The sequence below is a fragment of the Xanthomonas sp. JL1 genome (assembly GCF_038405005.1).
Map to the genome: position 1 here is coordinate 1 of NZ_JBBYGR010000071.1, position 45,263 is coordinate 45,263.

Annotated in this window: 40 protein-coding genes, 1 other RNA gene and 1 pseudogene; 17 read left to right on the forward strand and 25 right to left on the reverse strand. The window is 64.8% G+C overall.

Annotated elements, in window-relative coordinates; genetic code table 11:
• Positions 1-322, reverse strand: a pseudogene (locus WJW29_RS18800) (helix-turn-helix domain-containing protein); the annotation flags it as partial.
• 221 nt (positions 323-543) lie between these two features.
• On the opposite strand from WJW29_RS18800, the gene WJW29_RS18805 reads away from it, so the two are divergent.
• Entirely contained in the window at positions 544-2,214 is a 1,671-nt protein-coding gene (locus WJW29_RS18805; RefSeq protein WP_011259303.1) for a diffusible signal factor-reguated family 28 glycoside hydrolase, read from the forward strand.
• Between the two features lie 216 nt (positions 2,215-2,430).
• On the opposite strand, the gene WJW29_RS18810 is transcribed toward WJW29_RS18805, so the two are convergent.
• From WJW29_RS18810 to efp, 6 genes are all read right to left on the reverse strand, one after another.
• Positions 2,431-3,120: a phytoene synthase gene (locus WJW29_RS18810; RefSeq protein ID WP_011259304.1), complete on the reverse strand. Its 690-nt coding sequence runs from the start codon at positions 3,118-3,120 to the stop codon at positions 2,431-2,433.
• 28 nt (positions 3,121-3,148) lie between these two features.
• The gene (locus WJW29_RS18815) at positions 3,149-3,853 is read right to left on the reverse strand and encodes a phosphoglycolate phosphatase (protein WP_011408736.1); all 705 of its coding nucleotides are present in this window, start codon (positions 3,851-3,853) and stop codon (positions 3,149-3,151) included.
• A 73-nt stretch (positions 3,854-3,926) separates the two neighbouring features.
• Positions 3,927-4,646 carry a bifunctional 2-polyprenyl-6-hydroxyphenol methylase/3-demethylubiquinol 3-O-methyltransferase UbiG gene (gene ubiG / locus WJW29_RS18820; protein WP_011259306.1) on the reverse strand — a complete coding sequence of 240 codons (720 nt, stop codon included), beginning with the start codon at positions 4,644-4,646 and terminating at the stop codon, positions 3,927-3,929.
• A 30-nt stretch (positions 4,647-4,676) separates the two neighbouring features.
• Positions 4,677-6,014 carry a TRZ/ATZ family hydrolase gene (locus WJW29_RS18825; RefSeq protein WP_027703270.1) on the reverse strand — a complete coding sequence of 446 codons (1,338 nt, stop codon included), beginning with the start codon at positions 6,012-6,014 and terminating at the stop codon, positions 4,677-4,679.
• A gap of 19 nt (positions 6,015-6,033) precedes the next feature.
• Positions 6,034-6,837 carry a hypothetical protein gene (locus WJW29_RS18830; protein ID WP_041182450.1) on the reverse strand — a complete coding sequence of 268 codons (804 nt, stop codon included), beginning with the start codon at positions 6,835-6,837 and terminating at the stop codon, positions 6,034-6,036.
• 191 nt (positions 6,838-7,028) lie between these two features.
• On the reverse strand, positions 7,029-7,595 hold the full coding sequence (gene efp, locus WJW29_RS18835) for an elongation factor P (protein WP_002802373.1): 567 nt from the start codon (positions 7,593-7,595) through the stop codon (positions 7,029-7,031).
• 101 nt (positions 7,596-7,696) lie between these two features.
• Here efp and epmB point away from each other — a divergent pair, with 101 nt between their 5' ends.
• Complete coding sequence (gene epmB / locus WJW29_RS18840; protein WP_075239847.1) at positions 7,697-8,725, forward strand: EF-P beta-lysylation protein EpmB; 1,029 nt, start codon at positions 7,697-7,699, stop codon at positions 8,723-8,725.
• A gap of 218 nt (positions 8,726-8,943) precedes the next feature.
• Here epmB and WJW29_RS18845 read toward each other — a convergent pair whose 3' ends face one another.
• Genes WJW29_RS18845 through WJW29_RS18855 form a run of 3 tightly spaced genes read right to left on the reverse strand, consistent with a single transcriptional unit; the run spans position 8,944 to position 12,803 of the window.
• Positions 8,944-11,061, reverse strand: coding sequence for an EAL domain-containing protein (locus WJW29_RS18845; RefSeq protein ID WP_011259310.1), 2,118 nt, complete (start codon positions 11,059-11,061; stop codon positions 8,944-8,946).
• Positions 11,058-11,987 (reverse strand): phosphate/phosphite/phosphonate ABC transporter substrate-binding protein, encoded by a 930-nt coding sequence (locus WJW29_RS18850; RefSeq protein ID WP_011259311.1) that lies wholly within the window; start codon positions 11,985-11,987, stop codon positions 11,058-11,060. Before WJW29_RS18850 ends, WJW29_RS18845 begins: the two co-directional genes overlap by 4 nt.
• A 51-nt stretch (positions 11,988-12,038) precedes the next feature.
• Positions 12,039-12,803, reverse strand: a complete 765-nt coding sequence (locus WJW29_RS18855) for an RNA methyltransferase (RefSeq protein ID WP_011408739.1) — start codon at positions 12,801-12,803, stop codon at positions 12,039-12,041.
• 118 nt (positions 12,804-12,921) lie between these two features.
• On the opposite strand from WJW29_RS18855, the gene WJW29_RS18860 reads away from it, so the two are divergent.
• A complete protein-coding gene (locus WJW29_RS18860) occupies positions 12,922-13,755 on the forward strand; it encodes an inositol monophosphatase family protein (RefSeq protein WP_011408740.1) in 834 nt (277 codons plus the stop codon).
• 252 nt (positions 13,756-14,007) lie between these two features.
• Here WJW29_RS18860 and WJW29_RS18865 read toward each other — a convergent pair whose 3' ends face one another.
• Positions 14,008-14,619: a superoxide dismutase gene (locus tag WJW29_RS18865; protein WP_011259314.1), complete on the reverse strand. Its 612-nt coding sequence runs from the start codon at positions 14,617-14,619 to the stop codon at positions 14,008-14,010.
• Between the two features lie 254 nt (positions 14,620-14,873).
• On the opposite strand from WJW29_RS18865, the gene WJW29_RS18870 reads away from it, so the two are divergent.
• The 3 genes from WJW29_RS18870 to WJW29_RS18880 all read left to right on the forward strand — a co-directional run bounded on the left by WJW29_RS18870 (position 14,874) and on the right by WJW29_RS18880 (position 15,873).
• Positions 14,874-15,314 carry a ribonuclease domain-containing protein gene (locus WJW29_RS18870; protein WP_011259315.1) on the forward strand — a complete coding sequence of 147 codons (441 nt, stop codon included), beginning with the start codon at positions 14,874-14,876 and terminating at the stop codon, positions 15,312-15,314.
• Entirely contained in the window at positions 15,311-15,736 is a 426-nt protein-coding gene (locus WJW29_RS18875) for a barstar family protein (RefSeq protein WP_011259316.1), read from the forward strand. The genes WJW29_RS18870 and WJW29_RS18875 overlap by 4 nt, the downstream gene beginning before the upstream one ends.
• A gap of 61 nt (positions 15,737-15,797) precedes the next feature.
• A non-coding RNA gene (locus WJW29_RS18880) (sX9 sRNA) lies at positions 15,798-15,873 on the forward strand.
• Positions 15,874-16,184: 311 nt separating this feature from the next.
• On the opposite strand, the gene WJW29_RS18885 is transcribed toward WJW29_RS18880, so the two are convergent.
• Complete coding sequence (locus tag WJW29_RS18885) at positions 16,185-18,080, reverse strand: ATP-binding cassette domain-containing protein (RefSeq protein WP_011259317.1); 1,896 nt, start codon at positions 18,078-18,080, stop codon at positions 16,185-16,187.
• An 89-nt stretch (positions 18,081-18,169) separates the two neighbouring features.
• Between WJW29_RS18885 and dbpA the strand changes: the two genes are divergently transcribed.
• Positions 18,170-19,546, forward strand: coding sequence for an ATP-dependent RNA helicase DbpA (gene dbpA, locus WJW29_RS18890; protein ID WP_011259318.1), 1,377 nt, complete (start codon positions 18,170-18,172; stop codon positions 19,544-19,546).
• A 102-nt stretch (positions 19,547-19,648) separates the two neighbouring features.
• Here dbpA and WJW29_RS18895 read toward each other — a convergent pair whose 3' ends face one another.
• Together WJW29_RS18895 and WJW29_RS18900 are read right to left on the reverse strand one after the other, a co-directional pair.
• Entirely contained in the window at positions 19,649-20,209 is a 561-nt protein-coding gene (locus WJW29_RS18895; RefSeq protein WP_011259319.1) for an adenine phosphoribosyltransferase, read from the reverse strand.
• 97 nt (positions 20,210-20,306) lie between these two features.
• Complete coding sequence (locus WJW29_RS18900) at positions 20,307-21,863, reverse strand: protein adenylyltransferase SelO (protein WP_011408741.1); 1,557 nt, start codon at positions 21,861-21,863, stop codon at positions 20,307-20,309.
• A 283-nt stretch (positions 21,864-22,146) separates the two neighbouring features.
• Here WJW29_RS18900 and WJW29_RS18905 point away from each other — a divergent pair, with 283 nt between their 5' ends.
• Complete coding sequence (locus WJW29_RS18905) at positions 22,147-23,022, forward strand: alpha/beta hydrolase (RefSeq protein WP_041182161.1); 876 nt, start codon at positions 22,147-22,149, stop codon at positions 23,020-23,022.
• 200 nt (positions 23,023-23,222) lie between these two features.
• Here WJW29_RS18905 and WJW29_RS18910 read toward each other — a convergent pair whose 3' ends face one another.
• Together WJW29_RS18910 and WJW29_RS18915 are read right to left on the reverse strand one after the other, a co-directional pair.
• Positions 23,223-23,921: a glutathione S-transferase gene (locus tag WJW29_RS18910; protein WP_113084387.1), complete on the reverse strand. Its 699-nt coding sequence runs from the start codon at positions 23,919-23,921 to the stop codon at positions 23,223-23,225.
• 170 nt (positions 23,922-24,091) lie between these two features.
• On the reverse strand, positions 24,092-24,301 hold the full coding sequence (locus WJW29_RS18915) for a cold-shock protein (RefSeq protein ID WP_011408744.1): 210 nt from the start codon (positions 24,299-24,301) through the stop codon (positions 24,092-24,094).
• A gap of 269 nt (positions 24,302-24,570) precedes the next feature.
• On the opposite strand from WJW29_RS18915, the gene WJW29_RS18920 reads away from it, so the two are divergent.
• The 4 genes from WJW29_RS18920 (at position 24,571) to WJW29_RS18935 (ending at position 29,146) form a co-directional block, all read left to right on the forward strand.
• On the forward strand, positions 24,571-25,056 hold the full coding sequence (locus tag WJW29_RS18920; protein ID WP_011408745.1) for a YaiI/YqxD family protein: 486 nt from the start codon (positions 24,571-24,573) through the stop codon (positions 25,054-25,056).
• A gap of 70 nt (positions 25,057-25,126) precedes the next feature.
• On the forward strand, positions 25,127-25,675 hold the full coding sequence (locus tag WJW29_RS18925) for a YaeQ family protein (RefSeq protein WP_011259325.1): 549 nt from the start codon (positions 25,127-25,129) through the stop codon (positions 25,673-25,675).
• On the forward strand, positions 25,672-26,853 hold the full coding sequence (locus WJW29_RS18930; protein ID WP_011259326.1) for an NAD(P)/FAD-dependent oxidoreductase: 1,182 nt from the start codon (positions 25,672-25,674) through the stop codon (positions 26,851-26,853). The genes WJW29_RS18925 and WJW29_RS18930 overlap by 4 nt, the downstream gene beginning before the upstream one ends.
• Before the next feature lie 223 nt (positions 26,854-27,076).
• Entirely contained in the window at positions 27,077-29,146 is a 2,070-nt protein-coding gene (locus WJW29_RS18935; RefSeq protein ID WP_012444707.1) for an EAL domain-containing protein, read from the forward strand.
• Positions 29,147-29,245: 99 nt separating this feature from the next.
• Here the strand turns inward: WJW29_RS18935 and htpX are convergent, their stop codons facing one another.
• Positions 29,246-30,124 (reverse strand): protease HtpX, encoded by an 879-nt coding sequence (htpX, locus tag WJW29_RS18940; protein WP_011259328.1) that lies wholly within the window; start codon positions 30,122-30,124, stop codon positions 29,246-29,248.
• Between the two features lie 97 nt (positions 30,125-30,221).
• Between htpX and gluQRS the strand changes: the two genes are divergently transcribed.
• From gluQRS to phaR, 3 genes are all read left to right on the forward strand, one after another.
• Positions 30,222-31,121 (forward strand): tRNA glutamyl-Q(34) synthetase GluQRS, encoded by a 900-nt coding sequence (gene gluQRS, locus WJW29_RS18945; RefSeq protein ID WP_011259329.1) that lies wholly within the window; start codon positions 30,222-30,224, stop codon positions 31,119-31,121.
• Between the two features lie 87 nt (positions 31,122-31,208).
• Positions 31,209-31,949, forward strand: a complete 741-nt coding sequence (locus WJW29_RS18950; protein ID WP_011408747.1) for a beta-ketoacyl-ACP reductase — start codon at positions 31,209-31,211, stop codon at positions 31,947-31,949.
• Positions 31,950-32,108: 159 nt separating this feature from the next.
• The gene (gene phaR, locus WJW29_RS18955; protein ID WP_011259331.1) at positions 32,109-32,684 is read left to right on the forward strand and encodes a polyhydroxyalkanoate synthesis repressor PhaR; all 576 of its coding nucleotides are present in this window, start codon (positions 32,109-32,111) and stop codon (positions 32,682-32,684) included.
• A 173-nt stretch (positions 32,685-32,857) separates the two neighbouring features.
• On the opposite strand, the gene WJW29_RS18960 is transcribed toward phaR, so the two are convergent.
• From WJW29_RS18960 to WJW29_RS18985, 6 genes are all read right to left on the reverse strand, one after another.
• The gene (locus WJW29_RS18960) at positions 32,858-33,829 is read right to left on the reverse strand and encodes a TraB/GumN family protein (RefSeq protein WP_011408749.1); all 972 of its coding nucleotides are present in this window, start codon (positions 33,827-33,829) and stop codon (positions 32,858-32,860) included.
• Positions 33,830-33,862: 33 nt separating this feature from the next.
• Positions 33,863-34,810, reverse strand: coding sequence for a DUF1684 domain-containing protein (locus WJW29_RS18965; protein WP_041182163.1), 948 nt, complete (start codon positions 34,808-34,810; stop codon positions 33,863-33,865).
• A complete protein-coding gene (gene mutL, locus WJW29_RS18970; protein ID WP_011259334.1) occupies positions 34,810-36,687 on the reverse strand; it encodes a DNA mismatch repair endonuclease MutL in 1,878 nt (625 codons plus the stop codon). The genes WJW29_RS18965 and mutL overlap by 1 nt, the downstream gene beginning before the upstream one ends.
• Before the next feature lie 137 nt (positions 36,688-36,824).
• Complete coding sequence (locus tag WJW29_RS18975; RefSeq protein ID WP_171970805.1) at positions 36,825-38,540, reverse strand: N-acetylmuramoyl-L-alanine amidase; 1,716 nt, start codon at positions 38,538-38,540, stop codon at positions 36,825-36,827.
• 70 nt (positions 38,541-38,610) lie between these two features.
• A complete protein-coding gene (gene tsaE, locus WJW29_RS18980; protein WP_011259336.1) occupies positions 38,611-39,111 on the reverse strand; it encodes a tRNA (adenosine(37)-N6)-threonylcarbamoyltransferase complex ATPase subunit type 1 TsaE in 501 nt (166 codons plus the stop codon).
• Positions 39,108-40,595 carry a bifunctional ADP-dependent NAD(P)H-hydrate dehydratase/NAD(P)H-hydrate epimerase gene (locus WJW29_RS18985; protein WP_011259337.1) on the reverse strand — a complete coding sequence of 496 codons (1,488 nt, stop codon included), beginning with the start codon at positions 40,593-40,595 and terminating at the stop codon, positions 39,108-39,110. Before WJW29_RS18985 ends, tsaE begins: the two co-directional genes overlap by 4 nt.
• Before the next feature lie 24 nt (positions 40,596-40,619).
• Here WJW29_RS18985 and queG point away from each other — a divergent pair, with 24 nt between their 5' ends.
• Together queG and xseA are read left to right on the forward strand one after the other, a co-directional pair.
• Complete coding sequence (gene queG / locus WJW29_RS18990) at positions 40,620-41,687, forward strand: tRNA epoxyqueuosine(34) reductase QueG (RefSeq protein WP_113014281.1); 1,068 nt, start codon at positions 40,620-40,622, stop codon at positions 41,685-41,687.
• A gap of 145 nt (positions 41,688-41,832) precedes the next feature.
• Positions 41,833-43,170: an exodeoxyribonuclease VII large subunit gene (gene xseA, locus WJW29_RS18995; RefSeq protein ID WP_041182164.1), complete on the forward strand. Its 1,338-nt coding sequence runs from the start codon at positions 41,833-41,835 to the stop codon at positions 43,168-43,170.
• A 295-nt stretch (positions 43,171-43,465) separates the two neighbouring features.
• Here xseA and WJW29_RS19000 read toward each other — a convergent pair whose 3' ends face one another.
• Both WJW29_RS19000 and WJW29_RS19005 read right to left on the reverse strand, forming a co-directional pair.
• Positions 43,466-44,728 (reverse strand): virulence factor, encoded by a 1,263-nt coding sequence (locus WJW29_RS19000; protein ID WP_011259340.1) that lies wholly within the window; start codon positions 44,726-44,728, stop codon positions 43,466-43,468.
• A gap of 216 nt (positions 44,729-44,944) precedes the next feature.
• Positions 44,945-45,263: transposase (locus tag WJW29_RS19005; protein WP_146767475.1), on the reverse strand; the 319-nt coding region annotated here is incomplete at its 5' end.

Sequence of the window (45,263 nt, forward strand, 5' to 3'; positions counted from 1 at the left end):
GATAGATCCATGCGTGACTGGCCAAGCCGGTGCGACCGGCGATCTGTTCGGGACTGACGTCCTCCCTCAGCAGGACCTCGCTCTGGCCGATACGCTCGGCGTCGATGCGTGGACGCCGGCTGGCCTGCGTGCGCCGATGGGCGCTGATGCGCTGCGCGTGATCGGGCTGGTACCGCGCAGCGTGCTGATTGCGGCGCAGCTCACGACTGATCGTGCTGGGCGCACGCGCCAATACATCGGCGATGGCGCGCATCGACATCCCGGTTTCATATAACGCATGTAGGCGGTATCATTCCGATAGGTCAAGGCGGCTGGATGACATGGGCAACTCCACTTGGCGGTGAAATGCTCAGGTCAGGTCGCCTGGACCACGTCACAAACGTTGGTGTTGCGATCCAGAGTTGAAGCCGCCCGATCAACACAGCAACACCGACGCCGCGTGCGTGCGTGCGCGTCGCAGGATCATCGCATCACGCACACGCTGGTATCTCGCTGCCGCTCGCTGATCTGGCACGTCTGCCGCATTCCACCGGACCAACACCCATGCAGTCCCATCGCTTTGTTCCAACCGTCACGCCACTGACCCTCGCCCTGCTCGGTCTGGCTACGTTCCACGCCAGCGCTGCACGACCGCACGGGCAGTACGTACCTGATACCGCGCACAGCATTTCCACAAGCTGGGGGGTGGTCCAGCAGCCCACATTACCGACCCAGGTATGCGCCACGCTCAAGGCCGCGCTGATGCCGGTGGGCGGCTCGCTCGATACGCTTGACCAGAATCCGGCACACTCCAAACGCGACACCGCGCGCTTGCAGGCGGCCATCGACCATTGCCCTGCCGGCAGCGCAGTGCACCTTGTCCCCGGCGATGCCGGCGAATCCGGGTTGCTGACCGGGCCGCTGACCATTAAAAGCGGTGTCACGCTATGGATCGACGGCGGCGTCACCTTGTTCGGCTCGCGCAATCCGCTGGATTACGACAACGGCCTGGGCACCTGCGGCACTGCGACCAGCGACAAGACGAAGTCATGCAAGCCGCTCATCCACGTCGCCGATACCGCAAAAAGCGCGATCGTTGGTGCGGGCAAGATCGATGGACGCGGCGGCAGCACGCTGACTGCCGGGCCAAACGCCGGCACCGCCAGTTGGTGGGATCTGGCCTATCTCAACGTCACTAAAGGCCTGAGCCAACACGTCCCGCGGCTGCTGCAGATCGACGACAGCACTGACTTCACGTTGTACGACATCACTCTGGAAAACTCGGCGAATTTCCATGTGACCACCGATAACGTGGTTGGCCTGACGGCGTGGGGCATCAAAATTCTTGCGCCCAGCCTGGTCTACTCGCGGCCCGGCTACCACTGCCCGGCCGGCAGCACGCCTGATGTCAATCCGCACGCCACCTGCTTCACCCCGAAAACCGCCAAGAATACCGATGGTTTCGATCCGGGCCAGTCGAAGAATGTACTGCTGACGTATTCGTACATCGCTACCGGCGATGACGGTGTTGCGATCAAGGCACATGCCAGTAGCAAGCGCAGCATCGCATCGGAAAACATGCTGTTCACCTACAACCAGTTCTATTACACACATGGTTTTTCATTGGGCAGCGAAACCGACTCGGGCATGCGCCATATCGCCGTGCGCGGGCTGAGCATCGATGGCTTCAATAGCAACGATGTACACGACGACCCGTATTCTTCCAACGGGCTGCGGATCAAATCCGATGGCACGCGCGGCGGCCAGGTCTACGACATCAGTTTTGAAAACATCTGCATGCGCGGTGTGGCAAGGCCGCTGGTGTTCGATGCGAACTACGCCAATGCAGCAGTGCGCAGCAAACTGCCGAGTTTCAGCGGCATCACGCTGACCAATGTGCACTCGCTGGGTTCCAAGGCATTCGGCGGCGGCGAGCTGAGCTTCTACGGCTACCGCGATGCGAAGACCACCTTGCCGATCAGCATTTCGCTGGACAACGTGGTGCTGGAAGGTGGAAAGGTCTCGTTCGCAAAGCCGCATTTCGGCGGGCCTGCGAGCAACCCGGGCACGACGCATTTCACGTTTAAAGGCGGTCCAGTGAGCTTTTTCGATCAGCTGACCGAATCAGCGTCCAACGATGTGCAGCTGCAAGGGAAGCCTGGCCCTGGCGTGCCGTTGCAATGCAACGACGCCTTCATCGCCTACCACTCGGTGCTGCCGGATTCGCCGATCTGAGCACAGCTGATTGAGACACCGCGCTTGCCACACGGCAAGCGCGGATGCCGAGCGCGGTCAGCGTACTTGCTGCGCCTAAAGCGCCTAAAAACACGACTGCGCAGCCGCCAGGCGGGCGCGATCGGCGCTCGGAATCGGCATACGCCATTCATACACTGCGGTTCCGACCGCGCCGTCTACACCCGCTTGACGACCAACACGTTTCGTTAGCCGCGGTTAGTCCGTACCGCTGGCCGCACGCCAGCTATGCCACACCTGCTGCAGCGGCGGCGGATAGGCTGTCCTGCCGCTCAGCGCGCGCTGCAGACGCAGCCGCGCCAGGCGCGACCACACCCGATGCGGTCGCGCCAACGCGACCTTGCGCGGCCAGGCCTGCAGCAACTGTATGCGCCATGCGGCCGTGGCCACGCCGCCCGGCGCGGCGCTATCGCCGGCCACGCGTTGACGTGCATCCAGCCACTGCACCGCTACCGCAGCGCCATCGCCCGGCTGCGTGCGCGCAAACAGCACCGCTTCTACCGCAACCACGGCCTCTGCAAATGCATGCAATGTGCCCAGTGCCTGCTGCAGTGATTGCGGTTGCACGCGGGCGGTCTGCATCGCCGGCAAGGTGTCAGCCAATGCTGCCCACGGCGCACGCACCGGTTCCAGTACGCGGCCCAGCGGATGCCGCGAGCGCTGGTTCGACCAGTCGCGCAGTTCCTGCTGCCACCATGCCAGCTTGGCATCGGCCGGCAACGGGTCGCCGGCGATGTTCATGATGTCTTCCCATTCCTGCAACAGCGCAAACCAGGCGGCTGCCAGCGGGCGTTGCAGTTGCGGGATAAAAGGCTCGGCAACCGACCATTCCGGCCAGCGTGTGCGCCATTTGTCGAGAAAACTATCGAGAGCGCTGGATTGGCTCATGGCGGGTCCAGAAAAAAACGAAGAAAGATCAGGTTTGCGGCCACGTTGCGGGATTCCACAGCGCCTGCGGCTGTTCGACCAGCACGTCGGCCTGCCAGCGCAATGGGTCGTCGTCGTCCAGGCGGTAGCCCCACAACACCGCGACCGACGGCATCGCCGCCGCCCGTGCAGCCAGAATGTCGCGCGCATCGTCGCCGACATACACGCATTGCGCGGGCGCAACGCCGATACGTTCGGCGGCCGCCAGCAGCGGCAATGGATGCGGCTTGCGCTCGGCCAGCGTGTCGCCGCCGATCAGCACCGCGCAGCGCTGTTCCCAGCCCAACTGCGGCAGGATCAGCCGCGCCAGATATTCCGGCTTGTTGGTCACGATGCCCCAGACGCAACCGGCATTCTCCAGTCGCACCATTAGTTCTTCGACACCGTCGAACAGCTGCGACTGCGTGCCGATCACGTCTTCATAGCGCTGCAAGAATTCCGGCACCAGTGCAACGCACGCCTCGGCATCGAGCTCGGCAAAGGCCACACCGAGCATCGCACGCGCACCTTTGGAGACCACTGGACGCAACGAGGCCAACGCAATCGGCGCACGGCCACGCGCGTCCAGCATCGCGTTGACCGTGGCCAGCATATCCGGCGCACTGTCCAGCAAGGTGCCATCCAGATCGAATAGCACCACCCGCGGAAAATCCGCAGCAGCCACATCTGTAGTCAATTGCGTATCGCCCGGCACGCCACCGGGACCATCAAGACCCCAACCAACGGCCGTTGCGAATCCCAAATCCCGACTTTCGAATCCCGGCCCATCACGGCTTCACCGCATACGCCAGATAATTCACCTCGGTCCGCGAGGACAGACGCGCGCGGTTACGCCACGGCTCGTAGAGCATGCCGCTGACGTCTTCAAGCTGCAGTTCGGCATTGCGCAACCACGCCGCAAGCTCGGCCGGCTTGATGAAATCCTTGTAATGATGCGTGCCCCTGGGCAGCAGGCGCGCGATGTATTCGGCACCGACCACGGCCAGCGCGAACGCAGCCGGGGTGCGATTGAGCGTGGACAGGAACAGCTTGCCGCCCGGCTTGAGCAGGCGGGCGCAGGCGCGGATGATCGCGGTCGGATCCGGCACGTGCTCGAGCATTTCCATGCAGGTCACCGCATCGAAACTGCCCGTCTGCTCGGCGGCCAGATCTTCCACAGATTGCACGCGATAGTCGACCTGCACGCTGGATTCCAGGCCGTGCAGACGCGCCACCTTGACCAGCTCCGGTGCCAGATCGATCGCAGTGACCTGCGCGCCCAGGCGCGCCATCGATTCGCTGAGCAGCCCGCCGCCGCAGCCGACGTCGAGTACGCGCGCACCGGCAAGATCTAGCCGCGCGGACACATAGTCCAGACGCACCGGATTGAGCGCGTGCAACGGCTTTTGCGGGCCGTCGGCATCCCACCAGCGGTTGGCCAGCGCAGCGAATTTATCCAGCTCGCTCTGGTGGAAATTGCCGGATGCAGGTTGCGTATTCGAATTCATGCGGGGGCTCCGTGATGCGATGACGCGCGCTCAGGCGCGGACGGTGCGGATGCGTTCGCGCCACTGCCGCGCATTGGCGACCAGGGCGGCGGTATCCATATCGATGAGCTCACGCTGCACCAGTTTGGGCTTGCCGGCGATCCACACATCGGTGACCTGATGGCGGCCGGCCGAGTAGATCAACTGCGACAACACATGATGCAGTGGCTGGATTTCCAATGCGGCCAGATCCACGCAGATCAGGTCGGCCTGCTTGCCAATCTCGATCGAGCCGATGGTGTCACCGAAGCCCAATGCACGCGCGCCGCCCAGGGTGGCCGCGCGCAAGGTGGTTGCCGCGTCCAGCGCGGTCGCATCGTTGGCCACGGCCTTGGCCAGAATCGCGGCAGTGCGGTTCTCGCTGAACATGTCCAGGTCGTTGTTGCTGGCGCAGCCATCGGTGCCGATCGCCAGATTCACGCCGGCACGCTGCAGCGCGCACGCCGGGCAGAAACCCGAGGCAAGCTTGAGATTGGATTCGGGGCAATGCACCACGCTGATGCCGCGCTCGGCGCACAGATGGATTTCCGCATCGGTGAGCTGGGTCATGTGCACTGCGATCAGACGGTCGTTAACCAGGCCCAGACGATCCAGTCGCGCCAGCGGGCGCTGGCCGTATTGCTTGATCGAATCGGCCACTTCCTGCGCAGTTTCGTGCGTATGCAGGTGCACCGGGATGTCGAGCTGGTCGGCCAGCATGCGCACGCGTTCGAAGTTGGCATCGTTCACGGTATACGGCGCATGCGGCGCGAACGCGGTGCTGATCAACGGATCGTCGCGCCACTGGTCATGCAACTCTCCGGCGCGCGCGAAGTAGTCGTCGTCCGACGATGCCCACGCGGTCGGGAAGTCGATGATGACCGCACCTACCAGCGCACGGAAACCGTGCTGCTTGTACACCGCGGCCTGCACATCGGCGAAGAAGTAGTTTTCGTTAACGCAGGTGGTGCCGCCACGCAGCATTTCGGCGATCGCCAGCGTGGTGCCATCAGCCACGAATTCCGGCCCGATCACCGCCGCTTCCACCGGCCAGATGTGCTGCTGCAACCACACCATCAGCGGCAGGTCGTCGGCAATGCCGCGCAGCAACGTCATCGGGTTATGCGTATGCGCATTGACCAAACCCGGCATCAATGCAGCCTCCGGGCGCGACGCGGTCTGCTTCGGCGCAAAACGCGCGCGTGCGTCGACGGTCGGGAGGATCGCCACGATCGCTCCATTGCTGACCGCAACGGCGTGGTCTTCCAGCACCACCGCGTGCGGCTCGATCGGCACCACATAGCCGGCCTCGATCAGCAGGTCGCAGGGTTCGGGCGGGGCGTTGGTCATGAGGGGATCCATTGAAAAGTTAGTTGCCGAACGGCCAGGAGTCGTCGGAGCGTGACACAGGCACATACCGCGTGCCGTCGTAGCGCAGCACCTGACGTCGGCGGCGCGTGCGTTCGGTGTCGACCGCATCCTTGACGGTGGTGGAGGTCACCAAGTTGGCAGTCAGCGCGATGTCGGCGTAGCCGGCATGGATGGGCGTGTCCATCGACAGTGTGAGCGTGCCGCGCTCGGTCACCACACCTGTCGCGCCCCAGTTGCAAGGCTCGCCTTTCACCCGCTGCCAGACAGTCAGATTCCGCTGCAGCACCGGGCGCAACCGACGCCCTTCGCGCACCAGCAAGGTCAGTGCGTCGTTGCTGTCGAAATCCGGGCAACTAGGGCCGCGCGCAACGCTATGCACCACAACGCCAATTGCGCGTACGCCCTGCGCCAGGTCATAGCGCGCGGTATCCAGGCGCAGACTGTCGGCAGCAAGTTCGAAGCCGGCATCCTCACCCATGTCCTGCGCATACAACGCCACGACCTTATGAGTGCCGGCATCGAGCATGGCAACGCGCAATTCAAGGTTGCGCTCGCCAGCCTCGGTGGTGGCATCGGCAGCAAATGCAACCGCTGCCAGCCGTATCGCTGGATCGTACGGCCACGGCTTGCAGGTCTGTGCCACGACACGCGCGACCGGCACCGCCTCGGCGGTGCCGCCCGCTCCGCCGGAAGTCGCAACCGCTGCAACCGCCGCCACGCTCTGCGCATCACAGGCAGCAGTGGCAGCGGTTTGCGCAAACACCTGGCACGCCGCAAGCGTGCCGCTCAGCCCAGCCAGCAACGCGAAGCGAGCAGCCGTCAGGTGCGTACGAATGGCGCACGGGACCGGCGGTGCAGGCGTGGCACACGCAGATTCCAAACACCGGCCGCCCAAGCCTGGCAGCGGCGCAGTCGTTCTGTCATCTGCTCCTCCCGCCATGACACTGGCACTGCGTACTGCTCGGCCGGACCGGCGTCCCAGGCGCATCTTAATTACTTGACGCGCGCCGAGTATTCGCCCGAACGGGTGTCGACCTTGATGATTTCGTCCTGGTTGACGAACAGCGGCACGCGCACCACTGCGCCGGTTTCCAGCGTGGCCGGCTTGCCGCCACCACCGGAGGTATCGCCGCGCACGCCCGGGTCGGTCTCGGTGATCTTGAGTTCGACGAAATTCGGCGGCTGCACCCAGATCGGCGCACCGTTCCACAACGTCACGATGCAGTCTTCCTCGCCCTTCAGCCACTTGTCGGCGCCGCCCATGCCGGCCTTGTCGGTCTGCACCTGCTCGAAGGTTTCCGGGTCCATGAAGTGCCAGTACTCGCCATCGCTGTACAGGTAGCGCATGTCGGTATCGACGACATCGGCCACTTCCACGTCGTCGGTCGCCTTCATGGTCATTTCGACCACGCGCCCGGACTTGATGAAGCGGTACTTCATGCGGGTGAAGGCCTGGCCCTTGCCCGGCTTGACGTATTCGGTCTCGGTGATGACCGCCGGCTCGTTGTTGACCAGGATCTTCATGCCGTTCTTGACGTCGTTCATGCCAACAGTGGCCATGGTGCAGCTCCTCGATAAGACCACGACCCGCCATGCGGTGGCAGGTCGGATTAGAATGGGGCGCCCGCCGCAACCGGCGGGCATTGGTTTTGTGACCTCACATGATAACCGCAGCCCCCCGCGCCTTACAGCCATCCCCGCCCCCTGCCCTGCAGCCATCGCGCTGGCAGCAGCAGTGGCGCGACGCCGTGCGCGACCCACGCGTGCTGCTGGAGCTGTTGGGCCTGGATGCGCAGGCGGCGGCGATCAGCGACGCTGCCGCTGCGCAGTTTCCGCTGCGGGTGCCGCGCGCGTTTGTGGCGCGGATGCGCCACGGCGACCTCCACGACCCGCTGCTGCGCCAGGTGCTGCCGCTGGATGCGGAAATGCAGCCCGTGCCGGGCTTCGGCCTGGACGCGGTGGGCGATGCCGCCGCCAAGACTGCCGCCGGTGTGATCCAGAAGTACCGCGGCCGCGCCCTGCTGATCGCCACCGGCAGCTGCGCCGTGCATTGCCGCTACTGCTTCCGCCGCCACTTCCCGTATGCCGAAGAGACCGCTGCGCGCGATGGCTGGCGTGAGGCGGTGGCCGCGATCGCCGCCGCCCCCGGCATCGACGAAGTGCTGCTCTCCGGCGGCGACCCGCTCTCGCTGGCCACGCCCAAGCTGGCCGAACTTACCGACGCACTGGCAGCGATCCCGCACCTCAAACGCCTGCGCATCCACAGCCGCCTGCCGATCGTATTGCCCGAGCGCGTGGACGCACCACTGCTGGCCTGGCTGCGCAGCCTGCCGTGGCCAGCGGCGTTCGTGCTGCATGCCAACCACGCCAATGAATTCGACTCCGCAGTGGACATGGCCATGCACGCGCTGCGCGACACCGGCGCGCAACTCCTCAACCAGGCTGTGCTGCTGGGCGGGGTCAACGACAGCGTGGACGCGCTGGCGGCATTGAGCGAGCGCAGCTTCGCTGCCGGCGTACTGCCCTATTACCTGCATCAGCTCGACCGCGTCGCTGGCGTGGCGCATTTCGAAGTGGACGATGCCCGCGCACGCGCGCTGCATACCGAACTGGCCACGCGCCTGTCCGGCTATCTGGTGCCGCGCCTGGTGCGCGAAATTCCCGGCGATACCGGCAAACGGCCGCTGTAACCGCCCTGACCTCAGCGTAATCCGTCGCAGGAGCGCGCCCGGGCGCGATGAAGCTTTACCGGTAACGCCCAATCGCGCCCAGGAGCGCTCCTACGCTGTTACCCGGCACTGCGCGAAGTCCCCGATGATGACCCAGACACGCTCTTTGCAGGAGCGCACCCGGGCGCGTGGAGCCTTACCAATAACGCACGTTGCGCTCAGACGCGCTCCGACGGCACTCAGCCTGCTGCGATCAGCTTGACCATATCGGCCGGGCTCAATGGCCGGCTGAACCAGTAACCCTGACCCAGATCGCAGCCGCGCTCGCGTAGCAGATTGAATTGCGCTTCCTGCTCGATGCCTTCGGCAACGACGGTAATTCCCAGCGAATGCGCCATGTTGATGATCGCAGTGGTCAGGGCCAAATCGTCCGGGTCGCGCTGCAGGTCGGCGATGAAACTCTTGTCGATCTTGACCCCGTCCACCGGCACCTGGCGCAAATGGCTCAGGCCGGAGAAGCCGGTGCCGAAGTCGTCCAGCCACACCTTCACGCCGGTGCGGTGCAGTTGATCAAGCAAGCGGGCGGCCATCATTTCGTCGCCGATCACCGCGGTCTCGGTGAGTTCCAGATGCAGGCGCGCGGCCGGCAATCCCGACTCGGCCAGGCATTGGGCCACGGTGTCGATCAAATCGCCACTGCGCAACTGCCGCGGGGACACATTGACTGACACAAACAGGCCTTCGCCCACCAACGGCCATTGCGCCGCCTCCAGGCATGCTGCGCGCAGCACCTTGGGGCCGATCACTTCGATCAGGCCGCTCTGCTCGGCAATATCGATAAACGTAGACGGTGCAATCGTCCCGAGTGTCGGATGCTGCCAGCGCAACAGCACTTCCACGCCCACCAGCACGCGGTCGCTTGTGCGATAGATCGGCTGATAGACCAGCAGCAGCTCGTCGCGTTCCCAGGCCCCGCGCAACTCGTGCTCCATGCGCACGCGGCGCTCGACGGCATGATCGGCAGCGCGGCTGTAGAAGCGATGGCAATTCTTTCCGGCTACCTTGGCCTGGTACATCGCGATGTCGCCATTCTTCAGCAGCGCGGTGGCATCGCGGGCATCGTCCGGGAACAGCGTGATGCCGATCGAAGTGCCCAGGAACACCTCGCGGCCCTGCACGTTCAACGGCCGGCTCAGCTCATGCACCAGGCGCTCGGCCAACTGCGCGGCCAGCAAGCTGACGTCGCCGCTCTGCAACAGCATCACGAACTCATCGCCACCGAAACGCGCCAGAATCGCATCGTCGTCGCCCAACGCAGCCACCGCGCGGCTGATGCGGCTGGCGAACTGCAGCAAGGCTTCGTCGCCGGCTTCGTGGCCGAGCGTGTCGTTGACGCGTTTGAAGTCGTCGATATCGGCGAACAGCAGTGCCAGCTTGCTGCCGGTGCTGCGGGCGGTGTTGAGCAGATGATCCAGCCCTTCGCGGAAGCCCAGGCGGTTGGTCAGCCCGGTCAGTGCGTCGGTGTAGGCCATGTGCCGCACTTCGCGGTCGTGGCGGGCGATGCTTTCGCTCATACGCCCGAACGCGGAAATCAGCTCGCCGATCTCGTCGTTACGCGGGTGCGGCGGCAGCTGTACTGCGTAATCACCACGTTCGATCTGCTTGGCCGCAGCCGCCAGCAGCCGCACCGGCGCCACCAGCGTGCGCTGCACATAAATGGCCAGCAAGACACCCAGCCCCACCAGCGCGGCCAGCAGCACCAGCAGCCAGCCCAGATCGCGCTTGCCGATGGCGTTGAGGTTTTGCACCAACGTCAGATTGGCGCCGGACTCGATCTTGCGCACCCGCTCGCGCGACATGCCCACCCGCACGCCGCCGATGCGCTGGTCGCCGATCTTGATCGGCACCGTGACATCCAGCACCTCCGGCGAGTACTGCAACACCATTTTCTGCGCCGCCAGCGCCTTGGCCGCGAGCGGATCGGTCATGGCCTGCCCGTAGCGCTGCAAGGTCGGCGTGCCGTCGTGCACCAGCCGGCCATGGCGGTCGAATACCAGCACATAGCTCACCACCTGCTGGCGCATGGCATTGCGCACCAGCGCGCCCACCGCGCCCAGGTCCGAGTAATACACGGGATTGGCCAGCCCGGAGGCCAGTTCGGTCGCCAGCGTTTCGCCGCGCGTGCGCAGGCTACGGTCGAATAGCTCATGCAGGATCTGCGCACTCAACCCGCGCACCTCGCGCTGCATGGCGCTTTGTCGCTGCAACAGCGAGGCCAGAATCGTCCCGACCAGTAACAGCGTCAGCGCCATCACCAACAGAAAGCGTGCCTGCAAGCCAAAGCGCAGCTGAGTCATTCCACCTGTTCCCTGACGCGTTGCACGCCGGCACTCAGCTCCTGAAGACGGCGGCGGCTGGTGGGATCCAGCGGTCGGAACCCGGTGGTGTCGAAGAAACGTTTCAATGCAGGCGCCGCCCTGGGATCGGAGGCAGCCTGCAGCAACACCACACGCAGGCGCTGCTCCACCGCCGGGTCCATGCCCGCGCGCACCATTTCCACCGCGCGCGGCACCGGCGCCGTGCGGTGCACGATGCGGAAGTCGCGCTTGAACACCACTGGCATGTGGCGTTCGTCGTCCCAATCCACATTACTGAGTGCGCCCACGTCGATCAGGCGTTTGTGCACGAACGCGGCAACGTTCAATTTGGAACCGACCATCAAATAGCCGGCCGATCCGCGCGCCGGGGCGTCGTCCGCCGACAGCAGCACATCGCACGCAATGCCGTTGCGCAGCAGTTCGAGCATCGGCAGCAGATAGCCGCTGGTGGACGAGGCGTTCTGCAATGCCAGGGTGTGGCCACGCAACTGCGCGAGCGACTGGATCGGGCTGTCGCGACGCACGAAGAAGAGCGTGTGGAAGTCGCGCAGACCGCCACGCTCGGTCATCACCAAGGGATGCGCGCCGCCGCTCTGCTCCAGCAGCATCGCCGCACCGGTGGTTTCGCTGACCCAATCGACCCGGCCGCGCCGCAGATAGCTGGACATCTGGCGCGCGTCCGGCGCCATCAGGATCTCGCCACGACGGATTCCCACTTCGCGCATGCGCGGCACCACGTAATCCAGCAGGGGCTTGAGCTGCTCGTAATGGGTGGCTGGATCATCGCTGATCCGTCCAAGCACCAGGACCGAGGAATGCGCTGCCGAAACCGTCGCAGCCAAGCCTGCCCCGGCGATCAGCCAGCAGGCAATCAGACACCATCGTAGACCGCGCAAAACGAACACTCCACTAGAGCCGCGGACAGCCTAGCCGAATCTTCGAAGATGTGACAGACGTCAGTTTTCGGCCTGCCTGGCAAGCATGGCCATGCGCTGCGCATCGGACAGGATGCCGCGGATCAGCCGCACCTCCTGCTCGGTCATCTCAGCGCGCAGCAACAAGCGGCGCAACTTGCGCATCGCCGACTCCGGCGCACGGCCCTTGTGGAAGTCGATCTCGTCCAGCGTGTCGCCCAACTGACCGAACATGCCTTCCAACTGCGCGTGGCTGGCCGGCCCGTCGCGCAAGCCGGTAGCGGCGGCCGGCGCCGGTTCGGCCTCGCCTGCCGCCAACTGCGCCAGCCGCACCTCATACGCCAGCACCTGCACGGCTGCGGCCAGATTGAGCGAACTGAACTGCGGGTCCGACGGTATATGCACTGCGGCATGGCACAGCTGCAGCTCGTCGTTGGTTAGACCGGTGCGCTCACGGCCGAACACGAAGGCCACCTCGGCTGGCTCGCTCGCCTTGGCCAGGGCGCGCTGTGCGCCCTCGTCGGGCAGCAGTTCCTCCAGCGCCACCCGGCGCGCGCGCGCGGTGCAGCCAATCACCAGGGTGCAGTCGGCCACCGCTTCGCCCAATGTCGCGAAGATCGGCGCTTCGCTCAGCACGTCTTCGGCACCAGCCGAACGCCGGTAGGCGTCTTCATCGAGTGCTCGCTCCGGCGCCACCAGCACCAGGCGCGAGACCCCCATGGTCTTCATCGCACGCGCGGCGGCGCCAATGTTGCCAGGATGCTGGGTACCGACAAGAACAAAACGGATGCACTGACTGACGGACATGAACGGAGATTGGAGAGCTGTTTGGCCGTAGATGGTAAACTGCGCGGCCGGCTTTCGCGCCGGAGCGCTCTTTATAACTTCGCCATTGTCCGATTCTGCCTTCACGGGAGCTTTAACCATGCAGAAACCCGCCGTCACCGTCATGGTCAAAGCCGCCCGCCTCGCCGGCAATGTGCTGTTGCGCGGTATCAACAAGCTCGATGCGCTCAACGTGGTGCAGAAAGGCCGCATGGACTATGCCAGCGAAGTCGATGCCGACGCCGAGAAGGTCATCATCAAGGAACTCAAGCGCGGCTATCCCGAATACGCCGTATTTGGCGAAGAAGGCGGCGTGCAGGGCGGCAAGAGTGGCCGCTACACCTGGGTGATCGATCCGCTGGACGGCACCAGCAACTATCTGCGCGGCTTTCCGCACTACTGCGTTTCCATCGCACTGGTGGAAAACGGCGAACCTATCGATGCGGTGATTTTCGATCCGCTGCGCAATGAGCTGTTCACTGCCAGCCGTGGTGTCGGCGCGGTGCTCAACGACCGCCGCATCCGCATTGCCGAGCGCAAGGACCTGGAAGGCGCGATGGTCCACACCGGCTTCCCGCCGCGCGAACGTGCGCGCGCCAGTGCGCAGCTCAAGTGCGTGGATGCGCTGCTGGTGCAGGCCGAAGACGTGCGTCGCACCGGCTCGGCGGCGCTGGACCTGGCCTATGTGGCCTGCGGGCGCGCCGACGCCTATTTCGAAGCAGGCGTCAAAGCCTGGGACATCGCTGCCGGCGTTTTGCTGGTGCGCGAGGCCGGTGGCCGCGTTTGCGACTACAAGGGCGCCACTCCGCCGCGCATGGACAACATGGGCCCGCAGACGCAGCAGATCGTGGCCGGCAACATCAAGATCAGCGACGCGCTGCAGAAGGTCATCGTCAATACCGGCTATGCGCGCGAGTTCGACGCCACGTTCTGAGTGCCGCGCCTGACGGCGGAATGCGCGACGCATGTCGCTGCAGCAGGACCACACAGACAAAGGGCCGGGATCAAACCCGGCCTTTTGCGTTGCATAACGCTCAGGAAAGGCCCTCTTCGTCGCGCGCGCCATCGGCGCGACCGACACGTCACATCGTGCGCTATCGCATCGCCGTGAAGAAGATCAGATCGCAGCAACAAAGAAGGCCGGGATCGCTCCCGGCCTTCTTGCGTTACCGCACTGACTCAGAACTCAGGCGATCGCAGCGTGGTAGCGGCGCTCGACTTCTTCCCAGTTGACGGCGTTGTAGAACGCGCCGATGTATTCCGGGCGGCGGTTCTGATACTTCAGATAATACGCGTGTTCCCACACGTCCAGGCCCAGGATCGGGGTATTGCCTTCGAACAGCGGGCTGTCCTGGTTGGCGGTGCTTTCCACCACCAGCTTCTTGTCCGGGGTCACGCTCAACCATGCCCAACCCGAGCCGAAACGGCTGACGGCGGCCTTGGTGAACGCTTCCTTGAACTTCTCGAACCCACCGATGTCCTTGTCGATCGCCTTGGCGACCTCGCCCTTGGGCTCGCCGCCGCCGTTGGGCGACAACACGGTCCAGAACAGCGAATGGTTGGCGTGGCCGCCACCGTTGTTGCGCACCGGGCCCTGCAGGTTTTCCGGCAGGCTCTTCAGCTTGGAGACCAGCTCTTCGATCGGCAGATCGGCGTACTCAGTCCCTTCCAGCGCCGCATTGACGTTGTTGATGTAGGTCTGATGATGCTTGGTGTGATGGATTTCCATCGTCTGCGCATCGATGTTCGGTTCCAGCGCGTCGTAGGCGTAGGGCAACTGCGGAAGGGTGTAAGCCATGCGTATCTCCTGGACTTGCCGCCCGGCGAAGACCGGGCGTTGCGTGGTAGATGGTAAGGACGGCGGCAGCGCTTACCAAGGGTGCTGGCAGGGAAACTTCATCCCATCTCATGCCGCGCGTCGTTGGCTGCACACCTTGCACCATGTCCCGGTTACTTGGGCGTGAACCGCGCTGGCGCTTGGCCACGTTCAAAGTCGACACAGTCACGCATCGGCATACTTGCTCTGCCGTAGCCATTCTTCGGACCGTCTTCATGCGTAAGCCCGCGTTGCTCATTGTCGCCATCGCGCTGCTCGTCGCCGGGCTGTGGGGCATGCGCGCAATGCAGACGCCCAAGCCGCAGTTCGCGCCGCAACTCAACGCACCGAGCACCGCGACCGCACCGACGCGCGAGGTGCCGCGTCTGCCCGCCTTTCTGCCGACCGAGGCGATGGCCGCGATCGTGCTGATCCAGCACGGCGGGCCGTTCCCGCATCCACAGGACGGCGGCGTGTTCGGCAACCGCGAGCATCGCCTGCCCGAGCGCCCGCGTGGTTATTACCGCGAATACACCGTGGATACGCCCGGCAGTCCGGATCGCGGCGCACGCCGCATCGTCACCGGCGGTACCCCGCCCGAGGCGTGGTACTACAGCGACGATCATTACCAAAGCTTCAAAGCCTTCAATGGCGCCACCCCGGATCAGGCACCATGAGCGCAGGCGACTTCGCACTGGATCTGTCCGATCCGCAGCAATCAGGCGTCTATCAGGCCGAGACCGACGATCTGGACACGATGGCGGCACTGGCACGCGATGCCGGCTTGCGCATCCTGCGCGTGGATCTGGCAACCTGCAGCGACAAACGCATGTTGCTGATGCGCCTGGCCACGCAACTGGATTTTCCGGCCAGCTTCGGCCGCAACTGGGACGCGCTCAGCGATGCCTTGCGCGACCTGGCATGGCTGCCGTCATCGCAAGGCTATGCACTGCTCATCGATGGCGCGCAGGCGCTGGCAGGCACCGCATCCAACGACCGCGACACCTTGCTGGACATCCTCGATGAAGTCGCCAACGCCTGGGCAGCACGCGGGCTGACCTTTGCGGCGTTCGTTGCGCCAGCCAGCGCCTGCGATTAAGAGCAGCTCATAAGGCTGCCGCGCAGCCCCCTGGCAGGTGCCGCCGGCGCTCGGAATCGGCATGTCCCACGCGTCCACTGCGGTCCTTCCGCGCCGTCCGCACCCAACTGACGACAGCGCGCGACGTTCTGTTAGCCGTTGCGAGGCCGGCTGACGGCACAACTGCACAGCAGTTCTGCAAGGCGCGTCCGGTCACGGTGCAGCATGCCTTGCCGCCACGATGGCGTGAGGCACGCCTTGCGCGCCGGCCTGATAAGCGTGGGCAAAATTTCGTAGGCACTGTGCGCTTGCAGTGCGATCGGCGATGGAATCGACAAACAACGGATCGCTGCCGACGGATCGCTGCGCACGCACGTCCGTATGCATCCATCCGCCATGGCTCGCAATCATCACCTTGCTTACAGCGAACAATACGGGACCAGCACGCATCACGCGTGCCGGCCAACTCTCAACTATCCAGCTCGCTCCAGCGCGCGTACGCCGCATCCAGTTGCTTCTGCGCATCGCCCAACGCTGCGGTGTGGGCCGCCATCGCCGCACTGTCGCGCTGATAGAAGGCAGGCTCGTTCATCGCCGCGGTGAGCGCGGCAACCTGCTGCTCCAGTGTCTCGATCAAGGCCGGCAACTGCTCCAGCTCGCGTGCATCCTTGTAGCTGAGCTTGCGCTTGGGCGCGGTGTCCGTCGACGCTGCTGCAGCCGCCACGGGGGCGGTCGCCACCGCAGTAGCCGAGGCCTTGGCAACCGCCATCGCATTGCCCACCGGCGTGCGGCGTTGGCGCAGCGAATCGCTGTAGCCGCCGATGTAATCGCCGATCAGGCCATCGCCTTCCATCACCAGCGTGGAGGTCACCACGTTGTCGAGAAAGTCGCGGTCGTGGCTGACCAGCAGCAAGGTGCCGGTGTACTCGCCCAGCAGTTCTTCCAGCAGCTCCAGCGTTTCCACGTCCAGATCGTTGGTCGGTTCGTCCATCACCAACAGGTTGGACGGCTGCGCGAACAGGCGCGCCAGCAACAGGCGATTGCGCTCGCCACCGGAAAGGCGCGTGATCGGGGCACGTGCGCGCTCGGGCGTGAACAGGAAATCTTGCAAATAGGCATGCACATGCTTGCGCTTGCCGTTGATCTCCAGAAAATCGCGGCCTTCGGCCACGTTTTCGATCGCGCTCCAATCTTCCCGCAGGGTGGAACGGTATTGGTCGAAATACGCAATCTGCAGATTGGTGCCGATGCGAATTTCGCCCTGCTGCGGCTGCAGATCGCCCAGCAACAGCTTGAGCAAGGTGGTCTTGCCACTGCCGTTGGGGCCGATCAACCCGATGCGGTCGCCACGCTGGATGGTGGTGGAAAAATCCTTGACCATCGTGCGCGCACCGAAGGCGAAACCGACTTCCTTGGCCTCGATCACCTTCTTGCCGGACGACTCGCCCTGCGAGACTTCCATGCGCACATTGCCGGTGAGATCGCGGCGCTGCACGCGCTCGTTGCGCATCGATTCCAGGCGCCGCACGCGGCCTTCGTCGCGAGTGCGACGTGCCTTGATACCCTGTCGGATCCAGATTTCTTCCTGCGCCAGCAATTTGTCGAAGCGCGCATTTTCCTGCGCCTGCGCATTGAGCCGTTCTTCGCGGCGGCGCTCGTAGTTGGCCCAGTCGCCCGGCCAGCTGGTGACCTGGCCGCGATCGATTTCCACGATGCGGGTGGCCAACGCGCGCAGGAAGCGGCGGTCATGGGTCACGAACAACACGCTGCCGCTCCAGCCCTTCAGGAAGGTTTCCAGCCAATCGATGGCTTCAATATCCAGATGGTTGGTCGGTTCGTCCAGCAGCAGCACATCGGGCGAGGACACCAGCGAACGCGCCAACAGCACGCGTCGCTTCATACCGCCGGACAGCCGCGCAAACTCCGCATCGCCGTCCAGTTCCAGCTTGGTCAACGTCTCGGTCACGCGCTGGTCCAGCGCCCAACCGTCGGCCGCATCGATCTTGGCCTGCACCTTGCCGAACGCATCGCCGTCGAACACCTCGGCGTGGCTGAGCTGATGGAATTCGGCCAGCCAATGGCCCAATTCGCCCAAGCCATCGGCCACCACGTCGAATACGCTGCCGCCGGTGCCCTGCGGCACCTCCTGCTCCAGCCGCGCGATGCGCACGCCCTGTTGCACGCGCACTTCGCCATCGTCGGGCTTGAGCTCGCCGGCGATCAATTTCATCAAGGTCGATTTGCCGGCGCCGTTGCGGCCGATCAAGGCGATACGCTCGCACGGCTCGATCGTGAGGTCGGTTTTTTCCAGCAACAAGGGGCCGCCGACGCTGTAGTCGACACTTTGCAGAGTGATTAAAGGCATGCCGCAATTGTACGGGATTGGGGATTGGCAAGAGCACAGGCTGTTGCAGTGACGAATCCCGAATTCCGAATCCCGGGCTAAAATGCGCCATGAACGAATTCTCCGCGCTGCCGCTGTCGCCGGCCCTGGCCCCCGGCATCGACGCCCTGGGCTACACCGTCCTGACTCCCGTCCAGGCGCAGAGCCTGCCGCCGATCCTGCGGGGGCTCGATGTCATCGCGCAGGCGCCGACCGGCAGCGGCAAGACTGCCGCGTTCGGGCTTGGCCTGCTGCAAAAGCTCGACCCCGCACTGACCCGCGCGCAAGCGCTGGTGCTCTGCCCCACCCGCGAGCTGGCCGATCAGGTCGGCAAGCAACTGCGCAAACTCGCCACTGGCATCCCCAACATGAAATTGGTGGTACTCACCGGCGGCATGCCGCTGGGCCCACAGCTGGCCTCGCTGGAAGCGCACGACCCGCACGTGGTGGTCGGTACGCCCGGGCGCATCCAGGAGCTGGCGCGCAAACGCGCCCTGCATCTGGGCGGCGTGCGCACCCTGGTGCTGGACGAGGCCGACCGCATGCTCGACATGGGCTTCGAAGAACCCATCCGCGAGATTGCCAGCCGCTGCGACAAACACCGCCAGAGCCTGCTGTTTTCGGCCACGTTCCCCGACATCATCCGCACCCTGGCGCGCGAGATCCTGAAAGACCCGATTGAAATCACCGTCGAAGGCGCCGACAACGCGCCGGAAATCGATCAGCAGTTCTTCGAGGTCGATCCCACCTATCGGCAGAAAGCGGTAGCCGGCTTGCTGCTGCGCTTCACCCCCGAATCCAGCGTGGTGTTCTGCAATACCCGCAAGGAAGTGGATGAAGTGGCCGGCTCGCTGCAGGAGTTCGGCTTCTCCGCGCTAGCCCTGCACGGCGACATGGAGCAGCGCGACCGCGATGAGGTGCTGGTGCGTTTCGTCAACCGCAGCTGCAACGTGTTGGTGGCCAGCGACGTGGCAGCACGCGGATTGGACGTGGAAGACCTCTCGGCCGTGGTCAATTACGAGCTGCCCACCGATACCGAAACCTACCGCCATCGCATCGGCCGCACCGCGCGTGCAGGCAAGCACGGGCTGGCATTAAGCCTGGTCGCCCCGCGTGAAACCGCGCGCGCCCAAGCGCTGGAAGCCGAACAAGGCCAGCCCTTGAAGTGGTCGCGTGCACCACTGGCCACCGCACGCCCCGCGCAGCTGCCGCAGGCGGCAATGACCACCTTGCGCATCGACGGCGGCAAGACCGACAAGCTGCGTGCCGGCGACATCCTCGGTGCATTGACCGGCGAAGCCGGACTCTCGGGCGCGGCGATCGGCAAGATCGCCATCTACCCCACCCGCTCCTACGTCGCCATCGCGCGCGCGCAGGTCGCCAAGGCGCTGGCACATCTGCACGCCGGCAAGATCAAGGGGCGCCGGTTCCGGGTCAGCAAGCTCTGAATACGACGCGGCCGGCGTCATGCCGGCCGCGTGTTTTCTCAGTCACGGCAAACCTGGATGCGCACACTTCCATGCAGCCAGGGTCGCCGCAGAACACGCGAATCAAAAAGAAAGCGTCGCCAGTAGCGGCACGTCATCGGCCCATTTCTGGCGACCCTGTAGCGCCAGCAACTCGACCAGCACCGCCGCGCCGACGATCTCCAGCTCAAGTTGCGCAGCCAGACCCAGCGCCGCACGCAACGTACCGCCGGTGGCCAGTACGTCGTCAACGATCAATACGCGCGCGCCGCGCGGCAACGCGCCTTCGTGCATTTCGATGCGATCGGTGCCGTATTCCAGTGCATATTCCCGGATCAGCGTGCGCCCAGGCAGCTTGCCCGGCTTGCGCACCGGCACGAAACCAGTGCGCAGTTCGCGCGCCAATGCCGCACCCAGAATGAAACCAAGCGCCTCGATGCCGAGCACGGCGTCCAGCGGCGTGGTCCGCCACGGCTGCGCCATTTCGTCGAGCGCCGAGGCGAAATCCGGGCCATCCGACAGCAGCGGCGTGATGTCCTTGAAGACGATGCCAGGCTTGGGGAAATCGACGATGTCGCGGATTCGCTCCGACCAATGGTTGGGCCCGGAAGCGTTGGTGCCGGCGCAGCGGCTGCAGTCAGTCATGATGGTAGTTGCGGCGTCGTGGCCAGTGGGGATACCCCTATTCTAGGCTGCGCGCGCCGTTGATGCCGGCTTTACGGCATCCCTGCATCTGAGCGCGTCAGGAACTGCACGAGAGCATCGAGCAGCCGGCGCGATCGCGCGCCCACTCTGGTCGCCGCGCCGCGAATGCCGCGCGCCCGGACTGATCGTCGTAGGGGCGGCGCATGACCTCCAGCAACTCCTGCACCCCCGACGGGTCGCCCTGCTCCGCCTGGTCGATTGCCTGCTGCGCCAGGTAGTTGCGCAGCACATAGCGCGGATTGGCCAGGCGCATCAACGCGCGGCGCTCATCCGGCGACAACGCATCCTGCTGCAGGCGCGCGGCATAGCGCTGTAACCACTCCTGCAACTGCGACGCACTTGCCACGCGCTTGTGGTCGTCGTAGAAGGCATCGTGCAGCTGTGCGGGGTCCGGATGCACAGGCGACAGGTCGATCAAGCCGCGGAAGGTCAGCGTCATATCCATCTCGGCGTCGCGCATCAATGCGCGCAGCGCATCGATCAGCTCAAGATCCTCGTCACGACACTCGGCCAACCCCAGCTTGGCGGCGGTGTCGCGCCGATCACAGGCCAGATAGGTATCGCGGAAGCGGTTCAACCCTTGTTGCAGCGGCGCCTGGTCGGCAAACAACGGTGCCATCGCCTGGGCAAGCCGGCCAAGATTCCAGTACGCCACCTGCGGCTGGGTGCCGAAGCGATAGCGCCGACCCTGCGCGTCGGTGGTGTTGGGCGTCCAATCGGGGTCGTAGTCGTCGACCCAGCCATACGGTCCGTAATCGATGGTCAACCCCAGGATCGACATGTTGTCGGTATTCATCACCCCATGCACGAACCCCACCCGCATCCAGTGCGCCACCATCACCGCGGTCCGCTGGCACACCTGCGCGAACCAGTCGGCGTAGAGCGCCTCAGCAGTACCGACCAACTCCGGGAAATCGCGGGCAATGGTGAAATCCACCCATTGCCGCAGCAATGCGTTATCGCCGCGTGCGCTAGGCAACTCGAAGTTGCCGAAGCGAATGAACGATGGCGCCACCCGGCACACGATCGCGCCCGGCTCGCGTTGCGGGCGGCCGTCGTAGAACATATCGCGCACTACCGCATCGCCGGTGCCAACCAAACTCAACGCACGCGTGGTTGGAACGCCCAGATGATGCATGGACTCGCTGCACAAAAATTCGCGGATGGATGAGCGCAATACCGCACGCCCATCGGCGCCGCGCGAATAAGGCGTGGGGCCAGCGCCCTTGAGCTGCAATTCGTAGCGCCCGCCATCAATGCCGATCGCCTCACCCAGCGAGATCGCCCGCCCGTCGCCGAGCTGGCCGGCCCAATGCCCGAACTGGTGACCACCGTAATTGACCGCCCAGGGCTGCATACCTGGGTACAGCGCGTTGCCGCCGAACACCTGGGCGAACGCGGCACTGGCTACTTCGGACGCATCCAGGCCCAGCACATGCGCCATCTCCGCCGAATGCGCAATCAGATACGGGGCGGCAACCGGTGTCGGCATCACGGCCGACCAAGCTGCACGCACCTCGCGCCGGCGCGCCCCCTCCTCCTGATAGCCGGGCAGCTGCTGGCGTAGTCGGTTATCGAAATGCAGTTGTGTCATGCGGGCAAGCCTAGGCCACCGGCGGTGAACCTGGCATGGGTCGCGCCGCATCCGGTGCCGCTTGCGCACCGTATCTTCACTCGGCTGACTTGCACCGAGCGGGCTCGTCCTGCACATGCTTGCGACGTGCGATAGCCGCTAATAGCCGCCGGCTGCGGACCAGATACAGGCGATAACGGCGACCATGTTGCCGGGTCGCTGCCATCTCGGTTTGTGCTTGCCTGACCCGTTGCGTACGCGCCTGGTACCAATCACCCTGCCCGCCATCCTGCCGATATTGCCCATGCCCTCGCGCGCCTCCCGCTGGTTCCGTCCTGCCCTCCTGCTGCTCGGTTCGTTGCCCCTGACGGCCTGCAGCAGCGTCTTCTTCGGCGGCATCAATGCCGCCTCCAGCCGGGCGGGCATCGTCGAGCATCACGATCAGGTGTTCGATCCCGCACACGGCCTTGCGCTGGATGTGTACCAGCCGCGCGGCGCAGTCGATGCACCGGTGGTGGTGTTCTTCTACGGCGGCACCTGGAAGCGCGGTTCGCGCGCCAATTATCGCTGGGTCGGCCGCGCGCTCGCGCGCCGGGGCGTGGTGGCAATGGTCGCCGACTATCGCAAGTATCCGCAGGTCGGACTGCACGGCTTCATGTCCGACGCCGCGGGCGCCACCGCATGGAGCTACCGGCATGCGCACGAGTACGGCGGCGACCCTAAGCGGATGGCGGTCATGGGCCATTCGGCCGGCGCGCACATGGCCGCGCTACTCGGCACCGATGCCCGCTGGCTGCAGGCGCAAGGCCTCAAACCCTACCAGCTGTGCGGCGTGGTGGGCCTTGCCGGGCCTTACGACTTCATGCCGATGACCGATCCCGAATTGGTCGAGATCTTCGGCGATGCGCCGGCCGCACAACGGCAATCGCAACCGGTGCGTTACGTCGGCGGCGACGAACCGCCCATGTTGCTGCTGCATGGCGATGCCGACCGCGTGGTCGAACTGCAAAACAGCATCTCGCTGCAGCAAGCGCTGAAACGCCGAGGCGACAGCGCAGAATTGAAGGTCTACCCCGGCATTGGCCATCTCGGCATCCTCCTGGCGTTGCGTCAACCGCCCGAGCGCTCGCAGGTGCTGAGCGACACACTGCAGTTTGTGCGCCAGTGTCGGGCGCACTGAAGTACAATCCACCCTGACGTAGCTGGGTATTGAGTGACTGCTGCGAACGACTGGTGGGCAGCGATGCCGACGTTGGGGTCGCTGGGTCGCAATTCGGGATGCGGGAGTAGCGAATGCATCGCCGTTAGAGGCGGTGGGTCGTAGCGATAGGCGACGGACGACATACAGTCCCGCCCACCCTCACTCGCATCCCGAAGCCATCACTTCGCCGGCTTGCTTCCCATCAACTCGAACGGGCCGCCCTTCTTCAGCGCAGCCTGATAAGCAGGGCGCGCTTCGACCCGTTGCAGAAACGCGCGCAACAGCGGATATTTCTCCAGACCGCCGCCGCGTGCAGCAGCCGCCTGTACCGGAAAGCTCATCTGGATATCGGCGGCGGTAAAGCGTTCGCCAGCAAACCAGTTGCCGGACTGCAGCGACTGTTCCATCCAGTCCAGATGCAACGACAGCTGCGGACCAACGAAGCCAGCCATCGCCTTGTCCACGATCGCACGTGCGATGGGCTTGGCGAAGAACGGCATAGGCGCACGGCGGATGCGACCGAAGATCAACGTCATCATCAACGGTGGCATCGCCGATCCTTCGGCGTAATGCATCCAATAGCGGAACTGCAGGCGCTCGGGCGAATCCAGCGGACGCAGAGACGGCGACAGCGCACATTCGGTGTCGTAGCGCTCGGTCAGGTACTCCAGGATCGCACCGGATTCGGCCACCACCAGATCGCCATCGACCAGCAAAGGCGATTTGCCGAGTGGATGGATCGCACGCAAGGCCGGTGGTGCCAAAATGGTCTTGGGGTCGCGCTCGTGGCGCACGATCTGATACGGCAGCGCCAATTCTTCCAGCAGCCACAGCACGCGCTGGGAACGGGAGTTGTTGAGATGGTGAACAGTGATCATGGGAGGACTGCGCGCGGAAAGCGCACATCCTACCGATCCACGCGTCATCGCTTTGCGCAAGTGGCGCCAGGCGGACGCTTGACCGTCACCGCGCTCATTCTTTCAGGCAATAAAAAACGCCGATCGCTTGCGCGACCGGCGTTTTTGGCAACCTGACGGTTGCAGACGGATTAGACCGCCTGCACCTGGTCAGCCTGCATGCCCTTCTGGCCCTGCACGGCGACGAAGGTGACCTTCTGGCCTTCCTGCAGGGACTTGAAGCCGGTGCCCTGAATGGCACGGAAGTGCACGAACAGGTCCGGGCCGCTTTCCGGGGTGATGAAGCCGAAGCCCTTGGCATCGTTAAACCACTTCACAATACCGTTCATACGTTCTGACATTTTACTAACTCCTGAAACTATAGATGGATAAATCGCAGCATCCGAAAAGCCGGAGCTGAGACTGAGTTGCAGGCGTTGGTAAAGCGGAACGATGAAGCAAGATCTGTAACGATCCGGCTGCACCAGGCCACGATTCACGGTGACCCTTGCAAACACAGTACGTGCACAGTACTCGTGTTTTGGACAAAAAGCGACACCCTGCGTCAAATCTTTTGCAGTCAGGCCAAATCCGACTGTCTGTCAGGACTCTCCCCATCGAAAATAACCAGATGAAACCGCTTCACACCCCCAAGCCTGCACAGATCTGGGTCGATGCCGACGCCTGCCCGGCGGTGATCCGCGACATCCTGTTCCGCGCCGCCGCGCGCACCGGCACCGCCCTGACCCTGGTCGCCAACCACTCTCTCAGCACGCCCACCCTGCCCCATGTGCGTGCCATCCAGGTACCAGGCGGTCCGGACGCAGCCGACGACGCGATCGCCGAACGGGTGGCTGCAGGCGACCTGGTCGTCACCCAGGACATCCCGCTCGCAGCCCGCGTACTGGAAGCCGGCGCTACCGCGGTTGGCCCGCGTGGCGAACCGTTCACCAGCAACACCATCAAGGAGCGACTGTCAGTCCGAGGCTTCATGGAAGAGTTACGCGGTGCAGGCATCGCCACCGGCGGACCGTCGGCCCTGCATGCGCGCGATCGCCAAGCCTTCGCCGCACAGTTGGATCGCTGGCTCGCCGCGCAACCACGCCCACCGCTGTGACACGGGCGACATGACGTACGACGAATGGACCAGGCGCGTATCATAAGCCCCCTTTGCAATCGGCATCCTGATGGCACTCACCGCCACCGTCCGCAGGGCGGAACTTCAGATAAGCGACATGGACCGTGGCTATTACGCCAACCATTCGCTGACCCTGGCCCAGCATCCTTCCGAGACCGACGAGCGCCTGATGGTGCGGCTGCTGGCGTTCGCGCTGTTCGCCGACGACCGGCTGGAATTCGGCCGTGGTCTCAGCAACGACGACGAACCCGACCTGTGGCGCCGCGATTACACCGGCGCCCCCGACCTGTGGATCGACCTCGGCCAGCCCGACGAAAGCCGCGTGCGCAAGGCCTGCAATCGGTCGCGCGAGGCGGTGGTGATCGGCTACGGCGGACAGGCCACCGAAACCTGGTGGAAGAAGCATGCCAATGCCATGGGTCGTCACCGCAATCTGCGCGTGATCGAGCTCGACTCGCAGGCCACCGAAGCACTGGGCGCCCTGATCCAGCGCGGCATGCGCTTTGACGTGATCATTCAGGACGGCGATGTGCAGATGCTGGCCGACCACGGTAGCGTTACCCTGACACAGATGGTGCGGCAAGCTCCTGCCGAATGAGCATGCGTTGCGACGTGCTGGTCATCGGTGCCGGCGCCGCCGGGCTGATGAGCGCTTTCACTGCCGGCCGGCGCGGCCGCCAGGTGCTGGTGATCGATCATGCCAACAAGGTCGGCAAGAAAATCCTGATGTCCGGTGGCGGGCGCTGCAATTTCACCAACACCGGCACCACGCCCGGCAACTTCATTTCGGCCAATCGACACTTCTGCAAATCCGCGCTGGCGCGATACAGCCCGGCAGATTTTGTGGAGATGGTCGAACGGCATGCCATCGCCTATCACGAGAAAGAGCTGGGCCAGTTGTTCTGCGACATCTCGTCCAAGCAGATCGTGCGCATGCTGCTGGACGAATGCGACACGGCCGGCGTGCAGATCCGCACCCAGTGCGAGGTGCTGTCGATGCAGCGAAGCAGCGATGGATTTGACGTACAGACCAGCCAGGGCCGCGTGCAGGCGCAATCGCTGATCGTGGCCACCGGCGGACTGTCGATTCCCAGCATGGGCGCCAGCGGCTTTGGCTACAGCTTGGCCAAGCAATTCGGCCATGCGCTGCTGCCCACGCGCGCCGGGCTGGTACCGCTCACGTTGAGCGGCAAGCACCAGGAGCGTTTGCAGGAGCTGTCGGGGCTGGCCTTGCCGGTCGAAGCGCAGTGCAACGGGGTCAGCTTCCGCAACTTCATGCTGCTCACCCACCGCGGCGTCAGCGGCCCGGCGATTCTGCAGATCTCCTCGTATTGGCAGCCCGGAGACGACCTGCGGTTGGATCTGCTGCCCGGTCACGATGCAGCGGCATGGCTGCGCGAACAAAAGCAGCAGCGCGGTGCCACCGAGCTGCGCAACGTGTTGGCCGATGTACTGCCTAAACGATTTGCACAACGCCTGTGCGAGGTGTGGCTGCCGGACAAGCCGGTGCGCCAGCTGGATCCGCCGCAGTTGCAGGCCGCTGCCGAGTTGCTGGGTAGCTTTGCGCTGGTGGCCAGCGGCACCGAAGGCTACCGGACGGCTGAAGTCACCCTGGGCGGGGTCGATACCAATCAGGTCTCCAGTGCGAGCATGGAGTCGCGCTTGGTGGCGGGCCTGTATTTTGTCGGTGAGGTGCTGGACGTCACCGGCTGGCTAGGCGGTTACAACTTCCAGTGGGCGTGGGCGTCTGGCCATGCGGCGGGGAGCGTGGCGTAACCCCGATGGCAAGGCGTTGCCGGTCACTCACCGAAAACGGGGCCGGCAATACAGACGCCGTCTCTGCATGAACAGCAAGCATTCAAACCCAGTCGACATTCTCCGAACGACACATTTCACCCTTAAATATTGCTCCACATCTCACACTCGATGCGGCATGCTCCACACACGTGGACGCGCCCAACCCCTTGGTGTATTAAATCCCGTCTCTAGGGAGCCGCACATGCAAAAAGGCAAAGATCTCACCCTCCGCCTGATGATCGTCGACGACAGCGTGGAGAGTGCCGAGACCATCGTCACCGCGCTGCGTAACGGCGGCATTGCGGTGCGCCCTTCGCGGCCGCAAAACCAGGAGGAACTGGCCAACATGCTGTCGGGCCAGATCGATCTGGCCATCCTGGGTCAGGCGCAGCAAATCCCCATGAGCGCCCTGCAGACGCAGATCGCCGGCAGCGGCAAGGACATACCGGTCATCTTGCTGGCCGAGCGAATCGAAGAGAACGCCCTGGTCGAGGCCGCTTCGCATGGCGTGCGTGCCATTGCCTTGCGTAACCGCCCCGCACACTTGCTCGCGCTGGTGCGCTCGGAATGGAACGACCTGCAGGCCCGTCGCGGGCTGCGCCGCATCGAAGCGCAGATGCGCGAAACCGAGCGCCGCTGCGACGCCCTCATCGCGTCCTCGCGCGACCCGATCGCCTACGTGCATGAAGGCATGCACATCCGCGCCAATGACGCCTATCTGGAAATGTTCGGCTTCGAGTCGTTCGACGATGTCGAAGGCATCTCGTTGCTGGACATGATCGCCGCGCAGTACGTCGACGATTTCAAACAGCTGCTCAAGGCGATGTCCAAGGGTGAGCCGCCGCCGGCGCAGTACAAACTCGACGCGCGCCGCGTGGAAGGCGACACCTTCCCGGCCACGATGGAATTTGCCACCGCCACCTACGAAGGCGAGCCGTGCATCCAGGTGGTGTTCCGCCGCCGGGAGGAGTTCGACCCGGAATTGGCACGCGAAGTCGAAGACCTGCGTCAACGCGACCAGGTCACCGGTCTACTCAATCGTCCTACCTTCATGGTGGCGCTGGAACAGGCCGTGGCGCAGGCCGGTCGTAGCGAAGGCCAGTCGGGCTTCCTGTTGATCGAGCCGGATCATTACGCCCGCATCCTCCCGGAATTTGGCCTGGATTCGGCCGATGCACTGATCGCCGCGCTCGCCGCGCATGTCGCCAGCGTGCTGGACGACAGCGTGGTTGCCGCACGCTTCGGCGAACACAGTTTCGCCCTACTGATGAACGGCAATTACGCGCGCACGCACGCACTGGCGGAAATCGTGCGAGATGCGTTCGCTCAGCACGTCTTCAGCGTGGGCGTGCGTTCGGCCACGGTGACGGTCAGCATCGGCGGCGTACAGATTGGCGAAAAGATCGCCAGTATTGGTCAGGTACTCAATCGCGGCACCGAAGCGGTGCGCACCACCGCCGAGCTCGGTGGCAATGCGATCAGCATCTACGACCCGGCCGCGGCCGATCGGGCGGAAGAAGAACGGATAGAGCGCTGGGTCAAGCAGTTGCGCGAGGCCCTGGTTGGCGACGGCTTCGTGCTGTATTACCAGCCGGTGCTCAATCTACAAGGCGAGCCGCTGGAGCTGTATCAGGCCTTCCTGCGCCTGGAACGCAATGGCGAAATGATGTCGCCGAATGCGTTCATGGCGATTGCCGAAGAGCACGATCTGGTCACCGAGATCGACCGCTGGGTGGTGGCGCGCGCGATCCGGCAACTGGGCGAGCGGCAACGTGCCGGGCACAAGACGCACCTGCTGGTACGCATCGGGCCCAATTCGTTCTCCGACCCGCAGATGATCGACACCATCCGTGAGCAGTTGGCCGTGTACGGCGTGCCCGGTGAACGGCTGTGGCTGCAGACGCCAGAGTCGAAGGTGTTTACCCATTTGCGCAACGCGCAGCAGTTCCTGAGCGCGGTGTCGGCGATGGGCTGCAAGGTCGGGCTGGAACAGTTCGGGTCGGGCCTGGATTCGTTTCAGTTGCTGGCGCATTTCCAGCCCGCCTTCCTCAAACTGGATCGCGGCATCACCGGCGACATCGCCTCGGCCCGGGAAAGCCAGGAGAAGATCCGCGAGATCACCTCGCGCGCGCAGCCGGCCGGCATTTTGACAATGGCCGAATTCGTCGCCGATGCGCAGTCGATGAGCAGCTTCTTCACTGCAGGCGTGGATTACGTACAGGGCGATTTCGTGGCACCGACCGGGCCGTTGATGAACTACGAGTTCGGCTGAGCCGGTACCGTTCCGCTCGTTCCACACTATCGCGCGACAACAAAAAACCCGCATTCCGCGGGTTTTTTGTTGTCTAAAAGCGACGACCAACTCGACAACTTACATCGCAGTGCCGTTGGCGGCACGCAGTGCAGCGATGCGCTCGGTCAACGGCGGATGGCTCAGGAACAGGCGGCGCAGGCCGTCGCCCACCCCGCCGGAAATGCCGAATGCCTGCACCTGCGAAGGCAAAGTGTTCTGGCCATGATTGAGCGACAACCGCTCCAGCGCAGCGATCATCTTGCTGCGGCCAGCCAGTTGCGCGCCGCCGGCGTCGGCGCGGAATTCGCGACGGCGCGAGAACCACATCGCAATCATGGTCGCGAACATGCCGAACACCATCTCCAGCACGAACACGATGATGTAGTACGCAAAGCCGCGGCCACTGTCGCGATTGCCCGACACGGCGCTGTCGATGATGCCGCCGACCACGCGTGCGAGCACGATCACGAAGGTATTGAGCACGCCCTGCAACAGCGCCATGGTAACCATGTCGCCATTAGCAACGTGGGCGATTTCGTGGCCGAGCACCGCCTCGGCTTCATCCTGGTCCATGTGCTGCAGCAGGCCGGTAGACACCGCCACCAGGGCGTTGTTGCGGTTCGCGCCGGTAGCGAACGCATTGATCTCCGGGCCGTCGTAGACCGCCACTTCCGGCATGCCGATGCCGGCAGCCTGGGCCTGACGGCGCACGGTCTCCAGCAACCAGCGCTCGGTGGGCGTGCGCGGCTCGGTGATGACCTGCGCGCCAGTGCTGCGCTTGGCCATGAACTTGGATAGCAGCAAGGAAATGAACGAGCCGCCGAAACCGAAGATGGCGGCCATTACCAACAGACCACTCATTTGCGCGGGATTGACGCCCAACACCGACATCACGACGCCGGCGAGCATCAGCACCGCAACGTTGGTCAGCAGGAACAGGAAAATGCGGTTGAACATGGCGCGATGGCTCCACGGATGCGGGGTGAACTGTTGCGGATCTGCGGGTGCGGCGGCTTGAAATCAAGCGAGCAGCTGACCGACGATTCAGCTGCCCATGCCATCGCCCTCCTATCTCGGCCGCTTCGCGCCCTCGCCTACCGGCCCGCTGCACTTCGGCTCCCTGCTCGCTGCGTTCGGCAGCTGGCTGCTCGCCCGGCATGCCGGCGGACAATGGTGCGTCCGCATCGAAGACATCGACCCGCCGCGCGCCGAACCCGGCGCTTCCGAACGGCAACTACGCACCCTGACCGCCTTCGGGCTGCACTCGGATCTTCCCGTGATCCGGCAGTCCGAGCGCGACGCCGCCTACACTGCCGCCATCAACCGGCTGCTGGAGACCGGCCAGGCATTCGAGTGCAGCTGCAGCCGCGCAGACCTGGCCGGCATGGGCGGTATCCACCATGCCTGCGTCGCGCCACTCGGCGCGCGCCGTGCGGTGCGCCTGCGGGTGCCGCCGCAATCGCCGGTCGGCTTCGACGACGCGCTGCACGGCCGCGTGCTGCAGGATGTCTACGCAGATGTGGGCGATGTGGTGCTGCGCCGCGCCGATGGCTACTGGGCTTACCAACTGGCGGTGGTGGTGGACGATGCGGCGCAGGGCATCACCGATGTGGTGCGCGGCGCCGACCTGCTCGACTCCACTCCGCGCCAGATGCTGCTGCAGCGCGCACTGGGCGTGCCGCAGCCGCGTTACCTGCATCTGCCACTGATGCTGGATGGCGATGGCCGCAAGCTGTCCAAATCGCACGGCGCACCCGCGCTGGACGATACCGACCCACTGCCGGCCCTGCACGCCGCCTGGGCCGGGCTGGGCCAGCGCCCGGACGCGCTGCCGCGGCGCGCGACGGTCACGACCCTGCTGCAGCAGGCCGTGCGGCATTTTTCGCCGCAGTTGCTGCCGCGCCAACGCCAGCGGGACCGCGCTACCTGCGCATACGAGCGCCAGCGTGACTAGAATTGCGCCCCAGCACCGGCATCCAGGCGTGGCCGCGCCGGCACGCTCCTGGATCGCCCTCAGCCTTACTTGTTGATTGGAGTCGTCATGACATCTCGCGTCGCATTGGTCACCGGCGGCACCGGCGGTATCGGTACTGCCATCTGCAAGCGCCTGGCCGACCAGGGCCACCGGGTCGCCAGCAACTTCCGCAATGAAGAAAAGGCGCGCGACTGGCAGCAGCGCATGCAGGCACAGGGCTATGACGTCGCGTTGTTTCGCGGCGATGTGGCCTCGTCCGAGCATGCGCGTGCCTTGGTGGAAGAGGTCGAAGCGGCGCTGGGGCCAATCGAGATCCTGGTCAACAACGCCGGCATCACCCGCGACACCACCTTCCACCGCATGACCGCCGAGCAGTGGCACGAGGTCATCAACACCAACCTCAATTCGGTCTTCAACGTGACCCGCCCGGTGATCGAAGGCATGCGCAAGCGCGGCTGGGGCCGAGTGATCCAGATCAGTTCGATTAACGGACTCAAGGGTCAGTACGGCCAAGCCAATTACGCCGCTGCCAAGGCCGGCATGCACGGCTTCACCATCTCGCTGGCGCGCGAAAACGCGGCATTCGGGGTCACCGTCAACACGGTCTCGCCCGGTTATGTGGCCACCGACATGGTGATGGCGGTGCCGGAGGAAGTGCGCGCCAAGATCGAGGCCGACATCCCCACCGGGCGCCTGGGTCGCCCGGAAGAGATCGCCTATGCGGTGGCCTTTCTGATTGCGGAAGAGGCTGCATGGATCACCGGCTCCAATCTGGACATCAACGGCGGCCACCACATGGGCTGGTAACGTTTGCTGCAACTTTGCGGTGCAGCATGGATTTGCAACGAGAACCATGCTGCGCAACATTTTTAATGTGTCCGCTTAGGCAAATCAGGCGTTTTGGCTGTTGCAAGCGCTGCTGCGGTGCGCCATCCTGCGCGCACTATCAGTGTGGGTGAACGTTCCATGGCCGGACTTCGCATCATCAAGAAGTATCCCAATCGCCGTCTCTACGACACGGAAATCTCCAGCTATATCACCATCGAAGATGTGCGCCAATTGATCATCGATGGCGAAGAATTCGAGGTACGCGATGCCAAGAGTGGCGAAGACCTGAGCCGCGCGGTGCTGCTGCAAATCATCGCCGACCGCGAACAGGACGGCGAGCCGATGCTCTCCACCCAGCTGCTGAGCCAGATCATCCGGTTCTATGGCGATTCGCTGCAGGGCTTCATGGGCAACTACCTGGAGCGCAGCATGCAGGTGTTCCTGGATCAGCAGCAGCAGTTCCGCCAGCAGATGGGCAACCTGCTCGGGCAGACGCCATGGGCGATGATGAACCAGCTGACCGAGCGCAACCTGGAGTTGTGGCAGGAGTTCCAGCGCAATTTCGGCGCCGGCTTCGGTCGCCCGGTTGGCCCTGGCACGCCGCCGAACCCGCCCGGTGCAAGCGGCCTGGGCAGCGGCCCGATTGGAACCGGCACGCACGGCACGCCGAACAATCATCACGGCACCACCGGCAAGGCCCGCAACCGCGGCTAAGAGCGGCTAACAAAACGTCGCGAGCAGCCGGCGCGCTCAGAACCGCAGTGGACGCCTGCTACATGCCGATTCCGAGCACCGGCCGCTCCCGCCTGGCGGTGAGCGCAGTCGTTTTGTTAGCCGCTCTAAGTCTAAAGCTGCGCCAGGAGCCTCACGCTCGCAGGCGCAGTCGATCAGCGGCCGGCCTGCTTTGCGCAGGCCGAGCAGATCCGCTCCACGTGGTAGCCGCGCGCGCGCAGACGCTCCACGATCCCGTCGTTCCCCAGTAAATGCAGCGCGCCGACCACTACCAGTGTGGTGCCGCCTTTGCCGAGCCGCTGTTCCAGACGCGGCACCCAGCGCGCATTGCGCTCGACATTGATGTCCTGATACAGCGCCGGATACTGGCGACGCATGTCCTCGGCCATTTGCGTGGACAGCGTATGCACGTCGCCATTGCGCCAGGCTGCATGCAGCTGGCGTAGCTGGTCGGTGGCATCGGCCTCGTCCAGCGACTCTTCCAGCAACTGATGCTGCTCGGTCGGCGACATGCCATCGAGCAAGGCGATCTGTTCGGCGGCGCGCTCCAGGCCATCGGCCGGTTTGCCGCGCGCCTGCGCCTGTTGCATCAGGTAATGGTCCAGCCCCGCGTTCGGGTCCATGCCTTGTCGGCTCATCTCGGCCAGGCTGATCGTCAGCGCCACGAACCACGGCTTGAACGGCTGCAAGCTCTCCAGCGGCATGCCGTACCTGCGTGCATAGGCACTCAGTGACTGCCAGGTTTTTGCGTCCAGCGTGTCCTGCAGCGTGCGCCCATCGGTGCGCCGCGCGGCCTGCAGCATGCGACCGGCTAGCTCAGGCGATTGTGCGTCGTCAGGCGGCAGCTCGAACAGCAGCCGGTCGGCCTTGGCGAAGGCCTGCATCACATCCGGCGATAGCGGGTAGTCGCTGGGCTTGAGCACATGGAACGAGCCCAGCACATACAGGGTGCCGCCCTTGCCATCGACCTTCCATAGCAGCGGCACGGGCGGGCCGGCCGGTGTATCGCTTGCACCGCGTGCCCACGCTGGCACGAGCGCCCCGCTCCACAAGCTCAGGCCGAGCAGCGCGCCGCTGCACCAGGCGGCAACACGCTGGCGCGTCGAGGTTGTCCGTTTCCCTGTCATGGTGTTCCTCCGCACATATCAACATCGCGCATGTCAGTGCGGCACCTTGTAGGCCTTCTCACCTGCCGACACTGCCAGGTCGATCCGGTTTTCCGGCGGCGGCAGTGGACAAGTGGCAAAGGGTGTAAATGCGCATGGGGGGTTGTAGGCGCGATTGAAATCAACCACGACCTTTCCGGAGGCATCGGGCACGTCCAGGTCCAGAAAGCGCCCGGCCGGATAGCTGCCGTGCCCGCTGGTGCGGTCGGCGAAGACCACGAACATCGGCCGACCCGGCTCGCCGATCGTTTCCAATCGATAGGTCTTGCCATCGCGCTCGAACTCGATGGCACCCGCGTTGGGCTGCTCGCTGCTGATACCGACGATGTCGACGATCGGGATGGTCTTGCCGACAGCGTTGGGCACGTAGCGCGCGGTGATGCGCCAGGACGGATCCAGCGGCCAGTAGTCCAGACCAGCGAAGTGCGTGCGCGAGCTCGCGTCGGCATGCTTGACTCGCAGCGCATCGCGGTCGCCACGATGGATCAGGCTCAACACGCCTTTGCCATCGTCGAAATAGATGCGTGTGGGCTGCGGATCGCGGTCTGACTGGAAGCGGATTCGGCTGGTCAGCGGCTTGCCATCGAGGGTCAGCGCGGCGCCACGCTCGGGCACGAACCAGACCGCGTTGTTCTCGGTGGACACCATGCCCATCTTCGGCGGGCCTACCGCGAGTCTGATACCGCTGTCGGCACTGCTGCCGATGTAATGCGCCTTCAGCGACAGCCAGTGCAGGCCGACCAGACTGGTCCAGCCGTCGGGTGCGCGCAGCTCGTTCAAACGGGCTTTGCGCCATGCGGCGGTATCGGCCAGAAATGTCTTGTCGAGTGCGACCGGCGCGGCCGGCGGTGGCGCATCGCGCCCGCAACCGACCACTGCCACTGCCACTGCCACTGCAACCAGCATGACGAGCAGCCAGCCCTTCTCCCTGTGCACTGCCATCAACGTCCCCTGAGAAACCAACGATCAATATCGCTCAGCGTAAACCGAGCCCAGGTCGGTCTGCCATGGTTGCATTGGCCCGAGCGCTCGGTGGCTTCCATATCGCGCAGCAGCGCGTTCATTTCCGGCACGGTGAGGCGGCGGTTGGCGCGCACTGCGCCGTGGCAGGCCATGGTGGAAAGCAGTTCGTCGCGTGCACTGGCGATGCGACAACTTTGACCATGCTCGCGTAGATCGCCGAGCACATCGCGCAGCAGCGCTTCCGGTTCGGCATTGGCCAGTAGCGCGGGAATACTGCGCACGTGCAGCGACTGCGGACCGGCGCGGGTGATCTCGAAACCGAGCGTGGCAAGGGTGTCGGCTTCGCGCTCGGCGGTATCGGCTTCGCGCTCGCCCACCGCCAGCGTCATCGGCACCAGCAATGGCTGCGCATGCAGGCCGATGCTGTCGTGCGCATTTTTAAGCCGCTCATAGACGATGCGCTCGTGCGCCGCGTGCATGTCGACCACAATCAGACCCTCGGCGTTTTCGGCCAGGATGTAGATGCCGTGCAACTGCGCGATGGCGTACCCGAGCGGTGGCACTCCGCTATCTTCTGAGGTTGCCGGCAATCCGGTGCCAGCCATGCTTGGCATCCCTGTCGATTGCGGTGCATTGCGCGGCGGTGGCGCATACAGCGCACTGTAGGCGGCGCGCGCCTCGTCCACGCGTAGGCCCAACGGTGTCTGCGAGGGCGTCCAGTTGGCGTAGCTGTAAGCGCTACCGCTGCGACCGGGTGCGTTGCCATGGTTCGCAGGGCCGCCGCTAGCGATGTTGCCCATTTCGCCAGCGGTAGCACCTGTGTAGCCGGCACCATCGCTGCCGATACTGTTCGGCGTCGCCCCGGCGCGGGTATGCGCCAATGCATCCTGCAAGGTGCGATAGACGAAATCGTGGATCAGCCGCGCTTCGCGGAACCGCACCTCGTGTTTGGCCGGGTGCACGTTGACGTCCACGCGCGCCGGGTCCAGTTCCAGAAACAACACATACGCCGGCTGACGGCCATGGAACAGCACATCGCCGTAGGCCATCTTCACCGCATGCGCCACGCTGCGGTCACGCACCGAACGGCCGTTGACATAGAGGTATTGCTGGTCGGTACTGGCGCGCGAGTAATGCGGCTGCGCAACCCAGCCATGCAGACGCAGACCGGCGCCGCTGTGATCCACACGCAAGGCCTGGCGTGCGAAATCTTCGCCGAGGGTTTCGCCCAGCCGCGCATCCGAATACAGATCGCCCGGCTTGTAGCGACGCGACGGCTTGCCGTTGTGCGAGACGCGCAATTCCACATCCGGCCGCGCCAGCGCCAAGGAGCGCAGCCACTCTTCGATGTGCCCGAGTTCGGTGCGTTCGGCACGCAGGAATTTGCGCCGTGCCGGCACGTTGAAGAACAACTCGCGGACTTCGACCGTGGTACCCGGCGCATGTGCGCGCGGCACGACCTCGCCCAGGCGGCCGCCGTCGATTTCCAGTGCAGAGCCGTGTTCGGCATCGTGCCGGCGCGAGGTCAGGGTGAACCGACTGACCGAGGCGATCGACGGCAAGGCTTCACCGCGGAAGCCGAGCGTGGCCACGGTTTCCAGATCGTCCAGCGAGGCGATCTTGCTGGTGGCATGCCGGGACACGGCCAGCGGCAGTTCGTCCGGGGCGATGCCGCCGCCGTTGTCGCGGATACGGATCAGCCGCACGCCGCCTTCTTCAAGTTCGATGTCCACGCGCGTGGCGCCGGCATCAAGTGCGTTTTCGACCAGTTCTTTGACCACCGACGCGGGCCGCTCGACGACTTCGCCGGCAGCGATTTGGTTGATCAACATCTCGGGCAACTGACGGATCGCCATCAGCGCGTGCTCCCTTGCTGGAAGCGCAAAGCGCGGCGCATCGTGGGAGGAAAAAGCAAGACAGACGTCGGCACGGCAATCCGGCGGCGCACGGGCGCCGTCATCAAGGAATCAGTGCGCAATGATATCCGAGCGGGTCAGCGGCTGCCTCCGGCCACGGTGCCGACCGCATCGGCTTCGGCCTGCGCACGCGCGGCGAACAACGTGCCTGGCGGTGGCTGGCGGGTGAAGAAGGTATCGATGCCATCCAGCACGGCTGCAGCAATCCTGCGCTGGTAAGCCGGGTCGACCAGGCGACGCTCTTCATCCGGATTGGAGATGAAGGCGGTTTCCACCAGCATCGCCGGCATGTCGGACGTGCGCAGCACCGCAAAATTGGCGCGTTCCAACTGCGACTTATGGTTGTTGCCGATGCGCTTGAGCCCTCCCAACACATGGCCGGCGGCGTCTTCGGAGGCTTTCATATGCCCGCTCTGGGCCAGGTCGAGCAACACATTGGCCAGCGTACTTTCGGTCTGCTGCAAGCGCACGCCACCGACCAGATCGGCGGCGTTTTCCTTGTCGGCCAGCCAGCGCGCACGTTGCGACGAGGCGCCCTTGGTCGACAGCACGTAGACCGAGGAGCCGGTGGCGCTGCGGTTTTCGGCGGCGTCGGCGTGGATCGAGATAAAGATGTCGGCCTTGGCGGCGCGGGCCTTCTGCGCACGCATCGGCAACGGAATGAAGACATCGGTGTCGCGGGTCAGGTACGCCTTCATGCCGGGCGTGGCATTGATCTGGCGCGCCAGTTCACGGCCCACCGCCAGGGTAACGTCCTTCTCGCGCTTGCCGGTGGGGCCGATGGCGCCCGGATCCTGGCCGCCATGGCCTGGATCGATCGCCACGATCAGCACACGCATGCCCGGTGCCATCTTGATCCGCGAGGCTTCGTTGGGCAGGACCGGACGCGGCGGAAGGTCGTCATCGTCGTCGTCATTGGCAGCGGCCACGGCACTCGACCCGCCGTTGGAGGTGCCTGCTGCGCTACTCCCTGACGTCGCAACCCCCATCGGTGCGCTGTCGCCGTTCAAGATGGCAGCTGCGGCTGCGCTACTCCCGGCCGCCACTGCGCCAGCCAATGCGTTGCCGGTGGGCGCGGTGGCAAGGTTGGGCACGCTGCCCGCGACGCCAGTCGGCGCTGCGTTATCGGTGGTGGGCCGCGGCGTCGGTATGCCAGTGGCAACGGTGGTCGGAACCGGCGCCTGCGTGATGGTTGGCATCGCCGACGCTGGCACGTACGGTGCGGGCGACGGCGTCTGCGGTTGGGGTGGTGGCACTGAGGAGGCGCGCTGCTGCGCAGAAGCGGCCAGTGCGGCAGTTGCGCGCGCGGCCTCGGTTTGTGCATTGAGCGGACGCGGCGTGGGGGCCGAAGCCGGCGTTGCAGCCGTGGCAACCGCGGAGGTAGCAGCCGGGGGCGGATCGCCGGGCCATTCGATCACCAACGTCGAGCCGCTACCGATGGTCTGCATCTGCGGCTTCAGTGGCGTCACCGGCGTTGCCAGCTCGAATACCACCCGGAACGTACCCGGCACCGGCTGCCCGGTGCGCACCGAGGTCACCAGCCCAGCGGCAGTCGGCAGCTTGAGGCCACGCACGCCGGAGGAATCTGGAAAATCGACGACCAGGCGATTCGGGTTCGCCAGCGACAAGGTCTTGAAGCCACCGCTGCCGGCCAGTTGAATTTCTGCGCGGGTTCCGGTGGCACCGGTACTCACGCCCACGCCTTTAATTTCGCCGGCCCACCCAGCAAAAACCGCCAGGCTCAGGCTGGCGGTCAGGGCGGAAACACAGAACTGGCGGATCCCCGGTGTCATTGCGCTGGATTCAATCATCCAACTGTGTGAATTGCAAGGTGATTTCCCTTAATAATCCACAACCTGGCGTTCATTCTTCTCGTGAGGCGGCAAAAAAGGCCTGCAACTGGGGCTGCTGCGACAGACGCTCCAGCCAGCCGTTGCCGACCGCGCTGCGGCCCAGCAACCGAACGCTGCGGCCTTCGCCGGCAACGGCCAGCTCCACGTTCAGATCGACCGGCGGCAGCACACCAGCGCCGCGCTCCGGCCATTCCACCAGCCACAGGCTCGCACTGCCTTCGTCGAGCCCGAGAAAATCCAGTTCCCCGGCGTGGCCGATGCGATACAGATCCAGATGCCAGGCTTCATCGCCGGTACTCAGCGGATAGCGTTCGACCAGGGTGTATGTCGGGCTGCGAATCGGCCCGGTGACGCCGAGTGCGCGCAGCAGCGCGCGTGCGAGGGTGGATTTGCCGGCGCCCAGGTCGCCATGCAACTGCACCACCGCGCTGGCGGGCCGCAGCGAGGCCAGAGCCTGGCCCAGGGTTTCGGTGGTTTGCGCGTCGTGCAGGTGTCCGTTGAGGTCGATCACGCAATGGCTCCAGCGTTGGCGAGGCGGCGCAGTTCGGGAAGCAGGTCGGTGGGCAGTAAGCCGCGCTCGCCGGCGCGCGCAGCTGCATCGCCGGCGCAGGCATGCAGCAAGGCGCCAAGGCTGGCGGCGTCGAATGGCGACCAGCCCTGCCCCAACAATGCCGCGATGACGCCAGTCAATAGATCGCCCATGCCGCCGACCGCCATGCCTGGATTGCCTGCGTCGATGATGCGTGGCAGTGCGTCTGGCGCGGCGACCACCGTCCCGGCGCCCTTGAGCACCGCCACTGCGTGGTAACGCTTTGCCAACGCAGCCGCAGCGGCCGGACGATCGCGCTGAATCTGCGCGGTCGAACGTCCCAGCAAACGACCGGCTTCGCCCGGGTGCGGGGTCAGAATGCGCGGGCCACGCGCCGGCACCGCGTTGCCAGCAAGCAGATTCAAGCCATCGGCGTCGATCACCACCGCGGTGTCGGTGCCCAGCGCCGCGCGCCACAGCGCTTGTGCCCAGGCGTCCTGCCCTAGCCCGGGCCCGAGCGCGACCGCATCGGCAGCGTTCGCGAGCGCGGCGACGTCGTCATCGGCCTGCACGGCGCGCACCATCGCCTCGGGGCAGCGCGCCAGCAATGGGGTCACATGCTCGGCGCGCGTGGCGACCTGCACCAAGCCGGCGCCGCTGCGCAACGCCGCTTCGGCGGTGAGCATGATGGCGCCACCGCTGCCGAGATTGCCGCCCACGCATAGCACCCGCCCGGATTCGCCTTTGTGCGTGTTGCGGCGACGCGGACGCAACTGCGCCCTCAGTGCGTCGCCATTCCAACTGTGGGCGGCTGGCGTCAGTCCATCGAATGCGGCAGCCGGCACCTCCAGCGACGCGACTGCACGTTCGCCGGCGTGTTCCAGCGCATCGCCGGTGGAGAGCCCGAGATGCGGCACGATGAACTGCAAGGTCAGCGCGGCATTTACCGCGGCGCCGAAAGCGACCCCGTGATCTGCATCGATGCCGCTGGGCACATCCAGCGCCAATACCGGCACGCCGGCCGCGTTCATGGCGTCGATCAACGCAGCGGCAGCGTCGTCCGGTGCGCGATTCAGGCCGATACCGAACAGCGCATCGACGATCACATCCGCCTGCGCCAGCGGATACGGAAACAATTCGATCGCGCCGCCGACCGCCAGGTAATCGGTGCAGGCACGCTGCGCCAGGTCCGAGCCGGGGCCGTGCTCGGGCAGATGCACTACGCGGACCTGGCGCCCTGCACGGTGCGCCAGGCGCGCCAGCACATAGCCATCGCCACCATTGTTGCCGGTGCCGCACACCACCACGATGCGGCGCGCCTGCGGCCAGCGTTCCAGCAACCACTGCCAGGCCGCCTGCCCGGCGCGCTGCATCAAGATGTAGCCGTCGCCGCCAAGCAGCGTGGTGGCCTGCGCATCGAGCGTGCGCGCGGCGGCGGTGTCGTAAAGATCGAGCGGTGCGTACATGCCGGGAATTCTATACTGGTCGCCATGTCCGCCGTCCTTGCCCGCCCCGACCCTGCCGATGCCGCTGCGCGCATTCGCGTGCTTGCGCGCCAAGCCGGCTTTCAACGCTGCGGCATCACCGGCATCGAGCTGGGCGAAGACGAGGTGCATCTGCGCAGGTGGCTGGAAGAAGGCCTGTACGGCACCATGCATTGGATGGCCCAGCACGGCGACAAGCGCTCGCGCCCGCAGGAGCTGGTACCCGGCACCTTGCGCGTGTTGTCGGTGGGCATGGATTACGGCCGCAAGGACGACACCGAGGCCTGGAACACCTTGCACGACGGCAAGCGCGCCTATGTGGCGCGCTATGCGCTGGGGCGCGATTACCACAAGCTGATGCGCAACCGGCTGCAGAAGCTGGCCGAACGTATCCAAGGCGAAATCGGCGCGTTTGGCTTCCGCGTGTTCGTCGATTCCGCACCGGTACTGGAGCGCGCACTGGCGCGCAACGCCGGGTTGGGCTGGATCGGCAAACATACCTGTCTGATCGATCGCAACGGCGGCTCGTGGTTTTTCCTGGGCGAGATCTATCTCGACGTGCCGCTGCCGATCGACACACCCGCGACTGCACATTGCGGCACCTGCACGCGCTGCATCGATATCTGCCCCACCCAAGCCATCATCGCGCCGTACCGGCTGGATGCGCGCCGCTGCATCGCGTACCTCACCATCGAACACGACGGCCCAATTCCCGAAGACATGCGCAAGCCGATCGGCAACCGCATCTTCGGCTGCGACGATTGCCAGCTGATCTGCCCCTGGAACAAGTTCGCCAAGCGTACGGACGAAACCGATTTCCGCGCCCGCAATGAACTCGACGTGGCAACGCTGCCGCAGCTGTTTGCTTGGGACGAAGACGAATTCCTGCGCCGCACCGAGGGCAGCCCGATCCGCCGCAGCGGACACGAACGCTGGCTGCGCAATATCGCCGTGGGTCTGGGCAACGCGCCCGGCACACCAGAGGTTATCGCCGCACTGGAAGCGCGTCGCCACGACGACTCGGCGCTGGTGCGCGAACACGTTGGTTGGGCGCTGTCGCAACACGGTCTGTGAGCCAACGGGCATTCGCTGGCGTGTCTCGCGCCTGAGGCGCCTGCGGCCGCTACGTGTACGCGCTGGTCGTCGATGCGGCCTCCAATTGCATGGGCGTGTGTCAGCTAGTCACCCACGGTCTTCTTCGCTACGGGATAATGCGGCGATGGCCGAGCGCAACGAACAGATCCTTACTCCCAGCCAGCTCAATGCGCTAGCGCGCGACCTGCTGGAAGGCAGCTTCCCGCTCGTATGGGTGGAAGCCGAACTGAGCAGCGTCACCCGGCCCTCGTCGGGGCATCTGTATTTCACGCTGAAGGATGCGCGTGCGCAGATCCGTTGCGCGATGTTCAAGCCCAAAAGCACCTGGCTGAAATTCCAGCCGCGCGAAGGCTTGCGCGTGCTGGCACGCGGGCGCCTGACCCTGTACGAAGCACGCGGCGACTACCAGCTGGTGCTCGACCATATGGAAGAAGCCGGCGAAGGCGCGTTGCGTCGCGCCTTCGACGCACTGCGTGCACGCCTTGCTGCAGAAGGCCTGTTCGATGCCGAGCGCAAGCAGTCACTGCCGGCGCATGTTCAGCGGCTAGCGGTCATCACTTCGCCCAGCGGCGCGGCGGTGCGCGATGTGCTCAGCGTACTGGCGCGGCGCTTTCCGCTACTCGAAGTGGATCTGCTGCCCTCGCTGGTACAAGGCGACAGCGCTGCCGCACAGATCACCTCGCTGCTGCAACGCGCCGATGCGTCCGGGCGCTACGACGTCATCCTGATCACCCGCGGCGGCGGCTCGCTGGAAGATCTGTGGGCCTTCAACGACGAACGCCTGGCGCGTGCGATTGCCGCTGCGCAGACGCCGGTGGTGTCTGCGGTCGGCCACGAGACCGACTTCAGCCTCAGCGATTTCGTGGCCGACGTGCGTGCGCCCACACCGTCGGTGGCGGCCGAATTGCTGGTGCCCGATCAACGCGAGCTGGTCGCGCGCGTGCGACGCGCGCAGGCCCGCATGACCCAGCTGCAGCAACACGCCTTGGGCAATGCCATGCAACGCGCCGACCGGCTTGCGCTGCGCCTGCGTGCGCATAGCCCGCAGGCGCGCCTGCAACTGCTTCATCGCCGACAGGAAGAGGCCGGTCGCCAGCTGGGTGCGCGCATGACGCAAGTGCTCGAGCGCTTGCAGGCGCGTGTGCAGCGTGGGCACGCGCAGGTGCAATCACACAACCCGCAACGTCATCTGGCCGGCTTGCAGCAACGCCTGCGGGCATTGCATCCCCAGGCGGCGATGCAACGACGCTTGCAGCACGATCAACTGCAGCTGCGCAGCATTGCGCGCTCGCTGGAAGCGGTCAATCCGCTGGCCACGGTTGCGCGTGGCTACGCCATCGTGACCCGCCCTGCCGATGGCAGCGTGGTGCGCAGCGCCGCCGAGGTGGCAGCAGGCGAGCGCCTGCGCGCACAGCTGGCCGATGGCAGCATCGAGGTGCGCGTAGAGCCCGGCGAGCGCTGACGGCAAGCCATGCGCGACATTGTGGCTCCTGCAGCACTGCCGACGCTCAGCGCCGCCATGCACTCTTCGCAGGCGCCCACTCCATGGAGTGCCAGGAGGGCCTGCGCGGTGCCAGAGAGGACCTTCGACACGCCAGGGGTGGCGAGTGAATCCGGGATTTCGCTGAAGCAAGGCCGCCAGCAGCGCTTCAGCGGCGCGCACCTTCGCATGGTGGAAGGTGCGCGGTGGCGATGATTGCTTGTCGATCAACCGCTCTGGAAAACGTTATGCACCGCCTTGTTCGTTCCGAGCAGCATTAGGAGCGACTCGCTGTTTCCGCAATCGGCGTCTGCGCTGCATGCTGCCAGCCCTCCATCAGCAGATTGGCCAGCACCACCGGATCGTGGTCGAAGTGATGCCCACCCGGGCGTGCCAGCACCTGCACGCCGCGCGCGCGCAGTTCCGGGCACAGCGTGTCTTTTTCTTCGTCGCCGTAGATGCATTGCAGGCGGTGCGCGTCCAGCGACTGGATGGCCGGCTCCACATCGCGCTCGGCATCGTTATGCCAGCCCAGCCAGCCACCGACGCGCACCTTGAAGTCGGCCTTGTGGCCAAGGCCGAGCAAGCTGACGAACTGCACCGAGGCGCGTTGCTCCGGCGAGAGTTCCGGATAGGCGAACGGCAACACATCGGCACCGAACGAATAGCCAACCAGGGCGACGTGCTGAATATGCCAACGCTCGCGATAGCTGGCGATCACCCGGTCCAGATCCGCGCCCACTTGCTGCGGCGTGCGGCTGCCCCAGAAGTAGCGCAGGCTGTTCCAGCCCACCACCGACACGCCCTGCTGCTGCAGCTGCGCTGCAATGCCTTTATCCAGTTCGCGCCAGCCGCCATCGCCGGAGAGCATCACCACCAGACGGTCGCTGCCGGGTGCGTGCAGTTCTACGAGCGGCAAATCACCCAGGCTTTGAGATTGCGCAGCCGGGAAGTGGCCGCGTACAGCCGCAGCAATCTGCATCGGACTGGAGTCATCGGCCAAATTGTCGAGGAAACCCTGACTGACATTGGGCATATCGCGCGAGCACGCCAGCCCTGGATCCTTGTTACCGGCGTCGGCGACTACCGCGCCGGCCAGCACGTCCGGCGCGGCCGAGGCGACTGCCTGGCGCACCAGCACTGCGCCGTCGCCCTGCCCCACCAACACCGGCGGCAGGAACGCATCGACATGTTCGGCGCGCAATAATTTCTTGCCCAGCCGCTCGGCATCGTCGGCCAGCGAGCTACAGGCGACCTGATGCGCGCGCGCGTGTTCGCGGTACTTGGCGGTGTCGACCACCGCGACCAGCGCGCCATCGTTGCTCAGCGTGTCGGCCAGCCGCTGGCTGTCCTCTGGATGGCTACTGTCGGGCAGCAAGATCACCATCGCCTTGGGCGTGCCTTCCGGGCGAATAACTTCGACCGAGCGGTAATGCCCGGCGGTATTACTGTTCTGCAAATGCCGCGCCACGGCGTAGCCGCTGCCGCCAATCAGCAAAGCCGCCATGACCCAACGAAACATCTCGATCCCCATGCCCATTACGGCGTCCCCATCATGCTCATGGTAATTTGACCACAGCAGACACAGCCGGTTTCATCGTGATGCGTCCGCCGTTCTCATCCATTAAGCAAGTTGAACAAAGTATATTGCGCGTGACGGCCTGGCTGGCAACCCACAGGCTGCAGTTGTGCTCTACAACGCTCATGGAACGGCGAGAACTCCCCCTATCAAAAACTCCGCGGTCTTAGAACCTGTTCACGATCTCCTGAGCAGCAGTGCCAGGAACGCCAGATGGATGAACTGCAAGCTGGTATTGAGCCTTCGCTCGCAGTTCTTCCATAGCCTCCGGTTCTTCTCCAGCCAGGCAAAGCTGCGTTCGACACTCCAGCGCTTGGGCATGACCTTGAAGGTATGCAGCTCGCTGCGCTTGGCAATCTGTACGGTGACATGCTTGCCCAGAATGTCCTGTACGCCCTCGGCGAAGGGATCTCCGATGTAGCCGCTGTCGCACAGCAGGCGTTTCACCCGACCTAAACCCGATCGGCAGCGTTTCAATGCCTCCAGCGCACCTTGA

Coding starts and splice junctions, on each gene's coding strand:
- WJW29_RS18805 (WP_011259303.1), top strand. CDS start 544: ATGCAGTCCCATCGCTTTGTTCCAACCGTCACGCCACTGACCCTCGCC.
- WJW29_RS18810 (WP_011259304.1), bottom strand. CDS start 3,120: ATGAGCCAATCCAGCGCTCTCGATAGTTTTCTCGACAAATGGCGCACA.
- ubiG (WP_011259306.1), bottom strand. CDS start 4,646: ATGAATTCGAATACGCAACCTGCATCCGGCAATTTCCACCAGAGCGAG.
- WJW29_RS18825 (WP_027703270.1), bottom strand. CDS start 6,014: ATGACCAACGCCCCGCCCGAACCCTGCGACCTGCTGATCGAGGCCGGC.
- efp (WP_002802373.1), bottom strand. CDS start 7,595: ATGGCCACTGTTGGCATGAACGACGTCAAGAACGGCATGAAGATCCTG.
- epmB (WP_075239847.1), top strand. CDS start 7,697: ATGATAACCGCAGCCCCCCGCGCCTTACAGCCATCCCCGCCCCCTGCC.
- WJW29_RS18845 (WP_011259310.1), bottom strand. CDS start 11,061: ATGACTCAGCTGCGCTTTGGCTTGCAGGCACGCTTTCTGTTGGTGATG.
- WJW29_RS18855 (WP_011408739.1), bottom strand. CDS start 12,803: ATGTCCGTCAGTCAGTGCATCCGTTTTGTTCTTGTCGGTACCCAGCAT.
- WJW29_RS18860 (WP_011408740.1), top strand. CDS start 12,922: ATGCAGAAACCCGCCGTCACCGTCATGGTCAAAGCCGCCCGCCTCGCC.
- WJW29_RS18865 (WP_011259314.1), bottom strand. CDS start 14,619: ATGGCTTACACCCTTCCGCAGTTGCCCTACGCCTACGACGCGCTGGAA.
- WJW29_RS18870 (WP_011259315.1), top strand. CDS start 14,874: ATGCGTAAGCCCGCGTTGCTCATTGTCGCCATCGCGCTGCTCGTCGCC.
- WJW29_RS18875 (WP_011259316.1), top strand. CDS start 15,311: ATGAGCGCAGGCGACTTCGCACTGGATCTGTCCGATCCGCAGCAATCA.
- WJW29_RS18885 (WP_011259317.1), bottom strand. CDS start 18,080: ATGCCTTTAATCACTCTGCAAAGTGTCGACTACAGCGTCGGCGGCCCC.
- dbpA (WP_011259318.1), top strand. CDS start 18,170: ATGAACGAATTCTCCGCGCTGCCGCTGTCGCCGGCCCTGGCCCCCGGC.
- WJW29_RS18895 (WP_011259319.1), bottom strand. CDS start 20,209: ATGACTGACTGCAGCCGCTGCGCCGGCACCAACGCTTCCGGGCCCAAC.
- WJW29_RS18900 (WP_011408741.1), bottom strand. CDS start 21,863: ATGACACAACTGCATTTCGATAACCGACTACGCCAGCAGCTGCCCGGC.
- WJW29_RS18905 (WP_041182161.1), top strand. CDS start 22,147: ATGCCCTCGCGCGCCTCCCGCTGGTTCCGTCCTGCCCTCCTGCTGCTC.
- WJW29_RS18910 (WP_113084387.1), bottom strand. CDS start 23,921: ATGATCACTGTTCACCATCTCAACAACTCCCGTTCCCAGCGCGTGCTG.
- WJW29_RS18915 (WP_011408744.1), bottom strand. CDS start 24,301: ATGTCAGAACGTATGAACGGTATTGTGAAGTGGTTTAACGATGCCAAG.
- WJW29_RS18920 (WP_011408745.1), top strand. CDS start 24,571: ATGAAACCGCTTCACACCCCCAAGCCTGCACAGATCTGGGTCGATGCC.
- WJW29_RS18925 (WP_011259325.1), top strand. CDS start 25,127: ATGGCACTCACCGCCACCGTCCGCAGGGCGGAACTTCAGATAAGCGAC.
- WJW29_RS18930 (WP_011259326.1), top strand. CDS start 25,672: ATGAGCATGCGTTGCGACGTGCTGGTCATCGGTGCCGGCGCCGCCGGG.
- WJW29_RS18935 (WP_012444707.1), top strand. CDS start 27,077: ATGCAAAAAGGCAAAGATCTCACCCTCCGCCTGATGATCGTCGACGAC.
- htpX (WP_011259328.1), bottom strand. CDS start 30,124: ATGTTCAACCGCATTTTCCTGTTCCTGCTGACCAACGTTGCGGTGCTG.
- gluQRS (WP_011259329.1), top strand. CDS start 30,222: ATGCCATCGCCCTCCTATCTCGGCCGCTTCGCGCCCTCGCCTACCGGC.
- WJW29_RS18950 (WP_011408747.1), top strand. CDS start 31,209: ATGACATCTCGCGTCGCATTGGTCACCGGCGGCACCGGCGGTATCGGT.
- phaR (WP_011259331.1), top strand. CDS start 32,109: ATGGCCGGACTTCGCATCATCAAGAAGTATCCCAATCGCCGTCTCTAC.
- WJW29_RS18960 (WP_011408749.1), bottom strand. CDS start 33,829: ATGACAGGGAAACGGACAACCTCGACGCGCCAGCGTGTTGCCGCCTGG.
- WJW29_RS18965 (WP_041182163.1), bottom strand. CDS start 34,810: ATGGCAGTGCACAGGGAGAAGGGCTGGCTGCTCGTCATGCTGGTTGCA.
- mutL (WP_011259334.1), bottom strand. CDS start 36,687: ATGGCGATCCGTCAGTTGCCCGAGATGTTGATCAACCAAATCGCTGCC.
- WJW29_RS18975 (WP_171970805.1), bottom strand. CDS start 38,540: ATGACACCGGGGATCCGCCAGTTCTGTGTTTCCGCCCTGACCGCCAGC.
- WJW29_RS18985 (WP_011259337.1), bottom strand. CDS start 40,595: ATGTACGCACCGCTCGATCTTTACGACACCGCCGCCGCGCGCACGCTC.
- queG (WP_113014281.1), top strand. CDS start 40,620: ATGTCCGCCGTCCTTGCCCGCCCCGACCCTGCCGATGCCGCTGCGCGC.
- xseA (WP_041182164.1), top strand. CDS start 41,833: ATGGCCGAGCGCAACGAACAGATCCTTACTCCCAGCCAGCTCAATGCG.
- WJW29_RS19000 (WP_011259340.1), bottom strand. CDS start 44,728: ATGGGCATGGGGATCGAGATGTTTCGTTGGGTCATGGCGGCTTTGCTG.